This is a genomic window from Streptomyces sp. NPDC043812, from assembly GCF_056436245.1.
On the sequence record NZ_JBWKCY010000009.1, the window covers coordinates 227,452 to 275,651 of the forward strand.

Annotated in this window: 42 protein-coding genes and 1 pseudogene (1 of these 43 running past the window's edge); 18 read left to right on the forward strand and 25 right to left on the reverse strand. The window is 70.2% G+C overall.

The window, feature by feature from the left end:
• Positions 1 to 629, forward strand: the 3' portion of a protein-coding gene (locus tag AC067Z_RS16185) for a carbohydrate ABC transporter permease (RefSeq protein ID WP_478790140.1). The gene continues 208 nt to the left of window position 1, outside the view; only the last 629 of its 837 coding nucleotides appear in the window; the start codon falls outside the window, past its left edge; it ends in the stop codon at positions 627 to 629.
• 69 nt (positions 630 to 698) lie between these two features.
• Here the strand turns inward: AC067Z_RS16185 and AC067Z_RS16190 are convergent, their stop codons facing one another.
• A complete protein-coding gene (locus tag AC067Z_RS16190; RefSeq protein WP_478790141.1) occupies positions 699 to 1,865 on the reverse strand; it encodes a hypothetical protein in 1,167 nt (388 codons plus the stop codon).
• Positions 1,866 to 2,105: 240 nt separating this feature from the next.
• Between AC067Z_RS16190 and AC067Z_RS16195 the strand changes: the two genes are divergently transcribed.
• From AC067Z_RS16195 to AC067Z_RS16210, 4 genes are all read left to right on the forward strand, one after another.
• Positions 2,106 to 2,684, forward strand: coding sequence for a Type-2Aa cytolytic delta-endotoxin (locus AC067Z_RS16195; protein WP_478790142.1), 579 nt, complete (start codon positions 2,106 to 2,108; stop codon positions 2,682 to 2,684).
• 130 nt (positions 2,685 to 2,814) lie between these two features.
• Positions 2,815 to 3,489, forward strand: a complete 675-nt coding sequence (locus tag AC067Z_RS16200; RefSeq protein ID WP_478790143.1) for a formylglycine-generating enzyme family protein — start codon at positions 2,815 to 2,817, stop codon at positions 3,487 to 3,489.
• A gap of 115 nt (positions 3,490 to 3,604) precedes the next feature.
• Positions 3,605 to 4,159 carry a GNAT family N-acetyltransferase gene (locus AC067Z_RS16205; RefSeq protein ID WP_478790144.1) on the forward strand — a complete coding sequence of 185 codons (555 nt, stop codon included), beginning with the start codon at positions 3,605 to 3,607 and terminating at the stop codon, positions 4,157 to 4,159.
• 155 nt (positions 4,160 to 4,314) lie between these two features.
• Positions 4,315 to 4,494 carry a hypothetical protein gene (locus tag AC067Z_RS16210; protein ID WP_478790145.1) on the forward strand — a complete coding sequence of 60 codons (180 nt, stop codon included), beginning with the start codon at positions 4,315 to 4,317 and terminating at the stop codon, positions 4,492 to 4,494.
• A 42-nt stretch (positions 4,495 to 4,536) separates the two neighbouring features.
• On the opposite strand, the gene AC067Z_RS16215 is transcribed toward AC067Z_RS16210, so the two are convergent.
• The 3 genes from AC067Z_RS16215 to AC067Z_RS16225 form a co-directional block, all read right to left on the reverse strand.
• Complete coding sequence (locus tag AC067Z_RS16215) at positions 4,537 to 5,475, reverse strand: YihY/virulence factor BrkB family protein (protein ID WP_478790146.1); 939 nt, start codon at positions 5,473 to 5,475, stop codon at positions 4,537 to 4,539.
• Between the two features lie 192 nt (positions 5,476 to 5,667).
• Positions 5,668 to 6,156: a hemerythrin domain-containing protein gene (locus tag AC067Z_RS16220; protein ID WP_478790147.1), complete on the reverse strand. Its 489-nt coding sequence runs from the start codon at positions 6,154 to 6,156 to the stop codon at positions 5,668 to 5,670.
• Between the two features lie 115 nt (positions 6,157 to 6,271).
• Complete coding sequence (locus tag AC067Z_RS16225) at positions 6,272 to 7,237, reverse strand: YihY/virulence factor BrkB family protein (RefSeq protein WP_478790148.1); 966 nt, start codon at positions 7,235 to 7,237, stop codon at positions 6,272 to 6,274.
• Positions 7,238 to 7,506: 269 nt separating this feature from the next.
• Between AC067Z_RS16225 and AC067Z_RS16230 the strand changes: the two genes are divergently transcribed.
• Positions 7,507 to 7,773, forward strand: coding sequence for a WhiB family transcriptional regulator (locus AC067Z_RS16230; RefSeq protein WP_478790149.1), 267 nt, complete (start codon positions 7,507 to 7,509; stop codon positions 7,771 to 7,773).
• A gap of 222 nt (positions 7,774 to 7,995) precedes the next feature.
• Positions 7,996 to 8,355 carry an STAS domain-containing protein gene (locus tag AC067Z_RS16235; protein ID WP_478790150.1) on the forward strand — a complete coding sequence of 120 codons (360 nt, stop codon included), beginning with the start codon at positions 7,996 to 7,998 and terminating at the stop codon, positions 8,353 to 8,355.
• A 100-nt stretch (positions 8,356 to 8,455) separates the two neighbouring features.
• Here the strand turns inward: AC067Z_RS16235 and AC067Z_RS16240 are convergent, their stop codons facing one another.
• Both AC067Z_RS16240 and AC067Z_RS16245 read right to left on the reverse strand, forming a co-directional pair.
• On the reverse strand, positions 8,456 to 8,806 hold the full coding sequence (locus AC067Z_RS16240) for a PRC-barrel domain-containing protein (protein ID WP_478790151.1): 351 nt from the start codon (positions 8,804 to 8,806) through the stop codon (positions 8,456 to 8,458).
• A 106-nt stretch (positions 8,807 to 8,912) separates the two neighbouring features.
• Positions 8,913 to 9,224 (reverse strand): hypothetical protein, encoded by a 312-nt coding sequence (locus AC067Z_RS16245; RefSeq protein WP_478790152.1) that lies wholly within the window; start codon positions 9,222 to 9,224, stop codon positions 8,913 to 8,915.
• A 300-nt stretch (positions 9,225 to 9,524) separates the two neighbouring features.
• Here AC067Z_RS16245 and AC067Z_RS16250 point away from each other — a divergent pair, with 300 nt between their 5' ends.
• Positions 9,525 to 10,709, forward strand: coding sequence for a PP2C family protein-serine/threonine phosphatase (locus AC067Z_RS16250; RefSeq protein WP_478790153.1), 1,185 nt, complete (start codon positions 9,525 to 9,527; stop codon positions 10,707 to 10,709).
• Positions 10,710 to 10,755: 46 nt separating this feature from the next.
• On the opposite strand, the gene AC067Z_RS16255 is transcribed toward AC067Z_RS16250, so the two are convergent.
• The gene (locus AC067Z_RS16255) at positions 10,756 to 11,265 is read right to left on the reverse strand and encodes a MarR family winged helix-turn-helix transcriptional regulator (protein ID WP_478790154.1); all 510 of its coding nucleotides are present in this window, start codon (positions 11,263 to 11,265) and stop codon (positions 10,756 to 10,758) included.
• Positions 11,266 to 11,488: 223 nt separating this feature from the next.
• Here AC067Z_RS16255 and AC067Z_RS16260 point away from each other — a divergent pair, with 223 nt between their 5' ends.
• Positions 11,489 to 12,376, forward strand: a complete 888-nt coding sequence (locus tag AC067Z_RS16260; protein WP_478790155.1) for a SigB/SigF/SigG family RNA polymerase sigma factor — start codon at positions 11,489 to 11,491, stop codon at positions 12,374 to 12,376.
• A gap of 43 nt (positions 12,377 to 12,419) precedes the next feature.
• On the opposite strand, the gene AC067Z_RS16265 is transcribed toward AC067Z_RS16260, so the two are convergent.
• Positions 12,420 to 12,929 carry a MarR family winged helix-turn-helix transcriptional regulator gene (locus AC067Z_RS16265; protein ID WP_478790156.1) on the reverse strand — a complete coding sequence of 170 codons (510 nt, stop codon included), beginning with the start codon at positions 12,927 to 12,929 and terminating at the stop codon, positions 12,420 to 12,422.
• A 367-nt stretch (positions 12,930 to 13,296) separates the two neighbouring features.
• Complete coding sequence (locus AC067Z_RS16270; RefSeq protein WP_478790157.1) at positions 13,297 to 13,467, reverse strand: hydrophobic protein; 171 nt, start codon at positions 13,465 to 13,467, stop codon at positions 13,297 to 13,299.
• A gap of 279 nt (positions 13,468 to 13,746) precedes the next feature.
• Between AC067Z_RS16270 and AC067Z_RS16275 the strand changes: the two genes are divergently transcribed.
• Both AC067Z_RS16275 and AC067Z_RS16280 read left to right on the forward strand, forming a co-directional pair.
• The gene (locus tag AC067Z_RS16275; RefSeq protein ID WP_478790158.1) at positions 13,747 to 17,772 is read left to right on the forward strand and encodes a HAMP domain-containing protein; all 4,026 of its coding nucleotides are present in this window, start codon (positions 13,747 to 13,749) and stop codon (positions 17,770 to 17,772) included.
• A gap of 173 nt (positions 17,773 to 17,945) precedes the next feature.
• Positions 17,946 to 20,480, forward strand: a complete 2,535-nt coding sequence (locus AC067Z_RS16280; protein WP_478790194.1) for a SpoIIE family protein phosphatase — start codon at positions 17,946 to 17,948, stop codon at positions 20,478 to 20,480.
• Between the two features lie 39 nt (positions 20,481 to 20,519).
• On the opposite strand, the gene AC067Z_RS16285 is transcribed toward AC067Z_RS16280, so the two are convergent.
• Both AC067Z_RS16285 and AC067Z_RS16290 read right to left on the reverse strand, forming a co-directional pair.
• Positions 20,520 to 22,160 (reverse strand): serine/threonine-protein kinase, encoded by a 1,641-nt coding sequence (locus AC067Z_RS16285; RefSeq protein WP_478790159.1) that lies wholly within the window; start codon positions 22,158 to 22,160, stop codon positions 20,520 to 20,522.
• 219 nt (positions 22,161 to 22,379) lie between these two features.
• A complete protein-coding gene (locus AC067Z_RS16290; RefSeq protein ID WP_478790160.1) occupies positions 22,380 to 23,396 on the reverse strand; it encodes a DMT family transporter in 1,017 nt (338 codons plus the stop codon).
• An 80-nt stretch (positions 23,397 to 23,476) separates the two neighbouring features.
• Between AC067Z_RS16290 and AC067Z_RS16295 the strand changes: the two genes are divergently transcribed.
• A complete protein-coding gene (locus tag AC067Z_RS16295) occupies positions 23,477 to 24,067 on the forward strand; it encodes a TetR/AcrR family transcriptional regulator (RefSeq protein WP_478790161.1) in 591 nt (196 codons plus the stop codon).
• A gap of 82 nt (positions 24,068 to 24,149) precedes the next feature.
• Here AC067Z_RS16295 and AC067Z_RS16300 read toward each other — a convergent pair whose 3' ends face one another.
• The 3 genes from AC067Z_RS16300 to AC067Z_RS16310 all read right to left on the reverse strand — a co-directional run bounded on the left by AC067Z_RS16300 (position 24,150) and on the right by AC067Z_RS16310 (position 27,578).
• A complete protein-coding gene (locus tag AC067Z_RS16300) occupies positions 24,150 to 24,698 on the reverse strand; it encodes a transglycosylase SLT domain-containing protein (protein WP_478790162.1) in 549 nt (182 codons plus the stop codon).
• 898 nt (positions 24,699 to 25,596) lie between these two features.
• Positions 25,597 to 26,139 carry a GNAT family N-acetyltransferase gene (locus AC067Z_RS16305; RefSeq protein ID WP_478790163.1) on the reverse strand — a complete coding sequence of 181 codons (543 nt, stop codon included), beginning with the start codon at positions 26,137 to 26,139 and terminating at the stop codon, positions 25,597 to 25,599.
• Between the two features lie 224 nt (positions 26,140 to 26,363).
• Positions 26,364 to 27,578, reverse strand: a complete 1,215-nt coding sequence (locus tag AC067Z_RS16310; RefSeq protein WP_478790164.1) for an MFS transporter — start codon at positions 27,576 to 27,578, stop codon at positions 26,364 to 26,366.
• Between the two features lie 179 nt (positions 27,579 to 27,757).
• On the opposite strand from AC067Z_RS16310, the gene AC067Z_RS16315 reads away from it, so the two are divergent.
• The gene (locus AC067Z_RS16315; protein WP_478790165.1) at positions 27,758 to 28,243 is read left to right on the forward strand and encodes a hypothetical protein; all 486 of its coding nucleotides are present in this window, start codon (positions 27,758 to 27,760) and stop codon (positions 28,241 to 28,243) included.
• A gap of 171 nt (positions 28,244 to 28,414) precedes the next feature.
• Positions 28,415 to 29,344, forward strand: coding sequence for a class A beta-lactamase (gene bla / locus AC067Z_RS16320; protein WP_478790166.1), 930 nt, complete (start codon positions 28,415 to 28,417; stop codon positions 29,342 to 29,344).
• A 69-nt stretch (positions 29,345 to 29,413) separates the two neighbouring features.
• Here the strand turns inward: bla and AC067Z_RS16325 are convergent, their stop codons facing one another.
• The gene (locus AC067Z_RS16325) at positions 29,414 to 29,767 is read right to left on the reverse strand and encodes a hypothetical protein (protein ID WP_478790167.1); all 354 of its coding nucleotides are present in this window, start codon (positions 29,765 to 29,767) and stop codon (positions 29,414 to 29,416) included.
• A gap of 570 nt (positions 29,768 to 30,337) precedes the next feature.
• On the opposite strand from AC067Z_RS16325, the gene AC067Z_RS16330 reads away from it, so the two are divergent.
• Complete coding sequence (locus tag AC067Z_RS16330; protein WP_478790168.1) at positions 30,338 to 33,712, forward strand: pyruvate carboxylase; 3,375 nt, start codon at positions 30,338 to 30,340, stop codon at positions 33,710 to 33,712.
• A 90-nt stretch (positions 33,713 to 33,802) separates the two neighbouring features.
• Here AC067Z_RS16330 and AC067Z_RS16335 read toward each other — a convergent pair whose 3' ends face one another.
• Positions 33,803 to 34,768 (reverse strand): NAD(P)H-dependent flavin oxidoreductase, encoded by a 966-nt coding sequence (locus AC067Z_RS16335; protein WP_478790169.1) that lies wholly within the window; start codon positions 34,766 to 34,768, stop codon positions 33,803 to 33,805.
• A gap of 587 nt (positions 34,769 to 35,355) precedes the next feature.
• Here AC067Z_RS16335 and AC067Z_RS16340 point away from each other — a divergent pair.
• On the forward strand, positions 35,356 to 35,838 hold the full coding sequence (locus tag AC067Z_RS16340; protein ID WP_478790170.1) for a lamin tail domain-containing protein: 483 nt from the start codon (positions 35,356 to 35,358) through the stop codon (positions 35,836 to 35,838).
• Between the two features lie 130 nt (positions 35,839 to 35,968).
• Here the strand turns inward: AC067Z_RS16340 and AC067Z_RS16345 are convergent, their stop codons facing one another.
• The 8 genes from AC067Z_RS16345 to AC067Z_RS16380 form a co-directional block, all read right to left on the reverse strand.
• A complete protein-coding gene (locus AC067Z_RS16345; RefSeq protein ID WP_478790171.1) occupies positions 35,969 to 36,970 on the reverse strand; it encodes a proline racemase family protein in 1,002 nt (333 codons plus the stop codon).
• The gene (locus AC067Z_RS16350) at positions 36,970 to 37,905 is read right to left on the reverse strand and encodes a dihydrodipicolinate synthase family protein (RefSeq protein ID WP_478790195.1); all 936 of its coding nucleotides are present in this window, start codon (positions 37,903 to 37,905) and stop codon (positions 36,970 to 36,972) included. Before AC067Z_RS16350 ends, AC067Z_RS16345 begins: the two co-directional genes overlap by 1 nt.
• A gap of 45 nt (positions 37,906 to 37,950) precedes the next feature.
• Positions 37,951 to 39,462, reverse strand: coding sequence for an FAD-dependent oxidoreductase (locus AC067Z_RS16355; RefSeq protein WP_478790172.1), 1,512 nt, complete (start codon positions 39,460 to 39,462; stop codon positions 37,951 to 37,953).
• The gene (locus AC067Z_RS16360) at positions 39,459 to 39,812 is read right to left on the reverse strand and encodes a (2Fe-2S)-binding protein (protein ID WP_478790173.1); all 354 of its coding nucleotides are present in this window, start codon (positions 39,810 to 39,812) and stop codon (positions 39,459 to 39,461) included. Before AC067Z_RS16360 ends, AC067Z_RS16355 begins: the two co-directional genes overlap by 4 nt.
• Positions 39,809 to 41,053: an NAD(P)/FAD-dependent oxidoreductase gene (locus AC067Z_RS16365; protein WP_478790174.1), complete on the reverse strand. Its 1,245-nt coding sequence runs from the start codon at positions 41,051 to 41,053 to the stop codon at positions 39,809 to 39,811. Before AC067Z_RS16365 ends, AC067Z_RS16360 begins: the two co-directional genes overlap by 4 nt.
• A gap of 110 nt (positions 41,054 to 41,163) precedes the next feature.
• A complete protein-coding gene (locus tag AC067Z_RS16370; protein WP_478790175.1) occupies positions 41,164 to 41,760 on the reverse strand; it encodes a helix-turn-helix domain-containing protein in 597 nt (198 codons plus the stop codon).
• Between the two features lie 229 nt (positions 41,761 to 41,989).
• On the reverse strand, positions 41,990 to 44,662 hold the full coding sequence (locus AC067Z_RS16375) for a SpoIIE family protein phosphatase (protein WP_478790176.1): 2,673 nt from the start codon (positions 44,660 to 44,662) through the stop codon (positions 41,990 to 41,992).
• Between the two features lie 325 nt (positions 44,663 to 44,987).
• A complete protein-coding gene (locus AC067Z_RS16380) occupies positions 44,988 to 45,878 on the reverse strand; it encodes a S1 family peptidase (RefSeq protein WP_478790177.1) in 891 nt (296 codons plus the stop codon).
• An 823-nt stretch (positions 45,879 to 46,701) separates the two neighbouring features.
• On the opposite strand from AC067Z_RS16380, the gene AC067Z_RS16385 reads away from it, so the two are divergent.
• A complete protein-coding gene (locus tag AC067Z_RS16385) occupies positions 46,702 to 47,190 on the forward strand; it encodes a hypothetical protein (protein ID WP_478790178.1) in 489 nt (162 codons plus the stop codon).
• 40 nt (positions 47,191 to 47,230) lie between these two features.
• Positions 47,231 to 47,926 carry a class F sortase gene (locus tag AC067Z_RS16390; RefSeq protein WP_478790179.1) on the forward strand — a complete coding sequence of 232 codons (696 nt, stop codon included), beginning with the start codon at positions 47,231 to 47,233 and terminating at the stop codon, positions 47,924 to 47,926.
• Positions 47,927 to 47,961: 35 nt separating this feature from the next.
• Here AC067Z_RS16390 and AC067Z_RS16395 read toward each other — a convergent pair.
• Positions 47,962 to 48,200: pseudogene (locus AC067Z_RS16395) on the reverse strand (hypothetical protein); the annotation flags it as partial.

Here is a 48,200-nt window from a genome sequence, read left to right on the forward strand (position 1 = left end):
TCTACCTCACCAACAGCCTCATCGTCGCCACGGTCGCCGGCACGGTGGCCACCGTCATCTCGATGCTGTCGGCCTATGTACTGGCCCGGTTCGCATTCCGCAGCAGGACCGCTCTGCTCATGGCCGCCCTGGTCACCCAGATGATTCCCGCCTTCATCGCGTTGGGGCCGCTGTACCTGCTGATGACCGATCTGCAGCTCGTCGACAACCGCTTCGGCCTCGTCCTCGTCTACATCGCGGTGTGCATCCCGTTCTGCACAGTCATGCTGCGCGGCTTCTTCGAGAACATCCCGGACAGCCTGGAAGAAGCCGCAATGATCGACGGGTGCTCCCGGTTCGGAGCCCTGTTCCGGGTGCTGCTGCCGGTGATGAAGCCGGGCATCATCGCCGCCTTCATCTTCAACTTCGTCAACTGCTGGAACGAACTCTTCCTCTCCGTCACGCTGATGAACAGCGACGGCAACAAAACCGTCCCCACCGCTCTGAACGGCTTCATCAGCAGCTTCAACATCGACTGGGGATCCATGTCCGCGGCGGCAGTCCTCACGATCCTGCCCACCATGGTGCTCTTCGCCTTCGCCAGCCGGCACATCGTCCAGGGGCTCACGGCAGGTGCCGTCAAGGGCTAGTGCCCTCCCGGCACCAGACCTGAGTCGGAGATTCGCCGGCAGTAGGCGGCGCATCTCCGACTCAGACCACTAGCCACATTCCGGTACGCTGCCGGCGCAGTGCCCGGGAACGTTCATGGTGATGCCGCTGTCCTTGAGTTTCACGACCGCGCCGGACCAGTTGTTGATGCCGCCGCCTTTGAGTACGGCACGGTTGTTCGAGACCGTCGTGTTGTCGAGCGTCAGCGAGGCGGCGTCCGTTCCCGCTTCCTGCTCGTTGTTGATGCCGCCGCCGTCACGGCCCGCCTGGTTCTTCAGAACCTTGCTGTTCTTCAGCGTCGCCGTGCCTTCGTTGTTGACGGCACCCGCGTCCCGCCCCGCCCTGTTCGAGGTGAACGAGGTGTCCTGGATGTCCAGCGTCCCGTTCTCGCCGTTGCTGAGGCCGCCGCCTTCGATACCCGCCCAGTTCTCGTCGACGGTGCTGTCCTTCATCGTGACGAACCCGCGGTTGTTGATGCCGCCTCCGTCGTCCTCACGGGCCTCGTTGTTCGTGATACGACTGCCCTCGAACGTCAGCCGGCCCTCGTTGAGGATCCCGCCGCCGTCCTCCGCGGCGGCGTTGCCGACGACGGTGGAATTCGTGACCGTCAGCCGGCCGGTCGCGGTGTTGTTGAGACCCCCGCCGTCCGAGGCGAGCCGGCCGGGCTCGTGGACCACGTTCGTCAGAACCCGGCTTGCGACGAGGGTGGCGTCGCCGCCCTCGTTGGAGATGCCACCGCCGTCCCCGGTTGCATGGTTGCCGGCGACCGTGCTGTTCTCCAGCCTCAAGGTGCCTGCGCTCCTGATCCCCCCGCCGTTCGCGTAGACGAGACCACCGACGACCGCGACCCCGTTCAGGGCGAGGCTTCCCCCCTTCTTGACGTCGAGGAGGCGGAACACCGACTTCGCGTGGTGCGAGGAGCGGATCAGGGTGGAGTCCCCACCCACGATGGTGACGTTCCCGGTGATGGCCGGCAGGGCGGTGGCCGAGTTGTTGAAGTCGTCGTCGAAGCGGTACGCACAACCCATGGCCAGCGTGATGGTTCCGCCGGCGGTATTGGCCCTACCGATGGCGGCGACGAGTCCGGCGACGTCGCCGCATCGGATGCTCTCGACCACCGGTGGTGCCGCCGGCTGTGCCACCACCTGAGCGGCCGCCGCACACAGGCCGAAGTTCGCCACCAGAGCGGATGCGGCGAGCACGAGACGCTTCTTCATGCGCTTCTTCCTCTCGGTTCGAGGCGGGCCCATCGCCCTGGACCCCGACAGGAGTAATTTCCTGGGTATCGGCACTGCATGGTCGCCCCGGGTCGGGTCGCCTGGCCGAACCTCCGTGCGAACTCGGCCGGTGCGTGAACCGCCGACCCCGGCTCCGTCCGTACCGCGGGACGCCGTCGCCCGGACCGAGGCGGTTCGCCATACTGACCTCTCTTGATCACAGCGACGCAAGGAGGAGCAATGGCAGCCGCCTTCAGAACCGTCATCCAGGTGGACCCGGACCATCTCGACCAGGCCAGGGCCGTCGACCGGTTGTTCCAGGAGGCGATCGCTCCGGCGACCGTCAACTTCGACTTCGCCCACATACGGGAGGCCGCCGCCGCCCTCCCCGACAGCACTGTCGTAAACATGGTCCGCGGCTGGGGTCTCCAGGAGACGGCACCCGTCATGGTCATGGTGCTCTCGCTGAAGGAGGCCGTGCGCCAGGCCCTGCCGGGCACGTGCGCAGCAGCCTCGTTCTGGGACACCGTCGAGCAGGAACTGGTGCACGCGTTCACCGGGTTGACAGCGCAGGAGGGTGAGCCCGGGCTCTCGTACTACGAGGAGAGCGCGGACCGCACCAGCTACTACAGGGACCTGTTCTTCGCCCTGCAGGACGAGGAGGACAGTGAGCACATGTACGCGATCGCCTTCTGCATCGACGTGAGCGTCGGACTGGACAAGGCGACGGCCGGCGCGCTGGACGTCTCCGACGTCGCCCCGTACGCGATCCGGCTCAACGCGATCGTGGTCCGTCAGGACCTGGGCCTCGCGGCCTGATGAACGTCCCGGCCCGCCGTCCCGGGCCGGCCTCTCGCCGTGGGCGCGGCGCACAGCGGATCCGTCCCCTGTCCGGATCGGTGACGAGGGGAACGGGATGTCGACGTACGGTCGGTAGAATCGCCTGCCCATGGATGTGAGCACAGCAGTCGAGATGATGTCCGTCCCGCCGGGACGCGTCACGCTGTCCGACAGGCGAACCCGGCGCAGCTGGGCAGTCGACCTGGCGGCCTACCGGCTCGCCGCGTTTCCGATCACCCAGGCGCGGTACGCCCAGGTCACCGGCCTTCGGCCGAGCACCGCGCAAGGCGACCGGCTGCCCGTCGAAGGCGTTTCGTGGTGGGACGCCGTCCGGTTCTGCAACGCCCTGTCCCAACAAGAGGGACTGACTCCCGCGTATCGCCTCCAGACCGCTGCCGAGGGCGCCGAGTGGAACGTCTCCGCCGACGGCTACCGGCTGCCGAGCGAGGCCGAGTGGGAGCACGCCTGCCGTGCCGGTACGGCAGGAGCGCGCTACGGGCGGCTCGACGAGATCGCCTGGCACCGCGGCAACTCGCAGGAGCGGATGCATGACGTGGGCGGCAGGCAGCCCAACGCATGGGGACTGCACGACATGTTGGGCAACGTGTGGGAGTGGTGCTGGGACATCTACGACGCCGAGGTCTACGGCACCTATCGGGTGCTGCGCGGCGGCGGGTGGTTCGACGAGCCCTGGAGCTGCCGGGCCTCGGTGCGGCGCCGCAGCCACCCGACGTTCCGGATCGACGACGTGGGCTTCCGCGTCGCACGCTCCCTCCCACAGTGAGGAGTGTTGTCCTGCCCGTCAGGCGGGGACGGCGGCATCCGGGGCCGATCATCGGAACGCGCTGGCGGCCGTGCGAAGATCCAGGAACCGCGCACGGTCACTGTGGAGGATGAGAATGTTCGCGATACCGCTGGGCGACGGAGCCGAGCTGCGCCCGCTGGAGCCCTGGCAGGCCGAGGAGTTCCTCGCTCACATGGACCGCGGTCGCGAACACATCGGTCAGCACGTCGGGCTGCCCGACATCACGGCCGACCTCGACTCCGCGCGGCGCTGGCTCCAGTCGTACGCCGACAAGACAGCCGCCGACACCGGCCGGCTCTACGGGATCTGGCTCGACGGACTCCTCGTCGGCGGCGTCCTGTTCCCCGTCTTCGACGCGGCCGTGGGCAACTGCGAGGCCGGCTGCTGGCTGGAATCGGCCGCCGCCGGACGCGGTCTGGCCACCCGCGCGGCCCGCGTCATCATCGACTGGGCGGTGAGAGAACGCGGAATGCACCGTGTGGAGTGGCTGGTGTCCTCCGCGAACACACCGAGTATCAACGTGGCCAAGCGGCTCGGTATGAGCTGCGACGGAGTCCGGCGCGAGGACTACCTGTACCGCGGCGTACTGCAGGACACCGAGATCTGGTCGGTACTCGCATCAGAGTGGCGTGCTGCGCACAGCGGATGAGACGCGCCTTCACGGCGGAATCGCGGCGCGCCCCGGTGACCTCGGCTGCGCCGACCGGGCGGCGCGCCCAGGGGCATGTACAGGCTGGCCGGGGGCAGACGGAGACCATCACCCCGGCCCGAACAGACGGGCCGCCCACCCGTGGAGGTAACACCGTGCTCGCCCTTGCCGCAGCCGCGATCTTCGGAATCGCGTTCATACTCCATGCCGCCGAGGTCTCGACCAACATTGTCTTCTCGCCGACCAGCCTGATGCTCGTGGGCCTCGCCCTCGCGGCACTGCACCTGGCCGGTGTCGGCTCCGGATGGGCGACCCACCGCGGCCGTCGTCGGTGACGTCCGGTTGCGGGCCCCTGGGGACGCGCTCTGCCGCCGTTCTCAGGCGTCACCGCCGCCACGCGGATGCGGCGGCGCCGGTTCCCGCGCCACCGGCAGGCGGGCCAGCTCGACGTTGAACTGGGCGCCGGCCAACAGGGCGAGATTGGTGAACCACACCCAGATCAGGAACACGACAGCGCCGGCCAGCGATCCGTAGAGGCGGCTGTAGGTGCCGAAGTACGAGGCGTAGAGGGCGAATCCGGCGGACGCAGCCAGCCACAGCACGGCCGCCAGCGCACCGCCCGGAAGTGATGCGCGCGTACGGGCCATGTCCTTGGGCCCGCTGCGGAACAGCACCAGGATCAGGCAGGCCACGAGCGTGAGCAGGAACGGCCACTTCAGGATCGACCAGGCGGTCGTCCCCGCTTCTCCGAGTCCCAGCCCGGAACCGACCGATCGGGCCAGCGGCCCCGTCAGCACGAGGGCGAGCGCGCTGGCCATCAACAACCCGAGCAGCCCCACCGCGGTGACCACGATGATGTGTGCCTTGCGCAGCACGGGCCGTGCGTCGCGCACGCCGTGCATCGTGTGCAGGGCACGCCGGAAGACGGCGAGGTAGCTGCTCGCGGCCCACACGGCGCTGACCGTGCCGGTCCCCGCCAGCACCCAGATCGCGGTCCGCTGCCCGGCTGTGTCCTGCAGCGCGCTCTGCAGCATGGCTCCGGACTCGGCGGGGGCGAACGCCACCACGTCGGCGACCAGCGCATCCGTCGCGTCGGGGAAGGCCGTACGCACCACGGCAACGGTCACGAGAAGTGCCGGCAGCAGCGCGAGAATGGCGTAGTACGTGAGCGCCGCCGCCCAGTCCGCCACGTCGTCGTTCCAGATCGACACGGGGGTGCGGCGCAAGGCCGTGCGCCAGCGTACGAGGTCGGGTCCGCGTCGTCGGGATCTCGCGGACGCAGCGGTGAATCCCTTGGCGACTGTCCTGTTCGACACGAGGGCTTCTCCGGGAGACGAGGGGCGCTTGTCCGGTCCGGGTGCCGGCTCCGTCCGGAGCCGGCACCCGGACCGGACTGTCGGGTCTCTTCTGCTCTGTCGCGCTTCCTCTACACCTTTGCGCAGGCCAGGGCTCCGATACAGGGCCAGGTGGGCGCCGGCCCGTCCGTGGCCCCGGCTGCCGGACACCCGTCAGCGGCCCACGACGCGCCGTACGTTCTCGATGCTGCCGCAGTCGGCCATCAGCAGGTCGGCCCGTTTGCGGGCAAACGCGGTGCCGAGCTCGGCGCGGCGTTCCTCGGCCACCTTCACCCTGGTGTCGTTCAGCAGGCTGCGTTCCTCTTCGTCCAGGTGATGGGTGAGGGCCTCGGACAGCTTCTCCAGCCTCTCGTCCCACTCCTTGTCAGCGGTCCCGTCGGCCTCCAGCAGACGCAGCAGCGCCACATTGCCGTCGGCGTGCTCGTCGGCGCCGTGCTCGACGTCGTCGTTGTCGACGTCCTTGTACCGCTTCAGCGCCGGATACACCTCGGCCTCCTCCGCCTCCGCGTGCGCGATGAGCAGACCGGAGAGCTCGCGCAGGGCGGTCACCCGGTCCTCGTCGACGCTGCGCATACGGCGCAGCAGGTCCTCCATGGTCCGGTGGTCCTTGAGGATGAGTTCGACCACGTCGTGGGATGCCACTGGTGAGTACTCCGTTCGCAGACTGTCTCAGAGCGGCCGGCAGGGATGCGGCGCCGGGCTCTCGTAGATCTTCTTGCCGGTCCTGGTGCCGGCATGCGTGGCAGACGGGTGTGTCTCAGGTCCCGGGGCCCGGGTCGGCGTGGACGGGATCGGTGATTCCCGCCCGCGCGGCCTCGAGCTGAGCGGCGAAGGCGAGGCCGAGGAACAGCGCGATGCCGGTCAGGTTCGCCCACAGCAGGAGCGCGACAAAGGCGGTCAGGGGACCGTAGACGGCGCCGAACGATCCGCTGCGCTCCACATAGAGCGCGAGCAGCCATGTCGAGGCGATCCACAGAACGAGATGGACCGCCGAACCGAACGCGAGCCATGTGTACCCCGGTTGCGTCCGACGCGGCGCCCAGCGCAGGATCACGGCCGACGCGACCCACGCCATCGTGACGCCGAGCGGTATCTGGACCCAGTGCCACCAGGCGGGCAGGCCTCCGCCGCTGCCGGAGGCCTCCACCACGGCTTCGGCCACGGTGTCACCGGCGACCAGTACGAGGAAGCCGACCGCCATCGGGATTCCGGCGGCGACCGAGAGCAGCAGGCTCCTGCCGTACTTGCGGCCGAACGGGCGGTCGCGCTCGATTCCGTAGATGCGGTTGGCGCCGCGCTCGATCTGCGCCATCGCGGACGCGAGGCTGACGACGGCGAACCCGAGTCCCAGCCACATGGCCACCGCTCCTGTCGCGTCCGCGCCCGCGCTTCGCCGCCCCTTGGCGAGCGCGTCCTCGATCAGACCGGAGCTCGCACCCGGCGCGATGCGGGTGAGTGTGAACTCCACGACCCGTCCGAGTCCGTCGGAGTGGAGCGTCGTCGCGACACCGACCAGCGCGATGGTGCAGGGCACCACGGCGAGCGCGACCTGGAACGCGAGCGCGCGGGCATGGCTGAAGCCGTCGGCGTACCGGAACCGGAGGAACGCGTCGGTCAGGAGTTTCCGTCCGCCGTAGCGCCGCAGCGACGCCCACGCTTCGTCGGCCGAGAGCTCCTCGCCGGCCATGTCCCGGGTCTGGGGAACATGCACTGCTGTACCCATGGCGCCGGCCCGCCTCTCTGCCCGCCCGTTGTCGACGCTGGGCCGCGTCGCGTGAAGAATCCTGCCCCGGTCCCGTCCGATCACCGGTGGAGAATCCTGCCCCGTCCCGGCCGATCACGGTGTGGTGCTGATCTCCCGGACGGGCCCAAGGGATTCACCCGGTGAGTGTTTGGCTGCCACCGCAGGGGTCAGGCGAAAAGGGAGCACGCCCGACGGGCGTCTCGACGGAACGACACCACGAGTGACAAGTGCTAGGGGAGGAGCGTCACATGACTGACTGGCGAACCGAAGCGGCTTGCCAGGATGCGGATCCGGAGCTGTTCTTCCCGGTGGGTACCTCCGGGCCCGCCCTGCTCCAGGTCAAGGACGCGAAGGAAGTCTGCGGCGGCTGTCCCGTGAGGGAGAAGTGCCTTGAGTGGGCCATGAAGGAACACCAGGACTTCGGAGTGTGGGGCGGCCTGGACGAGGCCGAGCGCCGTGCGCTGAGGCGCCGGACGTCCCGTCGCGCCAAGGCCGCTGAGCGGGCCGACCACTGACAGAGTGTCACGGCGGCGCGGGCGCGTATCCGCGCCCGCGCTGTGCTGTGGCCGTCCGGCCGACCCACCCGGTGATCACAGGCTAATATTTGTCGGGTGACAATCTTTGGGGGAGCTGTCGTGGCCCGGCGCCGGCCCGTCGCGGCCGAGTGTCGCCGTGGCAGGCACCTCTGTCCGTGAAGCCCCCTCCAACCCGACCCGTGGTGAGAAAGCAGGATTTCCGTGACCGTTCACGAGGAGAATCTCGACGTCGAGGTCGAGGTTGTCGCCCCCGACACGGCGGTGCTGACCGTCGGTGGCGAACTGGACGTCGAGACCGCAACCTTCCTGCACCACCACATGGCCAACCAGTTCCTGCACGGACGCCGTCATCTCGTGCTGGACCTGTCGGCCCTGACCTTCATGGACTCCTCCGGGCTGAACGTGGTGATCAAGGGCTCCCGGGAAGCGCGCGAACGCAACGGTGACGTGCACCTCGTCGCGCCGACTGCCGCTGTGCACCGGCTCCTGGAGATCACGGGCCTGATCATGGCGACGCCCGTCCACACCACCCTTGAGGACGCGCTCGCCGCCACCCGGTGATGCGGTGGCCCCTTCGACGGCCGAGCGCCGGGGGTCCGCCGCTCATGGGTGTGGCCCCGCCGGGAAAGGCGGGGCCACACCCATGAGCGGGGGCGCAGGGTCACAGGAGCGGGCGCTGGTAGTAGCCGCCGACCTCGTGGTGGTAGTCGGCGTTGCCGAGATGCTTGTCCTGGTGGAATTCGGGAGCGTTCTTGATTTCGTCCTTGGTGCGGTCGACGTGGATCTTCCTGTCGTCGATCTCGACCCGTGAAATGGTCCCGGCGGGAAGCAGGACATGCTTTCCGAAGATCCAGACACCCGTGTCGACGACAATGTACTGCGAGCCGACGTCATCGGAATGCTTGTCCACCTTTCCGATGCTGCCGTCGGTCGCCTCGACCTTGTATCCGGTCAGGTCGGCGCCGGCGAGGTGGCCGCTGGTCGGCGTGTAACCCCAGATGTTCTCGCTCATGAAAATGCCCTTCGTGTGAATGAATGTGCTCGGTTTTCCGGCAGGGAAATGCGCGCTGCCGTGCCGGGTTTCTGTTCCAAGCGGTGAACGGCCGAGGTCTCGGTGCTCAGGTGTCGATGCCGGTCACGGCGGCGGCGCCCAGGGGCGCGTCGCCGGGGGTGAGTCCGGCCTGTTCCAGCGCGGACACCGCCGCCTCCCGGGCTCGGTCCTCGGCGCCGCGGGTGTCGGCGGCCTCCACCTCCAGCTTGACGGTGAAGGTGCCGTTCTCGTTGACCGTGAGAATGTCCAGATCCTCTGCGCGGCCGAGTGCCGTCCGATGAGGGTCGGCCGGGCGGAGCGCATTTTCCACTGCTGTCAGCTCGCTCTCGGAGAATTCTCGCAGAAAGGTCCCCGGAAGGGTGATGACATAGGTGGTCATGCCTTTCCTTTCCCGGCTCGGAAGGGATCCGGAATCCGGGCCTTCTTGCCGTGACCTCGTGCTCGGCAGTGGGCCACCCGGAATGACGCCGGGCGGAGCATGTCATGCGCTTGCCCCGCCGTCCTCTTTCCATGCGCGATTCCCCTCCGCCGGAATCGGGCGACGTTCCCGGCCACCGTTGAGTCCTCGTGCGGCCTGTCCCGCACGTCCGGTCCACACGCGGCTCGCGACCCGACTACTGTTGTCGCATGTCAAATGTCGCGGACGGTCGGTACGCGGCGCACAGAGAAACTGGATGCCGTGGACAACTTCGCTGCTGTTGAACGGGCCCTGCGCAGTGCCGCGCCGCACACCCTGCTGAGTGTGGTCACCGACGCGCTCATCGAACGCTATGGCGCCGAGCGGGTCGAACTCCGCCTGGCCGACTACGGGATGCGCTCCCTCCAGGCGGTCGAGCAGGTGCCGTACACGACCGAGCCGGTACCGATCCACGACAGCCCGCAGGGACGTGCCTTCGGCTCCCAGCAGCCGCATGTCACGAGAGCCGGCGGCGTGGTCGACATCCATCTGCCCGTGACCATCCGGGGCGACCGCATGGGCGTGTTGACCGTGAAGGTGGCCGAGGGCCGGTTCACGCAGTCGCTGCTGCCGGAGATGCAGCACATCTGTGAGGCGCTCGGTCACGAGATCCTGGTCGCCGAGCGGGACACGGACCTTTACGTCCTCGCCCGACGCGCCGCGCGACTGACGCTGGCGGCCGAGATGCAGTGGCAGCTGCTCCCCGGACACTCCTGCGCCCGCGCGGAGTTCGCTCTCGGCGCCCACCTCGAGCCCGCCTACGCGATCTTCGGCGACAACTACGACTGGTCCGCCTCCGAGGACCACCTGACACTGACGGTCACCAACGGCATGGGCGAGGGCATCGAGGCCGCCCTGCTGACCAATCTCGCCGTCAACGCCCTGCGCAACGCCCGTCGCGCCGGACTCGACCTGGCCGGTCAGGCCGCTCTGGCGGATCAGGCCGTCTACGCGCAGTACCGCGGCGAGGCGCATGTCTCCGTGCTGCTCCTGCGCTTCGATCTGCGCACCGGTGAGGTGGAGGCGGTGGACGCGGGTTCGCCGCGCATGTGGCGGTTGCGCGCCGGCGCCGTGGAGCCCATCCCGTTCGATGCCCAGCTGCCGTTGGGCATGTTCGAGGACACGGTCTACGTCCCCGAACGCTTCACCGTGCTGCCCGGTGACCGGCTGCTGTTCGGCAGCGACGGAGTGTACGAGGCGGCGTCCCCGGCGGGGGAGCACTATGGCGAAAGGGCACTGGCCCGCTCGCTCACGGGCACGAGGCTGCTGCCGCCGACGCAGGTGCCGGGCGCCGTCCTGCGGGAGTTGTCCCGGTACCACGGGGAGACCCCGCTGGACGACGACGCCCTGGTCGTCTGCCTCGACTGGAAGGGCCGGGGCGGGGGGCTCCCTGCTGCCGCGGGCTGACCTCCGGCTGCCGTGACCGGCGTCCGGGCGTCGGGGCCTGCACGCGTCAGGCGGACCGCGGGGATTCCCGCACGGAACGATCACTGCCGATGGCGCCCCCCGCTCCTCCGGCAGCGTCGCGGAAGGCCTTCAGGCCGTCCAGCAGTGCTGTGCGTGCCGGTGCGGGCATGTTCCCGATGGTCGTCAGGAGCATCTCCTCACGCCGAACCCGCAGTTCGACCAGGTAGGCCTTGCCGCGTGTGGTCAGCCGGATGGTCAGCTCACGCCGGCTGCGAGGACTGGGGGTGCGCTCCACATAGCCCAGTGCCCCCAGGCGGTCGCAGAGCCGGCTGACGGATGACGGGGCGGCCCGCAGCAGGTCGCCGAGCCTGCGCAGATTGATGCCCTCCTCGCGTTCGAGGCTGTACATCACGCGCAGCTGGGAAGCCGACACGGGCGACGGGGAGGCGCTGTCCCGGCCTCGTTCCCACAGGACCTCCAGCAGCTCGATGACACTGCTCGCGGCTTGTGCCGCTTCCGAGCTCTGCCGGTGACGGGAGGCGGGACGCGTATTCATACCGTGGCACTCCCCATCGGACGTCTCATCGGGCGCGGGGCGGCGCTGCGCGCATGTCGCGAGCGCCTCGTCTGGGGTGTACCCGCCCTGGGTGTCCGCATTTACGCATCTTGGGGAGGTCTCGTGCCCATGACGGTTCTCGGTGGGACAAATATTGCATGAGGGCAACTGTTGCTGGGTATGAAAGGTGGTGGACGGGGGGAGCGCCGATGGGAAGGCCGTGATGACCGTGGCGAAGAGCGTGCCGCAGCTGGACGTGCAGACCGGGGGCCGGGACGAGACCGTGCCCGACCTCGACGGCAGCCGTGAGGTGGGCCTGCCTCGCGTGGAGGACGCCTCCGCACTGGCTCCCTCCGATGCGCGGGCACTGTCGAAGCTGTTCTTCGACAGGCTCCAGGAGCTGGAGGAGGGCACCGCCGAGCACCAATACGCGCGCCGCACCCTGATCGAGATGAACCTCTCCCTGGTCAAGTACGTCGCGCGCCGTTACCGCGGCCACTCCGACGTCGACGAGGACGTCGTCCAGGTGGGCACGATCGGCCTCATCAAGGCCATCGACCGCTTCGATCTGAGCCGCGAGGTCGAGTTCACGACGTTCGCCGTCCCCTACATCCTCGGCGAGATCAAGCGGTTCTTCCGCGACACGAGCTGGGCCGTGCACGTCCCGCGCCGACTGCAGGAGCTGCGGCTGGAGTTGGTTCATGCGTCCAACGAGCTGTCCAGCACCCTGCACCGTTCACCCACGGAGGCGGAACTCGCCGAGCGGACGGGACTGTCCGTCGCCGAGGTGTCCGAAGGTCTCCTCGCGATGAACGGCTACGTCGCGAGCTCCTTCGACACCCCGAACGCCGCAGAGGGCGAAGGCGGGGACGGATCCGTCGCGGAGCGTTTCGGCGACCTCGACCCTGCGCTGGACCTCGTGGAGAACGTGCAGGCGCTCAAGCCGCTGCTGGAGCGACTGGGCGACCGGGACCGCCTCATCCTGGAGCTCCGCTTCGGCGGCGAGCTGAAGCAGGCGGAGATCGGAGCGCGGCTCGGCATCACCCAGATGCAGGTGTCGCGGCTGCTCACCCGAGTCCTTGCGACGCTGCGCAAGGACATGCTCCGGTAGCTCCGGAGAGAAGGATGACGCCTGGCGAGGCCCGACGGCGGCGTCACGCGGAGCGGATGTCCGTGACCCCAGGGCTTCGGCGGGAGGCGTTGGGCTGCGACTGCTCCAGCGCGTCCTCGAAGCCCGCAAGCCCCTTGAGAAGCGCCTTGCGCGTCGACGGATTCATCGTCTCGATCACCGTCAGCAACGCCATCTCCCGCTGCGCCCGCAGATCACGGAGATAGGCCTTGCCCTGACCCGTGAGATACAGCTCCAGCTCCCGTCGGCTGGCCTGACTCGGGGATCGCTGGACGAACCCCAGCGCCTCCAGGCGATCGCACAGTCGGCTCACGGACGGTGGGGTGGAGCCGAGCAGCTCGCCGAGGGTGCGGAGGTTGATCCCCTCCTCGCGGTCGAGGCTGTACAGCACGCGCAGCTGGGACGCCGAGACGGGCGCGGACGACACCATGTCCCGACCGCGCTCCCACAGCACCTCCAGGAGCTCGATGAGCTCGCGTGCCGCCCGGGCCGCTTCCTGCGGCCGGTGCTGTGAACGATCGGGGCTCGCGTCCATGTCCAGTGTCACTCCGCATCAGACGTCCTCGGTCAGGTCCGTCCTGCTGATCGCTGCTGCCCTGCGTATCCGTGCCCGTGGACCGTACCCGGCGCCGTCCGTGTACCGATGGCCGCGGGCCGGGCCAGGCCGGAGGGCATGCATTGCGCAACAACCATATCTTTCCACCGGCCACGGCCCTCCTGCGGTGCCCGGCCCCCATGCGTCGGAGCGGTCACAGGCCCTCCGCTGCGGAAAGGGTGCGGGGAACGACATGTGGCCGCCGGGGGACTTCCGTCCTCGGCGGCCACACGTCGTGTGCCGGGTTCACCGCAGTCGCGGATTGGCGCGAGCGCGGTGAACTCTCTTGGTGGTACGGCGAATTCGCCTACCAGCGGTACCACCGGCCACGACGGCCGCCCGAGCCGGCGGGGCGGACGACGAAACCGAGCAGCCAGACCACGAGCACGATGACCGCGAGCCACCACAGGGCCTTGAGCGCGAAACCCGCGCCGAAGAGCACGAGAGCGAGGAGCAGAACCAGCAGAACAGGAACCATTTCCTATCAACCTCCGGACCAGCGTGTGCCCGCTCCCGGTACCCGCATGCGTCCCCTCTTCCCCGTCCCCGGCTCCCGGCGCATCCCGTCGGCACGCCGCCGAGGCGGAACCACCCGCGCTTTCCTCCGGGTGCTGCGACGGGGTACCCTGCTTCGAATTTTGTCGTATGACAACAGTCGTGCCGACATGCCGATACGTCGAGGTGAAGGCCCCTGCGTCGAGGCGGTGGCGGTGTCCTGCGCTCCAACGGGTGCCCGGTGAGCTAGCGAGGAATGGTCATGGCCGAGACGGCGATCGAGAACCCCGGTCCGGTACCGCGCTCCCGGGCCCGAGGCGCGGGCAAAGTGGGCGAGCCGGAACTGCGGCAGCTTCTCGCCGGCCTCACGGCGGTGCGCGACGGGGACTTCGGCACCCGGCTGCCGGACGCCGCGGACGGCCTGCTCGGTGAGATCGCCACCGTGTTCAACGGCATGGTCGACCAGCTGTCCGTGTTCACGTCCGAGGTGACCCGGGTGGCGCGCGAGGTCGGCACCGAAGGGACGCTGGGCGGGCAGGCCGTCGTACCGGGCGTCTCCGGAACGTGGGCGGACCTGACCGACTCGGTGAACGCGATGGCGGGCAACCTCACCACGCAGGTACGGGACATCGCGCAGGTGGCCACCGCCGTGGCGAGGGGCGATCTGTCGCAGAAGATCGACGTCGACGCACGCGGCGAGATCCTGGAGCTGAAGAACACCATCAACACGATGGTCGACCAACTGTCCTCGTTCGCCGACGAAGTGACCCGCATGGCACGCGAGGTCGGCACCGAAGGCATCCTCGGCGGGCAGGCCGACGTCAAGGGCGTCTCCGGAACGTGGGCGGACCTGACCGACTCGGTGAACGCGATGGCGGGCAACCTCACCACGCAGGTGCGGGACATCGCGCAGGTGGCCACCGCCGTGGCGAGGGGCGATCTGTCGCAGAAGATCGACGTGCATGCGCGCGGCGAGATCCTGGAGCTCAAGGAGACCATCAACACGATGGTCGACCAGCTGTCCGCGTTCGCCGACGAAGTCACCCGCGTCGCACGCGAGGTCGGCACCGAGGGCAACCTCGGCGGTCAGGCCACCGTTCGCGGAGCCTCCGGCACGTGGAAGGACCTCACGGACAACGTCAACGTGATGGCGTCCAACCTGACCGGCCAGGTGCGCTCCATCACCCAGGTGGCCACGGCCGTGGCGCGCGGGGACCTGTCGCGGAAGATCACCGTCGAGGCCAAGGGCGAGGTCGCCGCACTCGCCGAGGTCATCAACACGATGGTCGACACCCTGTCCGCGTTCGCCGACGAGGTCACGCGGGTGGCCCGCGAAGTGGGCACGGAGGGCCGTCTCGGCGGCCAGGCCCGTGTGCCGAGTGTCGCCGGCACCTGGAAGGACCTCACCGACAACGTCAACTCCATGGCCAACAACCTGACCGGGCAGGTCCGCAACATCGCCCTGGTCACCACCGCCGTCGCCAACGGAGACCTGTCGAAGAAGATCGATGTCGACGCACGCGGCGAGATCCTGGAACTGAAGACGACCATCAACACGATGGTCGACCAGCTCTCCTCGTTCGCCGCCGAGGTCACGCGCGTGGCGCGGGAGGTGGGCAGCGAGGGCCGTCTCGGCGGCCAGGCCGAGGTCGAAGGCGTCTCGGGCACCTGGAAGCGGCTCACCGAGAACGTCAACGAACTCGCCGGGAACCTCACCCGCCAGGTGCGCGCCATCGCCGAGGTGGCCAGTGCGGTTGCCGAGGGCGATCTGACACGCTCCATCACGGTCGACGCCTCGGGTGAGGTCGCCGAACTCAAGGACAACATCAACTCGATGGTCGGCTCGCTCCGCGAGACCACACGGGCCAACCAGGAGCAGGACTGGCTGAAGTCCAGTCTGGCGCGGATCTCCGAACTCATGCAGGGCCACCGCGACCTGTCCGTGGTCGCCGAACTCGTCATGGACGAACTCACCCCGTTGGTCTCCGCCCAGTACGGCGCCTTCTACCTCGCCGAGGAAACACCGCACGGCACCGAACTCCGGCTCGTCGGCTCGTACGGGCGCCCCGCCGGCAGCGCCCGTCAGGACCGCTTCGCGCTGGGCGAGACCCTCGTCGGACAGGCGGCCCGCAGCCGCCGCACCATCGCGGCGGACAACGTGCCCGGGGACTACGTCAGCATCTCCTCCGGACTCGGCAGCAGCGCCCCCGGCAGCCTCGTCGTGCTGCCCATCGTCGTGGACGACCAGGTGCTCGGCGTCATCGAACTCGCCTCGTTCACCGCTTTCGCCCCGGTGCACCGGGACTTCCTCGAACAGCTCATGGAAACCGTGGGCGTCAACGTCAACACCATCGTCGCCAACGCCCGTACCGACGAACTGCTCGGCGAGTCGCAGCGCCTCGCCGGCGAACTCCGGTCCCGGTCCGAGGAGCTGCAGGTCCAGCAGGACGAACTGCAGCGGTCCAACGCGGAACTGGAGGAGAAGGCCGCACTGCTGGCCTCCCAGAACAGCGACATCGAAGGCAAGAACCTCGAGATCGAGCAGGCGCGGCAGGAACTGGAGGACCGCGCACAGCAGCTCTCCCTGGCGTCCAAGTACAAGTCCGAGTTCCTCGCCAACATGAGCCACGAGCTGCGGACACCGCTCAACAGCCTGCTGATCCTCGCCCAGTTGCTCGCACAGAACCCGACCCGCAACCTCACGCCCAAGCAGGTCGAGTACGCGGGCATCATTCACTCCGCGGGCTCCGACCTGCTCCAGCTGATCAACGACATCCTCGACCTGTCGAAGGTCGAGGCCGGAAAGATGGACGTCAACCCCGAAGTCGTCGAACTGCGGCAGCTGCTCGACTACATCGACGCCACGTTCCGCCCGATGACCGCGCAGAAGAGCCTCGACTTCACGATCACCACCGCGCCCGGAGTGCCGTTCGACCTGCTCACCGACGACTCCCGGTTGAGACAGGTCGTGCGGAACCTGGTCTCCAACGCGGTCAAGTTCACCGAACGCGGCAGCGTGGAGCTGCGCATCGAGCCGGCCTCCGACAGCGAGCTGCCCAGCCCCGTCCACCGCGGCGGCGCCGTCGTGGCTTTCCGGGTCAAGGACACGGGCATCGGCATCGCGGAACAGCAGCTCGAAGCCATCTTCGGAGCGTTTCAGCAGGCGGACGGCACCACCAGCCGCAAATACGGCGGTACGGGACTGGGCCTGTCCATCAGCCGTGAGATCGCCCTGCTGCTCGGCGGTGCCCTCACCGCCGAGAGCACACCCGGTGAGGGCAGCACCTTCACCCTCTACCTGCCCGTCGCGCGCGCCGACTTCCAGGCGCAGGCCTTCCGCGCACCGGCCGACCCCACCGCCGGCACAGCCGCGCACACCGAACCGTCCGACCGTCACAGGCCGGTCGGTGCCGGTTCCGGGCAGCGGGCCCCGCGCCGGTTGCTCGTCATCGAGGAACGCCCCCGGGGCCTGCTGTCCCTCGTCGCCGAGAGCGCTGTCGCCGAACTCACCGACAGCCGCGAGCACGACGACATCGAGCTGATCGCGGCAGTGGGACCGCAGGACGCCGCCGGGGCCCTGGCAACGGCACCGTTCCACTGCGTCGTGCTCGAACTGGACATGGCCAACAGCGAAGCGCTGCGCTTCCTCGACGCGATGGACGGGGACACCGCGCTGCGGACCGTCCCCGTACTCGCGCACAACAACCGTCGCCTCGACGCCGGCCACGAGCGGACACTGCAGGCGCGAGCGCAGGAGCGGCCCCTGGAGCTGCTGTCCAGCCTGGACGAACTCCGTGAACGGATCACGCTGCACCTCTTGGCCGAACAGCCCGGCGACGTCGTCCCGTTGGTGCGGGGCGAGGATGACGGTGCACCGGCGCCGCGGACCGGGGACGACAGTCTCCGTGGACGTACGGTTCTCGTGGTCGACGACGACGCCCGCAACCTCTTCGCGATCAGCGGCATTCTGGAACTCCACGGCATGCAGGTCCTGCACGCCGAGAACGGCCGCAAGGGGATCGACACGCTCGCCGAGCATCCCGAGATCGACCTGATCCTGATGGACGTGATGATGCCCGAGATGGACGGCTATGCGGCGACCACCGAGATCCGCCGGATGCCGGCGCATGCGGACCTGCCGATCATCACCGTCACCGCCAAGGCGATGCCCGGCGACCGGGAGAAGAGCCTTGCCTCCGGCGCCAGCGACTACGTCACCAAGCCCGTGGATGCCGACGACCTCGTGGCCGGCATCCGGCGATGGCTGAACGTCGGCCAGTCCGCCTGATCCGAACGACTGGCCCCATGCCCCTGCGTAGGTAGGCCGCATCCCCTCCATCTTCACGGCACGCCGCCGTCCCACCGAGGAGCCAGCGCTTGAGCGCTCGTGAACACGACGGAGCCCCCGACGGGGACGACGCGCCGCTGCCCCCTGACCCGCTGCGGGACCAGGACCTCTCCATGGCGGCGGTGATCCGCACCGCCGGTGCCGACCGACTGCCGGCCACGGGCCCGAGCTCAGGCCCCGGCGCGCCGCCTGCCGGTGCACCGCTCGTCGCTCCGCGAGCAGAACTCGCAACACCAGCGTCTGCCGGGGCCGTCCCGTCGCCGGCCCGCCAGGGCCCGGCCGACGCGCCGGGGGACGACCTGCCTGCGCGGCCGTCGGTCGTCGGGCGTCTGGCCGCCACGGTGGAACGACTCCGAGCCGAGGTGAGGGCGGCCCACGCCGCGGCCGACGGGCGTGCCCTCGTCGAGCTGGCCAAGGGGATCATGATCGAACGGCTCCGGTGCGGTCCGGCGCAGGCAGCACATCAACTGGCCGAACTCGCCGACCAGGCAGGGCTGTCACGGCTGGAGCTGGCCGCCGACATCGTCAACCAGGCCGCCCGTGACAACGTCACCGACCTCGCCGACGAGTTCCTCCGGCAGGCGAGCGGAGCCCTCACGCCGCAGGACGGACCGGACAGATCCGTCGCCGTCCGTATGCGCACTGCCGAAAGCGCGGCACTGTCCGCCGGCGATACGCAGGCCGTCGCCGAATCCCTGCTCCAGCACGCCCTGATCCCTCTCGGGGCGACGGCCGTGGCCGTCTGGACCGCCGGATCGGACGCCTCCCTCACACTGAGCGGGCACGCCGGATTCAGCGCCGACGAAGCAGGGCGCTGGCGCTACGTGCCACCAGGCGTCGCGACCGTCGCCCGCCAGGCCCTCGGCGAGCGGCGTGCCGTGAACATCTCCACTCTGCTCGAGGGCGGTCTGCCCTCGATAGGCCACCAGGAGCTTCGCGGGGGCGGGCGGGTCGCGCTGCCCGCCGGGACGGGCGGGCGCATACACGGTGTCCTGGAGATCTGCTGGCCTCAGCCACTCCTGCCGCTTTCCCCCGTCATATCGCGCCAGATCGAAGCCCTGGCGGAGTTGTGCGCCCACACCCTGGAGAGCGGCCCTCCGCCCGGCGGGGTGGTCGAGGCCGCCCGTGAAACGGCGGACGTCTCCGAACTCGCCGATCTGGCCGACGGCCTGTACGACGCGGCACTCGTCCTCACGCCGCACCTCGACGACGAGGGCGGTCTCGGCGACTTCCGGATCCGCCACGCCAACATCCGTTTCGTCGACCCGGCGGGACGGCCCCGCAGCGCCGTCAACGGAGCCCTGCTCCTGGAGGCCTATCCCATGGCCGCGGGCGACAGCGAACTCTTCGAGAAGATCGAACGCGTCTACGCCACCGGAGAGCCCTTCCGCGCGGAGCGCATGACGCTCACCGCCCTCGTCGACCAGGTTCCCCTCGCGTCCGTCGCCGACCTCAGCATCAGCCGGCACGGGAGCAGCGTGTTGCTCATCTGGCGGATCGAGGACGAGGCCGCACGGCTCGCGAGCCTCCTCCAGCATGCCCAGCGCCTCGGCCGCATCGGCGGCTTCGAGGAGAGCCTCGTCACGGGCGAGATCACCTGGAACGGGCAGCTGTTCGCCATGTACGGGCGCTCGGGCACCGACAGGCCGGTGTCGCTGCAGGACCTCGCCGATCACGCCCATCAGGACGACGCCGTCGCCATCGGCCGGTTCCTCCAGGCGGTGCTGCACCACCGCCGTGCCACGTCGACGGCCTTCCGCCTCCAGCGCCCCGACGGCGTCACGCGTCACATCCGGGTCATCGCCGAACCCGTCCTCGGCGCCGACGACCGTCTCCTCGCCGTGCGCGGGGCCTACCAGGACATCTCCTCCCAGCACTGGACGGAGGTGGCCCTCGCCGCCACACGCGACCAACTCGCGCACACGGAACAGGAGTCGGCGGAGCGCAACCGCCTGGCGCTGCAACTCCAGCACGCCATCATGCCGCCGGCCCGGGGCCCGCTCGACGCCCCCGGTCTGCGCGTCGCCGTGCGTTACCGTCCCGCGGAGACGGAGTCGCTGGTGGGCGGCGACTGGTACGACACGGTGGTGCTCCCGTCCCGGCAGATCCTGCTCTGTGTCGGGGACATCGCCGGACACGGCATCGAGGCCGCGACCGGAATGGTGGTCCTGCGCAACGCCATGCGCGGTCTCGCCGTCACCGGCGCAGGTCCGGGCCAGCTGCTGTCCTGGCTCAACATCGTGGCGCACCACCTCTCCGAACAGGTCACCGCCACCGTCGTGTGCGGCCTGTACGACCCGCGGACACGCATCCTGCGCTGGGCGAGGGCCGGCCACCTGCCACCAATACTGGTCCGCGGACAGGACGCGACCACGCTGCCGCTGCTCCGCGGGATGCTCCTCGGCGCGCTCGCGGAAACCGAGTACGAGGAGGGTGAGGTCCAGCTCGAGAAGGACGACACCCTGCTGATGTACACCGACGGCCTCGTCGAACGCAGGGACACGGCCGTGCACGATTCGCTCGCTCAACTGCTCGCCACGGCGCAGGTCTCGGCGGCCTCGCTCGAACGCCGGCTGGACAGGCTGCTCACCCACAGCAAGTCGGACACCGACGACGACACGTGCCTCATCGGCGTCCAGGTCCCGTGACCGTTGCCGTGTCGTGCCCGTGCGTGCGGCGAGGTGCGATCAGGCCGGGCGTTTCCAGAGGGTGACCTGCCCCTTGTAGGTGGGCAGCCGGTCGCCCGGGACGACGTCCGTGATCAGTACCTCGGCGACGTTGTCGTTGGACGTGATGGAGCACAGCAGCGTGCCCGCCTTGAGGATGCGGCCGTTGCGGAGTTCCGCGGCGGGCAGTGGGTGGGGGATCGTGGCCGTCTCTTCGGCGCGGTCGCACACCGTGGTCCGCGGGCCTGTGACGGAGAAGATGCTGCCGAGGATTCCGTCGGTGCTGTACATCAGTTCGCCGGGACCCTGGAGGCTGCCCTGCTCGAACAACGTCGCCTGGGGGATGTCGAAGTCGATGATGTTCCACTGCTCGGGAGTGGGCGGAGGCGCGAACGTGAAGGGTCTGTTCGCGAAGAGGAGCCGGTAGCCCTCCGGCGCCTGCGGGGTGGGCGTGACCGGGGGAGTCGGGGCGGCGCCGGACGAGGGCGGCGAGGTGGCCGGATGAGGACGGCCTGTGGACCTGTCCGGGCCGTCGCCTTGCTGCATCGCCCACGCCGACAGGGCCGCCAGGGCGGCTGCCGCCACGCCACCGGCGACGGCGACGGACCGTGCCCGCGGTCGCCCGGCCCGGTGCGGGGCAGTCTCTGACGCGTCGACCGGTGGAGGCGGCCCGAACACGCCGGGCGCCGCCGGCTGTACGGCAGCCGCATCCGCGGGTTGCGGGGTCCGGTCCGCCTCGGTCGGGGCCGGCGGAGCGGCGGTCAGCCACGAGGAGGCTTCGGCGGCGACGGCCGCGAGATGACCACTGACGTTCTCCGGCAGCCAGTCGTCGAGTTCGCCCAGCGGCCGACCGGACCGCTCGGCACACAGGCGCGCGAACTCCGCGGCGGTGGGGCGGTCGGTGGGGCTGGGCGCGAGCGCGTCATGAAGGACCGTCCGCACCGGCTGCGGGCAGACGTCGAGCCCCGGCGGCCGGTCCGTGCCGGCCGCGATGAGCGCGGCGATGCCGAGGCCCGGACCCTCGCCGTAGGGATGGCGGCCGGTTGCCGCGACGGCCGCGACCAGTGCCAGGGCGAACACGTCGGACGCCGCGGTCGGCTCCTGGCCGAGGGCGTGCTCGGGCGACATGAACTGAGGGGTCCCGATCAGGCCGCCGGTCACGGTGAGCTGTGTGGCCTCTGTCGCGCGGGCGATCCCGAAGTCGATCAGCCAGGGCCCGTCCGCGGTGATCAGCAGATTGCTCGGCTTGACGTCACGGTGGACGAAGCCCGCCGCGTGCACGGCGTCCAGGGCCAGCGCCGCACAGCCGGCGAGTTGCAGCACCGTGTGCGGGGGCAGAGGACCGAACCGGTTCAGGACGTCGTGCAGGGTCGGACCCGGCTTGTACTCCGTGACCATCCACGGCTGCGTGCCCTGTACGTCGTAGTCCAGTACGGGCAGCAGGTGATAGCCGGCCACCCGCGAGGCGGCCGCCACCTCCCGGGCGAACCGTGCGCGGAACGAATCGTCCTGCGCATGCTCGGAACGGATCACCTTGAGCGCCAGCGGCCGGTTGCCGCGCGAACGGGTCAGAAAGACGCTGCCCATCCCGCCCTCGCCGATCCGCGCCTCGACGCGGTAGCCGCCCACCTCACGCGGATCACCGGCTCGCAAAGGCTGCATCGCGCCGTGCACCCGACCTCTCGTCCCGCACTCTGTTCCCGCCCGGGACGCTACCCGGCGCTGCGGGGGCCGTCCTGAGTACGGGTACTCACGCGGAGACGCGGCGCATCCCATCCACGGTGCGGGGTAGGCGACTTCACGAACAACGTCCGCAAGCCCGGTCGGACACCGGGTCGTTGCCCAGCACAGGAGGCGCCGTGTCAGGCCTGATGACGCGAATCAAGCAGTTCGGCCGCAGCCCTCAGGGCCGCAGGACCGTTGCGGCAGCGCGCCGCGCGGCAGCCGACCCGAGGAGGCGGGCCCAGGCGCGCCGCGTGCTGAGCCGGTTCCGCGGACGGCGCTGAGGTCGTCCTTCGCCCTGTCCGCCGCCGGCGGCGCGCCGCGTCGCACGACCACCACCGCGGCGAGTCCGAGGGCGAGACCCGCGGCCGTCTGCACCCCGAACGGCTCGCCGAGCATGATCGCGCCCCACACGGCTGTCACGGGTGCCATGAGGAACATCAGGGTGTTGACGTGGGTGACCCCGGAGCGTCGCATCACCAGCCAGTAGAGGCCGTAGCCGCCGAACGTGGCCAGGGCCACCAGCCATCCGACCGCCGTCCAGAACGAGGCCTCGGCAGGCGGCGACGCGGCGCCCAGCGCCACGGCGAGGACGGAGAAGACGACGGCGCTGGTCGCGCAGTGAATGGTCAGGGAGACCGACGGGGCCACCGGCCGACGCGTCCGGCCCTCCACGAACGTGGCCGCCACCAGCGACAGCATCCCGAGGAACGGCACCGCGTAGGCCGCTGCCGCGACGCCCTCGACGGCCGCCGCGTCGGCGAGCGTGACGACGGCGACGCCCGCCACACCCAGGAACAGCCCCGTCCACTGCCGAGCGGAGACGTACTGTCCGAGCAGCGGTCCGGCCAGCGCGCCGGCAACCAGCGGCTGCGTCCCGTCGATCAGGGCAGTGGTGCCGCTGGAGACGCCGAGCTCGATCGCCCAGTAGACGGTGAGGAGATATCCGCTCTGCGAGAGGGTGCCGATCACCGTCTGCCGCAGGACGTCGCGCCGCGTGATGCCCTGCCAGGCGGTTCGTGCGAACAGTGCGGAGAAGAGGGCCAGCAGGACGGTGAGCGGCAGGAAACGCCACATGAGCACGGTGACCGCGGCGGCGCTGCCCGCGCCGAGCTTGGCGCCGATGAATCCGGAGCTCCAGCAGAGCACGAACGCGATGGGGAGAAGGACGTTCATGGCGTCACCACCGGTGGACGCTGCTAGGTATACAGATCGGTCTACTCGGCTTCACTATACAGATCGGTATACTCGATGTCATGGACCACACCCCGGCCGTGCACCGGATCGTCATGACGAAAGGCGCCCTCCGCGTCCTGGGGGCGGCGTCGCGGCTCTTCTACGAGCGCGGGATCCACGCCGTCGGCGTGGACCTGATCGCGGCGGAGGCGGGTGTCACCAAGAAGACCCTCTACGACAGGTTCGGATCCAAGGACCAGCTGGTCGTCGAGTACCTCGCGGCCCGCGACGAGGCGTGGCGCGCGTTTCTCGCCGGCCGGCTCGACGAGGCCGGCCCCGCGGCGGCGGATCGCGTCCTCGCGGTCTTCGACGCATCCCGGGTGTGGGCGGGGGAGCGCGGCGACCGCGGCTGCAGCATGGTCAATGCCCATGCCGAGATCAGTGACCCACAGCACCCCGCGTACCCACTGATCACCGGTCAGAAGGCCTGGATGCTCCGGCTCTTCACCGACCTCGCCCGCGACAGTGGCGCTGAGCAGCCGGAGTCACTGGGCCGGGCCCTGATGCTCCTGCATGAGGGGGCGCTCGTCGCGCACGGCCTGCGGGTCTTCCCCGACGCCTTCCGGGAGGCCCGGCTGCGGGCCCGCTCCCTGCTCGACGCCGGGCGCTGACCGGCCACCGTCCGGCAACGACGACGCGGCCCCGCCCATGAAGGGCGGGGCCGCGGGTGCCGAACGACTCCGGAAGAGCGGATCAGTACGCGGAGTCGACGTTGTCGATGGAACCGTACTTGTCGGCGGCGTAGTTGGCGGCCGCGGTGATGTTGGCCACCGGGTCGGTCAGCTCGTGCGGGGTGCCGTCGACGTGGTACGCGTCGAACGTCGGCTGGATGACCTGCAGCAGGCCCTTGGACGGGGTGCCGTTCTGCGCGTTGATATCCCAGTCGTTCATGGCGTTCGGGTTGCCGCTGGACTCACGCATGATGTTGCGGTGCAGTCCCTCGTAGCTGCCGGGGATGCCCTCGGACTTCATGATGTCCAGCGATTCCTTGATCCAGCCGTCGAGGTTGTCGGCGTAGTTCTTCTTCGCCTTGGCCTTCTTGGGCTTGTCCTTCTTCGCCGTCGAGGCCTCGGCCGTCGCGACCGTGGCCTTCGACGCGCTCTCGGTGACCGGAGCGGCCTGCGCCGGCGAGGGGGCCAGGGTGAGCGCCAGTGCTGCGGCGCCCGCGGTGGCCAGTCCGGTGACAGAGAGCTTGCGGAGTCGGGCGGTACGGGTGGCGATGGTCTGCGTGGCGGCGGTCATACGGAAGGGACTCTCCAAACGGGGGACGTCATGGGGAGGCCGACCATGGTCGCGATCGGCGGTACACGGAGAAGGTCTCCGCGTAGGGGCCGGAGCGGTTGACCGGGCGGAATGTGCCCGGCCCCGGCACTGGCTCCCCGGAACGTCAGCCATGGTTAGGGGCAGTTCGAACCCGGCGCAAGAATGTGACCTACTACCCCACTACGGAACAATGCGCCAAAGGATCAGCTCCAGGGCATTTGCCCGGTCTGTCATGGGTGTGGTTTCCACTACCCGCCCTAGGAGGTGACGTGGCTCCTATGCGCGGCATCACAGAGAGGCGGCGCTGTGGGGTCGGATCACTACGGGGAGTGTGCGAATTTCACGCCTGCGGCAGACGCGCGTTGCGCGCTCTCGCCTGCGGCGGCGCGGGTCGCTGCGCCCCGGCGCGGCTCGCCACACTCCGGCGGCCCGCGACCTTCTGCGTGGCGCCGCCCGAGTCCTTCGGGCGGCGCGGATCGACGTCCGGGAACAATCCGCGTCGATTGAAGGTTCATCTACATGTGACCGCGGAGGGGACAGTGTCCTCGGGCCTCACCTATTGCCCATGGGGAAGATCGTTCGGCTGAAGCCCCATGGAGCCCTTCGCCGGGAGGCGACCGCCCTCCGTTGTCACCACATGCGGCCCCGGCCGGTTCCCCCGACCGGCCGGGGCTCTCTCGTCGGCAGCGCCAGGCGCGCGTGCACGCGGTGCCTTGTCCAGGGCATGTCCGGCGGATCATAGGCCCATCGCGGCTTCGGGTCGGTGGCATGAGGATGGGGTGTGGAGACTTGACGCATGGGGGGAGTGGTCCCGGCTGAAGCCGCATCTGCCGAAGTGCGGGCGGCGCGGTGGCCGTTGGGTTCCTCGGGGCAGACCCTAGCCCTTCGAGTCAGGCTTCCAGTCCTGGACGAGGAGCCCGAGCAGTACCTCGTCCAGGAACTCGCCCAGGACCCAGGCCGAGGAGCGCAGTACCCCTTCGCGGACGAAGCCGTTGCGCTCGGCGGAGCGCAGCATCGCGGCGTTGTCCGACAGCGTCTCGATCTGCAGCCGCTGCAGGCCGCGCACGACGAAACCGTAGTGGCACAGCACCGCGACCACGTCGGTGCCGTAGCCCTTGCCGCGAGAGGACGGCAGCAGCCCGAGGCCGATGTGCGCGGACCGGCTGTGGTTGTCGATGCCCCACAATGTCGCGGTGCCGACCAGCGTGCCGCCGTCCAACTCCACCACGGAGAACGGGACGTGCCCCTGCTCCTTGTCGTCCACCACCAGCCGTGGATCCTGCGAGCCGGGCGTGATCGGCCGCCACGGCCCGCCTTCGGCCCGTGAGGCGTTGACCACGTCGTCGTAGAGCTCAGTCCGCAGGATCGGGATGTCGTCCTCGTGCCGGGCCCTGAGCCCCACCTTGCTGCCTCTTAGCATGCAAGCTTCCTATCCGACCGGGCTCGCCGACGCCAAATCCATGAGGCAACTGCCTCGGCATCCACAGGGCATGGGGGTGCGTCGCGGGCCCGCAAAGATCCGCCGGAGGGGGCCCACCTCCGCCTTGGGATCCACGGCACCAGACCCTCCCCCTACGCCCTGCGGGCGTGGGGGACCCCCACTCACTGATCCGGCCTGATCCACAAGACACCCCCTAGGGACACCTAGGGAACCTCCTCACCGGCTGTCGCCTGTGCCGGCAGCGGCCTGGCCAGAGCAACGGCCACCAGCAGGTACGGCGTTGCCAGCAGCGCGAACACCGCGCCGTGCGACGCGTGCGGTGACAGCGCCGCATAGGCGCCGTACGCCATCAGAGACGCGACGTTCGTGCCAAGGCCTGTCAGTGACGTGATGGTCGCCCGGCTCGGGCCGGTGATCGCCGCCTGGAGGCGTACGTCGGCCAGCACGTCGGCGAGCTGGAAGACCAGGAACGCGGCGCCGAGCAGGGCGAATCCGCCGACCGTGCCCGACAGCGCTCCCGCCGCGAGCGCCACCGCGGCAGCCGCGACCATCGCGCCGAGCGCGCGGGGGGAAAGCCGTTCGCCGGGGGTCACCAACAGCGAACCGAGCGTCACGCCCACCCACACCAGGAGCACCAGCAGCGGCACGTACGCGGTCGCGACACCCGTGGAAGCGGCCAACAGCGGCACGTACTCGTCGAGTGCCCCCCACAGCGAGGTGATCACGACGGCGAGGGCCATCGCCCGCCTGACGGCACGGCTGCCGCGCACCTCGGTGAGTCCGGAACGCAACGTAGCGAGATAGTCGGGCCGTTCGGCGTGCGCGCGGGCGACGCGGTGTTCGGGGAGTATCGCGCCGACCGCCGCGCACAGCAGGCAGGTGCCGATGCTCGCGCCCCAGAGCAGAGCGTGCCCGCCGAACGCGAGGGCGGGCGCGGCGGCAGCCGTCGCTGCGGCGGTCGCGCCCATGCTCACCGCGGCGGCCCTGCCCATGACCCTGCCGTAGCGGTCGGCCGCGCCGAGCCGTTCGAGCTCGTCGTGGACCAGGGCCTCCATGGCGCCGGAGCGCAGGGAGCCGCCGACGGCCCACAGCGTGAACCCGGCGGCGTAGGCGGCGTACGACGGTGTCAGCGCCCACAGCCCGAATCCGGCAGCGGACAACAGCGGTCCGACGGCCATCATCGTGCGCCGGGACACGGCATCGGCCCATACGCCCGACGGCACCTCGACCAGCAGTCCGACGATGCACCAGATGGCGAAGAGGGAGGAGATCTCGGCGGTGGTCAGCCCGTTCTCGGCGAAGAGCAGGGCGTAGAGCGGGTAGAGGAGGACGAAGTCCTCAAGTCCGGCGTAGGCGTAGAGCTTTCGCTCAAGACTGCGGACGCCGGGGTCGGGCGGGCACGACGAATCGGTGAGCATGCGTGTGGTCCTTCTGGGGAACGGACGGGGGTCGCCGGGTGCTCATCCGCGCGGCGGCCCACGGCAGTCCGTTCCCGGACCTGCTGCGGTGGATCAATGTCGTCGTCGGCTCATGGGGCCGAGTCTACGCCCCCGCATAAGCGCGCCGGGGGATATGGCGGCCTGCCAGGATGCGCTCCATGGACAGACCTCAGTCGCAGCCGCAGGCCGCGCCCACCGAGCCGCAGCCGCAGGCAGCGACGACCCAGCCCGAGTCGCAGGCCGCGCCCACCGAGCCGCAGCCGCAGGCAGCGACCAACCGGCCCGAGTCGCAGGCAGCCGCACCCCAGCCGCCCCACCGATCGAACAGGCTCGTCCTGGCCCTCGGCCTTCCCGTGGTCGTGGCGCTCATAGTCGGCGTCATCTTGGAAGGCCCGGATCCCTACCCGGCCGTCGGTGCCTGCGTGAGCGCGGACGAGGAACTCGTGGCGGTCCGCTGTGAATCCGACGAGGCCGACGGCAGGATTCTCCAGGTCTTCCCCGGAGAGGCGACCGACGCTTGCGACGACGTACCCGGCACCTCGGACACCTACACCATCGAGGAGTACTGGCAGCTCGGTGACGACAGGGAGGGCTTCAAGATAGGGAAGTCCGAGTCGAGCGTTCTCTGCGTGGGCCCCAAGTAGGTGGGCCCGTGCGCATCGGGAGCAGGATCGGCGCGAAACGCGCGGTGACGTAGTGGACCGCATGAGCGGCGGAAGGTGAAGGTTGTCCCGGCACTCATGACCACGCACCGGGATGGCCGTGTCACCCCATCCCCCACGCGCCCGCTTGCGCGGCGCCCCGGAGGTACGACCATGCATCACGCCCGTGTCCGGCACGCTCTCCTGGGCGCGCTCGCCACGCTCGCTCTCGTTCCGCTCGCCGCCTGCGGCCAGGACGGTTCCCCGGCCGCGGCGTCGTCTCCGTCCGCGAAGACGACGAGGCCGACAGCGGCTGCCGAGACGTACGCCCGCGAGTTGAAGGAGCTCGAGCGCACGTACGACGCGCGGCTGGGCGTCTACGCCGTCGACACCGGCACCGGGCGCGAACTGGCCTACCGCGACGGCGAGCGGTTCGCCTACGCCTCGACGTTCAAGGCATTGGCAGCCGGTGCCGTGCTGCGCAAGTACTCCCTCAGCGGGATGGACCGGGTGATCACGTACTCCAAGGGCGACCTGATCGCCAACTCTCCCGTGACCGAGAAGCACGTAGGGACCGGGATGAGCCTGGCCGCGCTGTGCGACGCAGCCGTCCGTTACAGCGACAACACCGCGGCCAACCTGCTCTTCGACCAACTGGGCGGACCCCGGGGCCTCGACGCCGCACTCGAGGAGCTGGGTGACGACGTCACCCGGATGGAGCGCCGCGAGCCCGAGCTGAGCCGCTGGGCCCCGGGCAGCACGCGGGACACGACCACGCCGCGGGCCCTGGCCGGGGACCTGCGCGCGTTCGTGCTCGGGGACGTCCTCGGCAAGGCCGAACGAGCACAGCTCACGGAGTGGCTGAAGACCAACACCACCGGAGCCGAGCTCATCAGGGCCGGGACGCCCAAGGGCTGGGCGGTCGGCGACAAGACCGGCACCGGCAGCGGCTACGGCGCCCGCAACGACATCGCCGTGGTGTGGCCGCCCGACAGCGCACCCATCGTCATGGCGATCATGTCGAACCGCGGCAAGGAGGACGACGACCACGACAACAAGCTGATCGCGGAAGCGGCCTCCGTGGTCGCCGGCACGCTGTCGTAGCGGACCGCCCGCAGGCGCGGGACGGCCGGTGTCTCAGCGGACTGCCGCACGTGTGGGACGGCCGGTGTCTCAGCGGAACTCGTGGACCAGGTGGATCTCGCCGACGATGTGGGAGTTGAACTCGTCGAGCTCTTCGGCCGGAACCCACAGCTCGAGGATGGTCCGTCCACCGGCCTGGCGGACCGGGTACCGCCGCAGGAATTCCGACCCGACCTCGAAACGGGTGACGAAGCCGGCCCCGTCGTGCTTCACGTTCCAGTCCCTCGCGATCTTGATCGCGTAGTCCTCGTCGAGGACCGGGTAGAAGATCGGCTGCTCGGGCAGGCGGGGTGGCCAGGCGCGCCAGTTCAGTTCCCGGACCAGGTCCAACTCCGCGGGCCCGGTCGGGCGCCACAGGGTTGTCGTTGCCGGCGGGCTGGTCATGAGTTGCTCTCCGCACGAAAGGGCCGCCGAAGCGGCCGGTCAGGAGCCCGGACGATACCGGCGGGTACGCTGGTCGGCCACGACTTTTGGTGGTGGCACCGGCGTCGCCCTGTCTGCGCCGGGCGGGTGCCATCCGCCCGTGAAGGCCGGGCGGGCGGCCGCCGGCCGGGGGTGCTCGAGCCGTAGCCGGAGCGTGCCGCTACGTTCTGCTGCATGCTTCCGACGGCATCGGGGCAGGCGTCGCCACGTGAACGACCTGGTCGAACCCGGCGGCGGCAGCCGCACCGAATCGCCCGTCCGACAGGAGGACGCTGCAAGACTGACGGCCCGGACCGGGACAAAACGGCGTGAGCCGCGGGCGACTCGCCGCGACGACGTCCACCTCCTGGGACGACCGGAGACGACCGCAGGACCGAGGACTACGGTGCCCGCTACGGCGACGCGAACGTCCTCTACCTGCACCACTCGTCGCCGTCCCACCAGAACGACGGCCGCCGTCGGCCCTCGTGCTTTACCAGCAGCCCGTCGCCGACACGTTGTGTTCGTACCGGGGGACAGAAAGGATCGCGCATGTTCCGCAAGGTGCTCGTCGCCAACCGTGGGGAGATCGCCATTCGCGCGTTCCGCGCCGGCTTTGAGCTGGGCGCGAGAACCGTCGCCGTGTTCCCGCACGAGGATCGCAACTCGTTGCACCGGCTGAAGGCCGACGAGGCGTACGAGATCGGCGAACCGGGACACCCCGTACGGGCCTATCTCTCCGTCGAGGAGATCGTCCGTGCCGCGATCAGGGCGGGGGCGGACGCGGTCTACCCCGGATACGGCTTTCTGTCCGAGAACCCCGACCTCGCGCGCGCATGCGAACGTGCGGGCATCACGTTCGTCGGCCCGAGCGCGGAGATCCTCGAACTGACGGGGAACAAGGCGCGCGCGGTGGCCGCGGCACGTGAGGCCGGCGTCCCCGTGCTGGGTTCCTCGCAGCCCTCCACCGACGTGGACGAACTGGTCCGGGCCGCGGAAGACCTCGGCTTCCCGGTGTTCGTCAAGGCCGTCGCCGGTGGCGGTGGCCGCGGGATGAGGCGCGTCGAGGATGCCGGCACGCTGCGCGAGTCCATCGAGGCGGCGGCGCGCGAGGCGGAGTCCGCGTTCGGCGACCCGACCGTCTTTCTGGAGAAGGCCGTCGTCGAGCCTCGCCACATCGAGGTGCAGATCCTCGCCGACGGTGCAGGCAACGTGATCCACCTGTTCGAGCGCGACTGCTCGCTGCAGCGTCGTCACCAGAAGGTGATCGAGCTCGCGCCCGCGCCCAACCTCGACCCGGAGCTGCGCGAGCGGATCTGCAGCGACGCCGTGAAGTTCGCGCGCCAGATCGGCTACCGCAACGCGGGCACCGTCGAGTTCCTCCTCGACCCCGACGGCCGGCACGTGTTCATCGAGATGAACCCGCGGATCCAGGTCGAGCACACGGTGACCGAGGAGGTCACCGATGTCGATCTCGTCCAGTCGCAGTTGCGGATCGCCGCCGGCGAGACGCTGGCGGACCTCGGGCTGGCCCAGGAGACCGTCCAGCTGCGCGGTGCCGCGCTCCAGTGCCGGATCACCACCGAGGATCCGGCCAACGGCTTCCGACCGGACACGGGCATGATCAGCGCCTACCGTTCGCCGGGCGGCTCCGGTATCCGCCTGGACGGCGGCACGGCCCACGCCGGCACGGAGATCAGCGCGCACTTCGACTCGATGCTGGTCAAGTTGACGTGCCGCGGCAGGGACTTCTCCGCCGCCGTCGGCCGCGCGCGGCGCGCCGTGGCCGAATTCCGTATCCGCGGTGTGTCCACGAACATTCCCTTCCTGCAGGCGGTGCTCGACGATCCGGACTTCCAGGCCGGGCGGGTCACCACGTCGTTCATCGAGAAGCGGCAGCACCTGCTGACCGCCCGGCACTCCGCCGACCGCGGTTCGCGGTTGCTCACCTACCTCGCCGACGTCACGGTGAACAAGCCTCACGGTGAGCGGCCGCATCTGATCGATGCGACCACCAAGCTGCCGCGGCTGCCCGACACCCCGCCACCCGCCGGCTCCAAGCAGAAGCTCGTCGAGCTCGGCCCCGAGGGCTTCGCGCAATGGCTGCGGGCCTCGCCGACGATCGGCGTCACCGACACCACGTTCCGTGACGCGCATCAGTCGCTGCTCGCCACCCGGGTCCGGACGAAGGATCTCCTCGCCGTGGCCCCGGTGGTCGCGCAGACGGTGCCTCAGCTGCTGTCGCTGGAGTGCTGGGGCGGGGCCACCTACGACGTCGCACTGCGTTTCCTTGCCGAGGACCCCTGGGAGCGCCTCGCCCACCTGCGTGAAGCGGTGCCGAACATCTGCCTGCAGATGCTCCTGCGCGGCCGCAACACCGTGGGCTACACCCCGTACCCCACCGAGGTGACCACTGCCTTCGTGGAAGAGGCCACGGCGACGGGTGTCGACATCTTCCGGATCTTCGACGCGCTGAACGACGTCGGCCAGATGCGGCCCGCCATCGATGCCGTGCGGGAGACCGGATCGGCGGTCGCCGAGGTTGCGTTGTGCTACACCTCCGACCTCTCCGACCCCAGGGAGAAGCTGTACACGCTGGACTACTACCTGGGGCTCGCCGAGCAGATCGTGGCCGCGGGCGCGCATGTGCTGGCCATCAAGGACATGGCCGGGCTGCTGCGTGCCCCTGCCGCGGCGAAGCTCGTCTCCGCGCTGCGCAGGGAGTTCGACCTGCCTGTCCACATCCACACCCACGACACCGCGGGCGGCCAGCTCGCCACCTATCTGGCCGCGATCCAGGCGGGCGCGGACGCGGTGGACGGGGCGGTCGCCTCCATGGCGGGCACGACCTCGCAGCCGTCGCTGTCGGCGATCGTGGCCGCCACCGACCACTCCGACCGGCCGACCGGACTGGATCTGCAGGCCGTCGGTGACCTGGAGCCGTACTGGGAGAGCGTGCGCAAGATCTACGCGCCGTTCGAGGCGGGCCTGGCGTCGCCGACCGGGCGGGTGTACCACCACGAGATCCCCGGTGGGCAGTTGTCCAATCTGCGCACGCAGGCCATCGCCCTCGGGCTCGGCGACCGTTTCGAGGACATCGAGGCGATGTACGCCGCCGCCGACAGGATCCTCGGCCACCTCGTGAAGGTCACCCCGTCGTCGAAGGTCGTCGGCGACCTCGCGCTGCACCTGGTGGGGGCCGGGGTGTCGCCGCAGGACTTCGAGGCGGAGCCGAAGAACTTCGACCTTCCCGACTCGGTCATCGGCTTCCTGCACGGTGAGCTGGGCAACCCTCCGGGCGGGTGGCCGGAGCCGTTCCGCACCAAGGCACTTCAGGGCCGAGCCGGCCCCAGGCCGACGCAGGAGCTGACCGACGAGGACCGTGACCGGCTGGAGAAGGACCGCCGGGCGACGTTGAACCGGCTGCTGTTCCCCGGGCCGACGAAGGACTTCGAGACGCACCGCCAGGCATACGGCGACACCAGCGTGCTGGAGAGCAAGGACTTCTTCTACGGCCTGCGCCCGGGTAACGAGTACACGGTGGACCTGGAACCCGGCGTCCGGCTGCTGATCGAGCTGGAAGCGATCAGCGAGGCCGACGAGCGTGGCATGCGCACGGTGATGTCCACCCTGAACGGTCAACTGCGGCCGATCCAGGTGCGGGACTCCGCGGTGGCCTCCGACATCCCGGTGACGGAGAAGGCCGACAAGTCCAATTCGGGCCATGTCGCCGCACCGTTCGCCGGTGTGGTCACGCTGGCGGTTGCCGAGGGCGACACCGTCGAGGCGGGCGCCACCGTGGCCACCATCGAAGCGATGAAGATGGAAGCCTCCATCACGGCCCCGAAGGGCGGGACCGTCTCCCGGGTCGCCATCAACGCGATTCAGCAGGTGGAAGGCGGCGACCTCCTCGTCGAGCTCGCCTGACGACGCGCCGAGCAGCCGCTGTGGGGTGCCCTCGGCGGCTGCTCGGCATCCCGGCGACGGGCCTGCGTGCGGTCCCTGGTCGGCTCGGGGTCACGGGCGGGCGGCGCGGGCCGCCCGTCCGAGGGCGGCCTCCGCCTCACGCACCGTTCTGCGCACGATCTCGCCCGCCGGCAGGATCTCGTGGACGAGTGCCGTCGACTGTCCGGTGAAAGGCAGGTACTCGTCGCCGCGTCCGCCGCGGACGGCCTCCATCACGCGCGGCACGATCTCTGCCGGGTCGACCTGTTCGGGATGGTCACGCAGGGCGTCCACCAGGGGCGTACGCAGTGACCGGGGCACTCCGAAGCTGTCGGGCCGGTTGAACGGAGGCAGGATCCGCTCGTTGTTGATCACCTTTACCGCGTCCACGGCATCCGCTGCGACGATGCGCTGCTTCCATTCGTCGGACACGTTCATCTCCGCCGATGCGAGGAAGCGGGTTCCCATCAGGGCACCTTGCGCGCCCAGCGCCAACGCCGCTGCCAGGCCACGCCCGTCGGCGATCCCGCCGGCGGCGACGACAGGGGTTTCGCCCGCCATGTCGACGATCTGCGGCACCAGCACCATCGTGCTGACGTCGCCTCCGTGACCTCCTGCCTCCCCGCCCTGCGCGACAAGGACATCGGCCCCCGCCTGCAGGGCCGCATCGGCTTGACGCGCGTCCGTGACCTGCTGGATCCACAGGATGCCCGCATCGTGGGCGCGGGCGATCAGGTCGGGCGGGACGGCAAGGTGGAACGAGATGGCTGCCGGGCGCTCCACGAGCGTGGCCTCGAAGGCGGAGTCGTCGAGCGGCCGCGTGGTGTGGTTGATCGCGAACGGGCGATCCGTCAGCTGCCGCAACGCGGCCCACTGCTCCTTGAGTTCGGGGACGGCACGGGCGGCGGTGCCCAGGCTTCCCAGCCCTCCTGCCTCGCACACCGCTGCCGCCAGTCCCACCTCCTCCCAGGGGCCGAAGGCGGCGCAGATGAGGGGAACCTCGATACCGAGCAGGTGACAGACAGGCGTTGAGAGCACGGGCGCCTCCGGCGGCATCGCGGAGCAGGCGCGGGAGACGACCTCCTCGGCTGTGCGCTCCTGGAGCGTCCGATCATGCCGAGAGCGGGCGGTGACGGCGTCGACATCGACGCTCCGGGTCCATTTCTCCGCCGGGATTCAACCATCCGGTGGCACCGCGGTCGAGCGCTCCTCGGGCGAACCCGACGCGTTGACGCCTCGTTGTGTCGTCCCTGTGTGCGAGGTCGTGCCAGTTGTACGAAGAAACGTGCGGAACAGCCGTTACGAAGTCAGCGTCCGCCATCCGGCTGACGTGGCGGGTGGCGGAACCGTTCGCGCGCCCGGCTGTGCAAGCGGTTGCTGTTGATCACTGAAGGGGTGGGTGCATCTGTCAGGAGATGACAGGGTCACGCCCGCTGCGGGTGCGTGGCCCTTGCAGTTGACAGTTACGGAAATGTCCGCAAATGGCAACCGGCGTCGTTCAACCTGTCGCGGGCTTCACCGAAGCTCCACAGTTGGCGTCCTCGGCCCACGACGGGTCGGGACCCGCACCGCCTCCACCAGCATGTACCAACTGGTGGGGCACCGTTCTTGAGGGGACATCACCTATGTCTGCTTCTTCGACCGCCCGCCGCATCGCCGCGACCGTTCTCGCGGCGGGAGCCGTCGTCTCTGCTGCCGCCCTGCCGGCCTCCGCGCACGACGGAGACCGCGGCCGGCACCACCACGAGCAGTCCCGTGTGGTGATCAGCGACGTCCAGGCGAACAGTCCCGGACGCGACAACGGCTCCAACCGTTCTCTGAACAGCGAGTGGGTCGAGGTCACCAACAACAGCCGCCGCTCGGTGAATCTGGACGGCTGGACGCTGCGCAACAGCGACGGCGACCGCTACCGCTTCGACGACGTCCGCCTCGCCGGCCGCGCAACGGTCCGCATCCACACCGGCAACGGCCGTGACTCCCGCACGGACCTGTTCCAGGACCGCCGCAACTACGTGTGGGACAACGGCTCCGACAAGGCGACCCTGCGCGACGACCGCGGTGCGACCGTCGACACCGAGTCCTGGGGCCGTCACCACCACCGCCGCTAGTTGAACCGGCTGGTCACGGGACGGTCTGCCCGCCGAAAAGACTCGTCCCGCTGAACCACGAACCGTCCGTGTGCGCCGGGCAGCCTGAGCTGCCCGGCGCACACGGTTGTCCGGCCCTCCGGCCGCGGCGTCACAGGACGAAACCGTGCGGGAACGGGTCGGTGGGGTCGAGCAGGTAGCTCGCCGTTCCCGTGATCCATGCGCGGCCGGAGATCTCGGGTACGACCGCGGGCAGTCCGCCCACCTCCGTCGTGCCGACCAGGCGACCGGTGAACGTGGTGCCGATGAACGACTCGTTGACGAAGTCGGTGTCCAGTGGCAGCTCTCCTCGCGCGTGCAACTGCGCCATCCGGGCCGAAGTGCCCGTGCCGCAGGGCGAGCGGTCGAACCAGCCCGGGTGGATGGCCATCGCGTTGCGCGAGTGCTTGCCGTCGGATCCCGGCGCCAGGAACTGCACATGCTTGCAGCCGCCGATGAGCGGATCCACCGGGTGCACCGGCCGTGCCTGCTCGTTCACCGCCTCCATGATCGACAGACCGGCTGCGAGGATGTCGTCCTTGCGTGCCCGGTCGAACGGGAGCCCGAGCCGGTCCAGTTCGACGACGGCGTAGAAGTTTCCGCCGTACGCCATGTCGTAGGGGACGAGGCCGAGACCCGGGACGTCGACAACCGCGTTCAGTTCGGTGACGAACGAGTCGACGTTGCGCAGAGTGACCCGTTCGGCCACACCGTCGCGGACGGCGACGCGGGCCTCGACCAGTCCGGCGGGTGTGTCGAGGCGTACGACGGTCTCCGGTTCGGTCACCGTGACCATGCCCGTCTCGACCAGGACCGTCGCGACGCCTATGGTGCCGTGTCCGCACATCGGCAGGAAGCCGCTGACCTCGATGTAGAGCACGCCCCAGTCGGCGTCCGGCCGGGTCGGCGGCTGGAGGATCGCGCCACTCATCGCTCCGTGTCCGCGCGGCTCGTCGACCAGGAAACGGCGCAGCGTATCGAGGTGCTCGACCGCGTAGCGGCGGCGCTCGGCCATTGTCGTGCCGGGGACCGGCCCCACACCGCCGGTCACCACCCGGGTGGGCATGCCTTCGGTGTGGGAGTCGACGGCGCTGATCGTACGGACCGAGCGCATCAGGCGGACCTCTTCTCGAGCGATGCGATCGCACGGGCCATGTCGGCGGTGACCTGGTCGCGTTGGGCCGGCGACAGGGGACCGCGTGGCGGGCGGCAGGGGCCTCCGAACCTGCCCACCTGTTCCATGCCGAACTTGATCGCCTGGACGAACTCGGTGCGGCTGTCCCAGCGGAACGCGGCGACGAGCGGCTCGTAGAGTGCCCTTGCCTCCTCCAGTTTGCCCGTGGTGGCCAGTTCGAACAGCAGTGCCGACTCCGCGGGGAAGACGTTCGGGAAGCCGGCGAACCAACCGGTGGCGCCCATCAGCAGGCTCTCCAGTACGACGTCGTCGGCGCCGCTGATCACCTCGAGACCGGGCGCCGTCTCCTTGATCTCCAGCACGCGCCGTACGTCGCCGGAGAACTCCTTCACCGCGACGACGTTGTCGATCTGCGCGATCTCGGCGAGCAGCCCCGGGGTCAGGTCGACCTTGGTGTCGAGGGGGTTGTTGTAGACCATCACCGGCAGGCCGACGGATGCCACGGCCTCGAAGTGCGCGATCACCTCACCCGGGTTCGCGCGGTACATCGTCGGCGGAAGGCACAGCACACCGTCCGCTCCGTCCTCGGCCGCGACCTCCGCCCAGTGCCTGGCCTGGTGCGAACCTGCACCGTGCACCCCGACGACGACCGTGCCGGAACCGTCGACGGCTTCGATCGCGGTACGCGCCACATCGCGGCGTTCCCGGTCGGTCAGGGACGAGTACTCGCCCAGGGACCCGTTGGGGCCCACGCCGTGGCAGCCGTTGTCGACCAGCCACCTGCAGTGTGCGGCGTAGCGGTCGAGGTCCACGGCCAGACCGGCCGGCGCGGACGGGTTCTCGGAGTAGGGCAGCGCGGTGGCCACGACGACGCCTGTGAGGGGGTTGGGTCCGGGACGGGTGTCGCTCACGATTCGGCCTCCTGGGTGCGGGTGTGCGGGGACGTGCAGGGGCTGGTCTCAGGGGGTGGGGTCGGGGGACTCCGGGGGGTGGGGGAGACGCATCGGCTCGGGGGCGGCGGCCAGTTCGCCGAGCCGGATGGGCTGGGCGATCGGCCGGTGGTGCGGGCTCATGGGGGGCAGCCCGTCGACGCGGCCGTCGTCGGGCAACCCGTCGAGCGGGCCCGCTGCGGGGGCGCCGCGGAGCCGGTTGGTGAGTTCGGCGACCGTAGGGCCGCAGATCCGGCCCTGGCACGGGCCGAGACCGGCGCGCGTCTCCAGCTTGGCCGCCCGGCCGCCGGAGCCCGCTGCGTCGGTGGCCGCCCGGCACAGGGAGGCGTAGTCGCTCTCCTCGCAGCGGCAGACCACCGTCTCCGGGCGGAGCCAGCCGGGCCACGCGGCGCCGATGGGGTGGGCGGCGGCCAGCCGTGCGGCGAAGGCCCGACCGCGGTCCCGTCGCCGGCGCAGACCGCCGAGGCCCGCCGCGGCCCGATCTCCGCCCGCCGCGAACCACCCCGCGAGCGCGCCTTCGGCACGCGCGGCCGGGGCGCCGGCGACACCGGTGATCTCACCGGCTGCGTACACCTCCGGGCGGCTGGTGCGCTGTTGGCCGTCGACGCCGACGAACTCGCCTCCGTACACCCGACGCAGTGCGCACCCGGCCGCCACCGCCAGTTCCAACCGGGGGCTGAAACCGTGCGTGACACACAGGGCGTCCACCGATGTGGTCCGTTTGCTGCCGGGCACCACCGACCAGTCCGGGCGCAGACGCGCGGTGACCACCTCCTCCACCCGGCCATCGCCCCGGGCCTCGACCACGGCACGGCCGATCCGGTACGGAACGCGGTGACGTGCCAGGGCCCCGGCGTACGCGGCGAGTTCGCCCGCCTTTCCGGCGACCTCCCACGGGCGCCGCGACCAGCCCCGGGCCACGGTGGCGGCGCCGTTGGCCTCGAGGACCCCCAGCACCCGGGACCCCGCCTCCAGCAGTGACGCCGTCACGGGGAGGAGGAACGGACCGGTACCGGCCACGATCACGCGGTCGCCGACGACGATGCGTTCCCCCTTGGCCAGTGCCTGGGCGGCGCCGGCGGTGTACACGCCGGGCAACTCCCAGCCCGGGAACGGCAGTACCCGGTCATGGGCGCCGGCGGCGAGCACGACCGCGTCAGGGGCGAGGACATGGCGTGGGCGGCCGGTTCCGTCGACGGGACCCTGCAGGAGGTGCACCCGGGGGGCGTCCGGCTCACCGGAGGCCGGTTGCTCCAGCGCCCACACCACGGTCTCGGGCCACCAGGTGCAGCGCGGGTGGTCGAGCACCTGCCTGCGCCGGCGTTCGAAGGCGGGCCAGTCCTGCTGCAGCCGCTCCGGGCGGGCGGCACCGCATTCCTCGGGAAGAGTGCGGTGATACTGGCCACCGGGCTGCTCCTCGGCGTCGACCAGCGTCACCTCGGCGCCAGCTCCCAGCGCGGCGTAAGCCGCGGCGAGACCTGCCGGCCCGGCACCGATGACGGCGACATGACGGTGTGTCACACGTCCTCCGCGGTGGAAGCACCGGACTCACCGGGAGCAGGGCACTCTTCCACGGCACGGGACTGTGTGGTCACGACATCGCCGTCCCGGACGCGTCGACGACAGGCGCGCACATCGTGCTCCGCGTTCACGGTCACCAGGCAGTCGAAGCAGACGCCGATCCCGCAGAACACCCCCCGGGGCGCTCCGGACGGCCCACGGCGCCATGCCTGCCGACCGGAGGCGAGCAGCACACCCGCAATGGTCTGGCCGTGTGCACCGTCCAGTGGTTCGCCGTCCACCGTGATCCGCAGCGGGCGATCACGCCGCCCGACCGCGTCGGTCCCGGCCGGCACTCGTCGGGGGCTCATCCCTTCTCCTCCTCGTCCTCGCCGTTCTTCCTGTCCCTCTCGGCCTCCACCCCTGCGTGGGCCGACGCACCGAGCACGGCCGAGCGGTCCACCCGGAACGGATGCGCATCGATCTCGGGCGGCTCGCCGAGCATCAGATTCCGCATGAGCAGCGCGGTGCCGAGCGACAGTCCGATACCGGCGCCCTCGTGACCCGTGGCGTGCCAGAGGCCGTCCAGCCGGGGGTCGGGTCCGATCACCGGCACATGGTCGTCCACGTACGGGCGGAAGCCGCCGTAGGCGCGCATGACGGCAGCATCGGCCAGGCAGGGGAAGAGCCGCAGGGCCTTCGCGGCGATCGCCGCCAGCACATGCGGCCGCAGCCGGTCGTCGAAACCGACCCGGCGGCGCGAGGAGCCCAGGAGCACGCTGCCGGCGCGGGTGGACTCGACGACCGCCGAGGTCTGCAGGTCCTCCGCGCTGCTGCCCACCGCGGCGACGTAGTCGGCGTCGTACACCTTGTGGAAGATCGTCTGTGGCATGGGGGCGGTGACGAGGATGTCACCGCGGCGGGGCCGGACGGCGATCGGTGCGCCGAGCCGGGCGCCGAGGTCACCGGCCCACGGGCCGGCGGCGTTGACGAACACGTCCGCCTCGACGAGACCGGTGTTCGTGCGTACGGCGGTGAGCCGGCCGCCCCGGGTGACGGCCGACAGCGCCTCGCATCCGCTCCGCAGGGATGCTCCGGCCGCGAGCGCGTCGGTCAGCAGGGCGACGGCTGCCCCGGCGGGCTGCACCTGGGCGTCCTCGGGATAGTGCAGGGCGGCAGTGTGGTCACGGGTGAGGTGGGGTTCGGCCTCGGCGAGCGCCACGGGGTCGAGGACCTCGGCGCGTACGCCGGCCGCGCGCTGGGCGCGGGCGAAGGCGGTGAGTGCGTCCGCCCCCGCTTCGGTGGTCGCCACGACGATGCCGCCCTTGGGTTCCCACTCCGCCGCGGTCGCCGCCCGGGCGCCGCGGTCGGAGCGTTCGGCTACAGCGGCCAGGGTCTCCGGCCAGAGCCTGCGGGAGAGTTGAGCGAGCCGGAGTTCCGGCCCGGGTCCCTTGTCGGAGACCAGGACGTTCCCCTCCCCGTGCGAGGTGGTCGCACCGGCCGGAGCGCCGCGGTCCACGACCGTGACGCGGAATCCCGAGAGGGCAAGTTCGCGGGCGCAGGCGGCACCGACGATCCCCGCGCCGAACACGGCAACGCGCGTTCCGTTCAATGCCCCTCCGCTCGTTCGCTATAACGAACGAGTGGAGGCTATGACCGTGCCCGGGCCGTGTCAACGGTCCTGGCAGGGCGCCACCCGCCCGGCGTCGGGGAGCCGGGGAATCAGGGCGCCGAGTGCGGCGTGCCCTCGTCACCGCGCTGCCCTGCCCGGTACTGCAGGAGCAGCACGGACCGCACGGGGCCGTCCGCGGCCAGGTAGGAGTGGGGGAGGGACGCGTCGAAGCCCACGTAGTCGCCCGGCCCCAGTTCGATCTCGTGGCCGTCCACGGTCACCTCCAGCCGGCCCGACTGCACCACCGTGTGCTCGGTGCCCGTGTGGCCCAGCGACCGCTGGCGATGCCCGGCACGGAACTGCTGGTCGTAGACCTCGAACGTGGTGTTGTCGCTCTTGATGCGGCGCAGTGCGCGCAGGTCGACACCCTCGCCGCTGAGGGGCTCGACCTCGTCGGACCGCACGACGGTGAGACCGCCGGGCGGACGGGTGTCGAGCAGGTCCGATACCGGGATCTCCAGGACGCGGGACAGGCTGAAGACGGTCTCGATCGTCGGATTGCCGTTGCCCGACTCCAGTTGGGACAGAGTCGCCTTGCCGATACCGGAACGTCTGGAGAGTTCGGAGATGGACAGCCCGTGGAGTGTTCTGGCCCGCTTGAGGTTGGCGGCCAGCATCTCCTGGATCGACCCGGTCCGGTCGCTCACGACGTTCCCTCCCACATCTCGTTCTGTATACCGAACGATCGGTGTTCGGTGGACCGACCATAGTCGACCGTGCACACGACCGACTCACGGATGCGTCCACCGGCTTCATCCCGAGCGTGGTCCGGTTGGCTCGAACCGGCGACGTCCCGACGCCCGACGCTCAACGGCTCGGCGCGCACGCTTCGGCACGATCAGATGGGTCACGGTCACACGACCAGATGGGTCACGATCAGTTGGGTACGGGACCCGTGGTTGCGCCCGGTACTGAGGGGCCGGTCTCCGTGGGGGACTGTTCGGTCCAGATCACTTTCCCCCGGGGGGTGTAACGGGTTCCCCACCGCGAGGCGAGCTGTGCCACGAGGAACAGTCCGCGTCCGCCTTCGTCCGTCGCGGCCGCCCGCCGCAGGTGCGGGGACGTGCTGCTTCCGTCGGACACCTCGCAGACCAGACTGCGGTCCTCGTACAGCAGCCGTACGTGGATCGGGTCGCTGCCGTACCGGATCGCGTTGGTGATCAGTTCGCTCAGGATCAGCTCGGTGGTGAACCCGAGATCCTCCAGGCCCCACGCGTCGAGCCGGCGGGTGCAGGCATTGCGGACGGGCGCGACGGCCGCGGGGTCGCGCGGGACTTCCCAGGTCGCGATGCGGGCGGGGTCCAGCCGGCGGGTGCCGGCGACCAGAAGCGCGATGTCGTCCCGGCGGGTGGGGGGCAGCAGCTCCGCGAACACTGCTTCGCAGATGTCCTGCGGTGACCGGTCGGCGTTCTCGGCCAGGACTGCGCGCAGGGCCCGCAGGCCGGTGTCGATGTCGCGGCCACGGTGCTCGACCAGACCGTCGGTGTACAGGACGAGCCGGCTGCCCTCCGGCAGCAGCAGTTCCGTGGATTCGACGGGCAGGCCGCCCAGTCCCAATGGAGGGGAAACGGGTACGTCGGCGAACTCCACCGTCCCGTCGGGCCGTACCAGTGCAGGCGCCGGGTGTCCCGCCGTCGCGATGCTGCATCGGCCGGAGGCCGGATCGTAGACCGCGTACAGACAGGTGGCGCCGGTTGTCGCCTCCTCTCCGCCCGGCTCGTCCTGGTCGAGGCGGCTGACGAGTTCGTCGAGCCGCGTCAGCAGTTCGTCGGGAGGCAGGTCGAGGGTGGTGAACGTGTGCACGGCGGTCCGCAGCCTGCCCATGGTCGCCGCGGCGTGCAGCCCGTGGCCGACCACGTCGCCGACGACGAGCGCCACCCGGGCGCCGGGCAGCGGAATGACGTCGAACCAGTCACCGCCCACCCGGGCCTGGGCCGGCAGGTACCGGTAGGCGATGTCGAGGGCGTTCTGGCTCGGCAGGACATGAGGGAGCAGGCTGCGCTGGAGGGTCTCCGCCATGGCGTGCTCGCGGGTGTAGCGGCGGGCGTTGTCGACCGCCACAGCGGCGCGGGCGGCCAGCTCCTCGGCGAACGACAGGTCCTCCTCCCCGAAGGGTTCGGCCCGCTGTGCACGCCAGAAGTTGACCAGGCCCAGCACCACACCGCCGGCCTGCAGCGGGGCGGTGATCAAGGAGTGGACACCGTAGGCGAGGGCGGCGTCCGCGCCCTGCGGATCCTGGTCGCGCCAGCCGTCGGCCACGTACAGATCGCTCTCGAGGACGGCGTGCCCGTCCTCCATGGCCGCGGCCATCGGCGTGGCATGGGCGACGAAGCGGATCGGGTCGCCCACCGGCTGGAACGGGTGGTCAGGTCGAATGCCGCTGAGCGCGGCGCGGCGCATCGTGGTGGGCGCGACGCCGGGCGCATCACCGTGCAACACGGAATCGGGCAGCTCGACGGTGACGAAGTCGGCGAACCGTGGCACTGCCACACGCGACAGCTCTTCCGCCGTCTGCACCACGTCCAGGGTCGTCCCCATCCGCACCCCCGCCTCGTAGAGGATCCGCAGGCGCTCCCGGGCCACCTCGACCGAGCCGGCCATGGCCCGCAGCTCGGTGGTGTCGCGCAACGTGGCGACGTTGCCGGCCCTGCCGCCGTACGGGGCCGTCGGCCGCGTGCTCACGGCCAGCAGCCGGTCACCGGCGAGATGCACCTCGTCCGTCACCGAACGGCCGGAGACCAGGAGCTCGATGATGCCCGCGTCGAGCTCCAGCGCGGCGACATGTCGCCCGTCCGCGTCCGCCGGCAGGTCCAGGAGCCGGCGCGCCTCGTCGTTGGCCAGCATCAGCCGGCCGTCGCCGCCGACGATGAGCACGCCCTCGCGCACGGCGTGCAGAACCGCGTCGTGGTGCTCGTACATCCGGGTCATCTCGGCGGGGCCGATGCCGTGGGTCTGGCGCCGCAGACGGCGGCTGACCAGCGCGGCGCTGACCGTGGCGAGGGCGAGCGCGGCGCCTGCCGAGCCCAGGAGCACCGGAAGCTGCCGGTCCACCGCGTTGCCCACGGTTTCGATCTGCACGCCTGCGCCGACCAGGCCGATGACCGACCCGTCGACACCGAAGACGGGCACGATCGCCCTGGCCGCGTCGCTCGGTGCCCCTTCGAAGATCTCCGTGAACTTCTCCCCGGTCGCGGCCCGGCCCACGCCCTCGCTGACCTTGCCGACGAGGCGGGCGTCCGTGTCTGCGTACCGGGTGCCGTCCCTCGCCATGACGGTCACGAAGTCGACTCCGGTCTCCTCACCGACGCCCCTCATGAGGGGCTGGAGCAGCGCGGTCGGGTCGGGGGACAGCAGCGCGGCCACGATGCCCGGGGCGCGGGCGAAGGAGGCCGCAGCGGCCAGCGACCGGTTCTTCGCGTCCTGCTCGCTGTCGTGCCGCGCCTGCAGGACGAGCGCGACCAGAGCGGCCGCGATCAGCACCACCGCGACGATGACCTGGAGGAACAGGACCTGCCCGGCGACAGTGTGGGGTCCGAGTGAGGACCACACACGGTGCCACCTCGCCCGTCGCGGCCCCGGCTGCCGGTGCCCGGTCACGGCCGACCGCCCCCGGTGCACTCGCACCGGACGGGCCTGCCGTCGAGCAGGGAGGAGGCGGCGCGACGGCACCGCCTGGACAGCCCGATCATCTCCCCTTTCTAACACTTGCTGGCCATTTGGGTCCGAGCAGTGGACGACGGTGCCCGGCTGTCGTGTGCCATGACGGTGTGCGACGACGACGCCCGCTCCGGGTGCCGGACCGGTTCCCACCGGCCCGGCACCCGTCACGACGGCAGCGCGTCACGCCGCCGATGCGCCGGGCACGCCGCTACGGTCAGCGGCCGAGCTTCTTCTTGATCCGCTTGCCCTCGGGGGACTCGTCGAGGGTCTTCCACAGCTTGGCCGAGCTGGTGGAGGTGTAGACGCCGGGGGCGCCCTGCTCGCCGCAGCCGTCGCCGTACGACACGATGCCGATCTGGTACGTGCGGCCGGACACCTTGCGGAACAGCGGGCCGCCGCTGTCGCCCTGGCAGGAGTCCTTGCCCTCTACGCCCGCGCAGACGTTGACGGCCTTGTCGTAGCCCGGGTACGTCGCCGTGCACTCAGGGTGCGAGAGCAGCGGCACGTTCACACCGCGCAGCCGGTCGGGGAAGCTGGGCAGCTCGGTGTCCGTGTTGCCCCAGCCGATGACCTTGGCCTGCGCGCCGGGGCGCAGCAGGGCGTCGGTGCCGGGCGTCGGCAGCTTGACGGAGGCGATGCCGGTGACCGGCTTGGCCAGCTCGAGGAGGGCCAGGTCGTATGCCTCGTCCCCCTTGAAGTAGCGGGGGTGCGACACGATGCCGGTCACGTTGCGCAGTTGGCCCTGCTTCTTGTCGGACAGCACGGTGCGTCCGACGGTGACCTCGATCTCCTTCGCCTTGGTGCCTGTCACACAGTGGGCGGCGGTCATGACGATGCCGGGGCTGATCAGGCTGGCGCCGCAGAACTGGCGCTTCGTCGGGCTGCCGGAGCCCTTGGTCAGCAGGGCCGCCATCCAGGGGTGGGCGGAGTCGGACTGCTCCACACCGCCGATGATCCTGATGCTGGGCTTGGACCGTTCGTCGGTCGGCGACGCCTGGGCCGCGGCCGTGGCAGCGGCCGTGACTACGAGTGCCAGCGCCGCACTCGACGCCAGTCCGGCGGAGGCTATCCGGCGGGCGTGGCGACGGGGCAGGAAGTCTCTCATGGGGGGTTGTTCTCCATTTCCGGGTCGGTTGCCAAAGGGCCGGGCTGATACGGTCGTTGGCCCTTCGGCACGTGCCGTGATCTCAGACCGTGGAAATGCCGCCGAGGTTCACTCGGCGGCGGGAATTCCCCGGCCGACGTGACCCCAGCCGCGCTCGGGGCCGGTTGCGGCGACGCAGATCCACTCAACAGGCCCTGGTGATTGATGATTTGACGGCCGGCTCTTCGTCAACCGGCCCGTACCGGATGCCTTGATGCACGCCGTGAACCGGGGCGCACCGCATCGGCAACAGGGGCTGGGCGGACCGGATTTCACTTGGGCGAGGTGGTTGTCGAAGGGCGCCGTGACGCCCGTTGCGCCGTACGTGGTGTGGCCGTCAGCGGGTGGCGGGCGGTGCTCCTCGTGTCCACGAGGACGCCGGTGCCCGATCGGCAGCCCGGGGCCCTGTCCAGCAGGCCGATCGCCCTGCCGGTTCCACGTCCGTCGAAGGTCCGGCTGCTCGCGCCGGCGCGTCAGGTCATCGCCGCGCACGCGCTAACTGCGATTGCCGCGGCCCGACCGCGCTGGTGAGCGCGAACAGTGCCGTGCCCCGGGGCGGGAGTGCGTTTCGCCACCCGATCGCCACATGCCTCCGACATTCCGCCTTCGGGCCTAGCGCAGGTGGTGCGACCTGCGGGAATTCCCCGAAGTTCGTCCCGACGCGCGCGGACCGGTTCGCTGCGGACCGGCCGGTCGGACGGGATGAGCTGCTTGTCTTGGCACCGGAGCGCGGCCCCCTCGTCGGGACGACTTGTCCTGCCCCGCGCAGTTGAAAGGTGGTGAAATGCGCAACGCACGAATGCTCGCCTGCAGCGCCTTGACCCTATGTGCCCTCGGTCTCCCGGTGGCCGCAGCGAGTGCCGACGAGTCGGACGTCAGCATCAGCCCGCAGAGGGTCTTCCCTGGCTCGAGCGTCTCGGTCAGCACGGAGATCTGCGGGCCGGACGCCACGTACGCCAAGGGGCAGGCAGAGGTCGGCGGCCAGATCAACCTGACCGACGATCAGCTCGACGGTGCACTGGCCGGCGAATTCACCGTCCCGGACACGGCCGAGGACGGCGTGTACAGCATCACCGTCAAGTGCCCCCCGAACGTTCGTGTCGACACCACCTTCGAGGTCGTCAGCCGCCCCAAGGGTGCGGTGAGCGGTGGATTCGGTGGCGCAGGTGGGGTGAACGGCACTCAGGTCGCGGTCGGCTCCCTGCTGATCGCCGGTGCGGTGGCCGGCGGCGTGGCGACGGTGCGGCGCCGCTCCGTCACTGGCGCCGCCTGACCGGGCCGCCTCACCGGTCGGAGATACAGCCCGGACCACCATGGGAAACACACAGCCCGCCCCCTTCATGTCGACGAAGACCCTCGTCGTCGCCATGATCATCGGCATCATTCTGCTCAACAACGGCCTGCGCGGTGAGGCGGCTCCACAGCCCTCCGCCGCGCAGGCCCTTGCCGCGCCCAGCCCGCTGTCCTCGGCCACGCCCGGCGGCGCTCCGGAGCCGGGCACGGTTCGGCAGACCGCCGAGCCCGTGCCGTCGAACGGCCGGTCCGGCTCGCGGCGCCTCACCGCCCCGGTCAGGCTGCGCATCCCCGCCATCGGTGTGGACGCCCCGATGATGAGGCTCGGGTTGGATGCCGACGGCGCGCTCGAAGTACCGCCGCCCGACCGGCCGAACCTCGCCGGCTGGTACGCCGACGGTCCCGCGCCGGGAGAACCCGGTACGGCCGTCGTCGCCGGCCATGTCGACACCCCCACCGGCCGGGCCGTTTTCCACCCTCTCGGTGCCGTCGCCAAGGGCAGCACCGTCGAGATCACCCGCCGTGACGGACGGACCGCGACGTTTGTCGTCCATGCCGTCGAGGTGTATTCCAAGAGCGAGTTTCCGAGCCGGAAGGTCTACGGCAGTTCCGCCGACCCACAACTGCGGATCATCACGTGCGGCGGCGGCTACAGCGAGGACACCGGTTATCTCGGCAACGTCGTCGTCTATGCACACCTGAGCGGCCTGACCTAGGCCCGGACATGGCCTAGATGATCGATTCCAAGGGGTCAGTGGTCATATGCGGTCAGTGAGCGCAGGACGGGCTGTCCTGTGTGGTCGGTGTGCCAGATCGCGGCGGTCTTTGCGAGGCAGTTCGTGTTCGAAGCCCCGGCCGTAGTAGTTCTTGTCGCCGATCAGCGTCTGGCCGGGCAGGTCGGCGGCCAGGCCGGGTTCGGCAGCGAGGAGGTCCAGCAGGGTCTCGCGCTCGTCGGCCTTGGCGCCGGTCAGGGCGAAGGCGACTGGCAGG

Excerpts from the sequence above, each read along its gene's own strand:
- AC067Z_RS16330 (WP_478790168.1), top strand. The coding sequence starts at position 30,338 with ATGTTCCGCAAGGTGCTCGTCGCCAACCGTGGGGAGATCGCCATTCGC.
- AC067Z_RS16255 (WP_478790154.1), bottom strand. The coding sequence starts at position 11,265 with ATGAATACGCGTCCCGCCTCCCGTCACCGGCAGAGCTCGGAAGCGGCA.
- AC067Z_RS16310 (WP_478790164.1), bottom strand. The coding sequence starts at position 27,578 with ATGCTCACCGATTCGTCGTGCCCGCCCGACCCCGGCGTCCGCAGTCTT.
- AC067Z_RS16380 (WP_478790177.1), bottom strand. The coding sequence starts at position 45,878 with ATGAGAGACTTCCTGCCCCGTCGCCACGCCCGCCGGATAGCCTCCGCC.
- AC067Z_RS16195 (WP_478790142.1), top strand. The coding sequence starts at position 2,106 with ATGGCAGCCGCCTTCAGAACCGTCATCCAGGTGGACCCGGACCATCTC.
- AC067Z_RS16225 (WP_478790148.1), bottom strand. The coding sequence starts at position 7,237 with ATGGGTACAGCAGTGCATGTTCCCCAGACCCGGGACATGGCCGGCGAG.
- AC067Z_RS16345 (WP_478790171.1), bottom strand. The coding sequence starts at position 36,970 with ATGCGCTCGGTCCGTACGATCAGCGCCGTCGACTCCCACACCGAAGGC.
- AC067Z_RS16270 (WP_478790157.1), bottom strand. The coding sequence starts at position 13,467 with ATGGTTCCTGTTCTGCTGGTTCTGCTCCTCGCTCTCGTGCTCTTCGGC.
- AC067Z_RS16200 (WP_478790143.1), top strand. The coding sequence starts at position 2,815 with ATGGATGTGAGCACAGCAGTCGAGATGATGTCCGTCCCGCCGGGACGC.
- AC067Z_RS16190 (WP_478790141.1), bottom strand. The coding sequence starts at position 1,865 with ATGAAGAAGCGTCTCGTGCTCGCCGCATCCGCTCTGGTGGCGAACTTC.
- AC067Z_RS16315 (WP_478790165.1), top strand. The coding sequence starts at position 27,758 with ATGGACAGACCTCAGTCGCAGCCGCAGGCCGCGCCCACCGAGCCGCAG.
- AC067Z_RS16295 (WP_478790161.1), top strand. The coding sequence starts at position 23,477 with ATGGACCACACCCCGGCCGTGCACCGGATCGTCATGACGAAAGGCGCC.
- AC067Z_RS16260 (WP_478790155.1), top strand. The coding sequence starts at position 11,489 with ATGACCGTGGCGAAGAGCGTGCCGCAGCTGGACGTGCAGACCGGGGGC.
- AC067Z_RS16275 (WP_478790158.1), top strand. The coding sequence starts at position 13,747 with ATGGCCGAGACGGCGATCGAGAACCCCGGTCCGGTACCGCGCTCCCGG.
- AC067Z_RS16245 (WP_478790152.1), bottom strand. The coding sequence starts at position 9,224 with ATGACCACCTATGTCATCACCCTTCCGGGGACCTTTCTGCGAGAATTC.
- bla (WP_478790166.1), top strand. The coding sequence starts at position 28,415 with ATGCATCACGCCCGTGTCCGGCACGCTCTCCTGGGCGCGCTCGCCACG.
- AC067Z_RS16230 (WP_478790149.1), top strand. The coding sequence starts at position 7,507 with ATGACTGACTGGCGAACCGAAGCGGCTTGCCAGGATGCGGATCCGGAG.
- AC067Z_RS16325 (WP_478790167.1), bottom strand. The coding sequence starts at position 29,767 with ATGACCAGCCCGCCGGCAACGACAACCCTGTGGCGCCCGACCGGGCCC.
- AC067Z_RS16390 (WP_478790179.1), top strand. The coding sequence starts at position 47,231 with ATGGGAAACACACAGCCCGCCCCCTTCATGTCGACGAAGACCCTCGTC.
- AC067Z_RS16280 (WP_478790194.1), top strand. The coding sequence starts at position 17,946 with ATGGCGGCGGTGATCCGCACCGCCGGTGCCGACCGACTGCCGGCCACG.
- AC067Z_RS16385 (WP_478790178.1), top strand. The coding sequence starts at position 46,702 with ATGCGCAACGCACGAATGCTCGCCTGCAGCGCCTTGACCCTATGTGCC.
- AC067Z_RS16290 (WP_478790160.1), bottom strand. The coding sequence starts at position 23,396 with ATGAACGTCCTTCTCCCCATCGCGTTCGTGCTCTGCTGGAGCTCCGGA.
- AC067Z_RS16360 (WP_478790173.1), bottom strand. The coding sequence starts at position 39,812 with ATGAGCCCCCGACGAGTGCCGGCCGGGACCGACGCGGTCGGGCGGCGT.
- AC067Z_RS16240 (WP_478790151.1), bottom strand. The coding sequence starts at position 8,806 with ATGAGCGAGAACATCTGGGGTTACACGCCGACCAGCGGCCACCTCGCC.
- AC067Z_RS16285 (WP_478790159.1), bottom strand. The coding sequence starts at position 22,160 with ATGCAGCCTTTGCGAGCCGGTGATCCGCGTGAGGTGGGCGGCTACCGC.
- AC067Z_RS16300 (WP_478790162.1), bottom strand. The coding sequence starts at position 24,698 with ATGACCGCCGCCACGCAGACCATCGCCACCCGTACCGCCCGACTCCGC.
- AC067Z_RS16205 (WP_478790144.1), top strand. The coding sequence starts at position 3,605 with ATGTTCGCGATACCGCTGGGCGACGGAGCCGAGCTGCGCCCGCTGGAG.
- AC067Z_RS16265 (WP_478790156.1), bottom strand. The coding sequence starts at position 12,929 with ATGGACGCGAGCCCCGATCGTTCACAGCACCGGCCGCAGGAAGCGGCC.
- AC067Z_RS16340 (WP_478790170.1), top strand. The coding sequence starts at position 35,356 with ATGTCTGCTTCTTCGACCGCCCGCCGCATCGCCGCGACCGTTCTCGCG.
- AC067Z_RS16305 (WP_478790163.1), bottom strand. The coding sequence starts at position 26,139 with ATGCTAAGAGGCAGCAAGGTGGGGCTCAGGGCCCGGCACGAGGACGAC.